General features: G+C 58.8%; 45 protein-coding genes (1 of these 45 only partly in view). 26 read left to right on the top strand and 19 right to left on the bottom strand.

Annotation, left to right across the window (positions count from 1 at the left end; all coding sequences use genetic code 11):
• The 10 genes in view from ABVF61_RS31815 to ABVF61_RS31860 are tightly spaced (at most 28 nt apart) and all read left to right on the top strand, a layout consistent with a single transcriptional unit that may run on beyond the window.
• A protein-coding gene (locus tag ABVF61_RS31815; protein WP_353997643.1) for a CIS tube protein crosses the window boundary here: on the top strand, positions 1–40 show its final stretch. It extends 668 nt beyond the left edge of the window; 40 of the gene's 708 nt are visible here — the last part of the coding sequence; its start codon lies off the left edge, out of view; the stop codon is at positions 38–40.
• A gap of 3 nt (positions 41–43) precedes the next feature.
• Positions 44–1,774, top strand: coding sequence for a type VI secretion system tip protein VgrG (vgrG, locus tag ABVF61_RS31820; RefSeq protein WP_353997644.1), 1,731 nt, complete (start codon positions 44–46; stop codon positions 1,772–1,774).
• A gap of 28 nt (positions 1,775–1,802) precedes the next feature.
• Positions 1,803–2,102 (top strand): PAAR domain-containing protein, encoded by a 300-nt coding sequence (locus ABVF61_RS31825; RefSeq protein WP_299484201.1) that lies wholly within the window; start codon positions 1,803–1,805, stop codon positions 2,100–2,102.
• Positions 2,103–2,105: 3 nt separating this feature from the next.
• A complete protein-coding gene (locus ABVF61_RS31830) occupies positions 2,106–2,501 on the top strand; it encodes a GPW/gp25 family protein (protein WP_353997645.1) in 396 nt (131 codons plus the stop codon).
• A complete protein-coding gene (locus ABVF61_RS31835) occupies positions 2,498–6,130 on the top strand; it encodes a baseplate J/gp47 family protein (protein ID WP_353997646.1) in 3,633 nt (1,210 codons plus the stop codon). Before ABVF61_RS31830 ends, ABVF61_RS31835 begins: the two co-directional genes overlap by 4 nt.
• Positions 6,130–9,195 carry a baseplate wedge protein gene (locus tag ABVF61_RS31840; RefSeq protein ID WP_353997647.1) on the top strand — a complete coding sequence of 1,022 codons (3,066 nt, stop codon included), beginning with the start codon at positions 6,130–6,132 and terminating at the stop codon, positions 9,193–9,195. Before ABVF61_RS31835 ends, ABVF61_RS31840 begins: the two co-directional genes overlap by 1 nt.
• Positions 9,196–9,207: 12 nt before the next feature.
• Positions 9,208–12,456 (top strand): hypothetical protein, encoded by a 3,249-nt coding sequence (locus ABVF61_RS31845; RefSeq protein ID WP_353997648.1) that lies wholly within the window; start codon positions 9,208–9,210, stop codon positions 12,454–12,456.
• A 3-nt stretch (positions 12,457–12,459) separates the two neighbouring features.
• Positions 12,460–13,764 carry a contractile injection system tape measure protein gene (locus tag ABVF61_RS31850; RefSeq protein WP_353997649.1) on the top strand — a complete coding sequence of 435 codons (1,305 nt, stop codon included), beginning with the start codon at positions 12,460–12,462 and terminating at the stop codon, positions 13,762–13,764.
• Complete coding sequence (locus ABVF61_RS31855; RefSeq protein WP_353997650.1) at positions 13,761–19,001, top strand: eCIS core domain-containing protein; 5,241 nt, start codon at positions 13,761–13,763, stop codon at positions 18,999–19,001. The genes ABVF61_RS31850 and ABVF61_RS31855 overlap by 4 nt, the downstream gene beginning before the upstream one ends.
• Positions 18,998–20,377 carry an ATP-binding protein gene (locus ABVF61_RS31860; protein WP_353997651.1) on the top strand — a complete coding sequence of 460 codons (1,380 nt, stop codon included), beginning with the start codon at positions 18,998–19,000 and terminating at the stop codon, positions 20,375–20,377. Before ABVF61_RS31855 ends, ABVF61_RS31860 begins: the two co-directional genes overlap by 4 nt.
• A 27-nt stretch (positions 20,378–20,404) precedes the next feature.
• On the opposite strand, the gene ABVF61_RS31865 is transcribed toward ABVF61_RS31860, so the two are convergent.
• From ABVF61_RS31865 to ABVF61_RS31880, 4 genes are all read right to left on the bottom strand, one after another.
• Positions 20,405–21,913: a SpoVR family protein gene (locus ABVF61_RS31865; RefSeq protein WP_353997652.1), complete on the bottom strand. Its 1,509-nt coding sequence runs from the start codon at positions 21,911–21,913 to the stop codon at positions 20,405–20,407.
• Positions 21,906–23,228: a YeaH/YhbH family protein gene (locus ABVF61_RS31870; RefSeq protein ID WP_353997653.1), complete on the bottom strand. Its 1,323-nt coding sequence runs from the start codon at positions 23,226–23,228 to the stop codon at positions 21,906–21,908. The genes ABVF61_RS31865 and ABVF61_RS31870 overlap by 8 nt, the downstream gene beginning before the upstream one ends.
• A 20-nt stretch (positions 23,229–23,248) precedes the next feature.
• Positions 23,249–25,183 (bottom strand): PrkA family serine protein kinase, encoded by a 1,935-nt coding sequence (locus ABVF61_RS31875; RefSeq protein ID WP_353997654.1) that lies wholly within the window; start codon positions 25,181–25,183, stop codon positions 23,249–23,251.
• Between the two features lie 319 nt (positions 25,184–25,502).
• The gene (locus tag ABVF61_RS31880) at positions 25,503–26,057 is read right to left on the bottom strand and encodes a LuxR C-terminal-related transcriptional regulator (RefSeq protein ID WP_353997655.1); all 555 of its coding nucleotides are present in this window, start codon (positions 26,055–26,057) and stop codon (positions 25,503–25,505) included.
• A gap of 407 nt (positions 26,058–26,464) precedes the next feature.
• Here ABVF61_RS31880 and ABVF61_RS31885 point away from each other — a divergent pair, with 407 nt between their 5' ends.
• The 8 genes from ABVF61_RS31885 (at position 26,465) to ABVF61_RS31920 (ending at position 35,249) form a co-directional block, all read left to right on the top strand.
• A complete protein-coding gene (locus tag ABVF61_RS31885) occupies positions 26,465–27,949 on the top strand; it encodes an ABC transporter substrate-binding protein (protein ID WP_353997656.1) in 1,485 nt (494 codons plus the stop codon).
• Positions 27,950–28,048: 99 nt separating this feature from the next.
• Positions 28,049–28,996 (top strand): ABC transporter permease, encoded by a 948-nt coding sequence (locus ABVF61_RS31890; RefSeq protein WP_353997657.1) that lies wholly within the window; start codon positions 28,049–28,051, stop codon positions 28,994–28,996.
• Positions 28,993–29,823 carry an ABC transporter permease gene (locus tag ABVF61_RS31895; protein WP_353997658.1) on the top strand — a complete coding sequence of 277 codons (831 nt, stop codon included), beginning with the start codon at positions 28,993–28,995 and terminating at the stop codon, positions 29,821–29,823. The genes ABVF61_RS31890 and ABVF61_RS31895 overlap by 4 nt, the downstream gene beginning before the upstream one ends.
• Positions 29,820–31,409 carry an ABC transporter ATP-binding protein gene (locus ABVF61_RS31900; protein WP_353997659.1) on the top strand — a complete coding sequence of 530 codons (1,590 nt, stop codon included), beginning with the start codon at positions 29,820–29,822 and terminating at the stop codon, positions 31,407–31,409. The genes ABVF61_RS31895 and ABVF61_RS31900 overlap by 4 nt, the downstream gene beginning before the upstream one ends.
• Positions 31,410–31,419: 10 nt before the next feature.
• Entirely contained in the window at positions 31,420–32,874 is a 1,455-nt protein-coding gene (locus ABVF61_RS31905) for an aldehyde dehydrogenase family protein (RefSeq protein WP_353997660.1), read from the top strand.
• 121 nt (positions 32,875–32,995) lie between these two features.
• On the top strand, positions 32,996–33,736 hold the full coding sequence (locus ABVF61_RS31910; protein WP_353997661.1) for an SDR family oxidoreductase: 741 nt from the start codon (positions 32,996–32,998) through the stop codon (positions 33,734–33,736).
• Between the two features lie 160 nt (positions 33,737–33,896).
• Entirely contained in the window at positions 33,897–34,529 is a 633-nt protein-coding gene (locus ABVF61_RS31915) for a glutathione S-transferase family protein (RefSeq protein WP_353997662.1), read from the top strand.
• Between the two features lie 81 nt (positions 34,530–34,610).
• Positions 34,611–35,249, top strand: a complete 639-nt coding sequence (locus ABVF61_RS31920; RefSeq protein ID WP_353997663.1) for a glutathione S-transferase family protein — start codon at positions 34,611–34,613, stop codon at positions 35,247–35,249.
• Positions 35,250–35,325: 76 nt separating this feature from the next.
• Here ABVF61_RS31920 and ABVF61_RS31925 read toward each other — a convergent pair whose 3' ends face one another.
• Positions 35,326–36,117, bottom strand: coding sequence for a beta-keto acid cleavage family enzyme (locus ABVF61_RS31925; RefSeq protein WP_353997664.1), 792 nt, complete (start codon positions 36,115–36,117; stop codon positions 35,326–35,328).
• A gap of 120 nt (positions 36,118–36,237) precedes the next feature.
• Positions 36,238–36,885, bottom strand: coding sequence for a maleylacetoacetate isomerase (gene maiA, locus ABVF61_RS31930; protein ID WP_353997665.1), 648 nt, complete (start codon positions 36,883–36,885; stop codon positions 36,238–36,240).
• 58 nt (positions 36,886–36,943) lie between these two features.
• Between maiA and ABVF61_RS31935 the strand changes: the two genes are divergently transcribed.
• Together ABVF61_RS31935 and ABVF61_RS31940 are read left to right on the top strand one after the other, a co-directional pair.
• The gene (locus tag ABVF61_RS31935) at positions 36,944–37,396 is read left to right on the top strand and encodes an ArsR/SmtB family transcription factor (protein WP_353997666.1); all 453 of its coding nucleotides are present in this window, start codon (positions 36,944–36,946) and stop codon (positions 37,394–37,396) included.
• 85 nt (positions 37,397–37,481) lie between these two features.
• Positions 37,482–38,711, top strand: coding sequence for an NADH:flavin oxidoreductase/NADH oxidase family protein (locus ABVF61_RS31940; protein ID WP_353997667.1), 1,230 nt, complete (start codon positions 37,482–37,484; stop codon positions 38,709–38,711).
• Here the strand turns inward: ABVF61_RS31940 and ABVF61_RS31945 are convergent.
• The 4 genes from ABVF61_RS31945 to ABVF61_RS31960 all read right to left on the bottom strand — a co-directional run bounded on the left by ABVF61_RS31945 (position 38,708) and on the right by ABVF61_RS31960 (position 40,803).
• Complete coding sequence (locus ABVF61_RS31945) at positions 38,708–39,286, bottom strand: dihydrofolate reductase family protein (RefSeq protein ID WP_353997668.1); 579 nt, start codon at positions 39,284–39,286, stop codon at positions 38,708–38,710. The genes ABVF61_RS31940 and ABVF61_RS31945 overlap by 4 nt on opposite strands.
• Positions 39,283–39,741, bottom strand: a complete 459-nt coding sequence (locus tag ABVF61_RS31950) for an SRPBCC family protein (protein WP_353997669.1) — start codon at positions 39,739–39,741, stop codon at positions 39,283–39,285. Before ABVF61_RS31950 ends, ABVF61_RS31945 begins: the two co-directional genes overlap by 4 nt.
• On the bottom strand, positions 39,738–40,064 hold the full coding sequence (locus ABVF61_RS31955; protein ID WP_353997670.1) for an ArsR/SmtB family transcription factor: 327 nt from the start codon (positions 40,062–40,064) through the stop codon (positions 39,738–39,740). Before ABVF61_RS31955 ends, ABVF61_RS31950 begins: the two co-directional genes overlap by 4 nt.
• Positions 40,065–40,143: 79 nt before the next feature.
• A complete protein-coding gene (locus ABVF61_RS31960; protein ID WP_353997671.1) occupies positions 40,144–40,803 on the bottom strand; it encodes a GntR family transcriptional regulator in 660 nt (219 codons plus the stop codon).
• 359 nt (positions 40,804–41,162) lie between these two features.
• On the opposite strand from ABVF61_RS31960, the gene ABVF61_RS31965 reads away from it, so the two are divergent.
• From ABVF61_RS31965 to ABVF61_RS31990, 6 genes are all read left to right on the top strand, one after another.
• Complete coding sequence (locus tag ABVF61_RS31965; protein ID WP_353997672.1) at positions 41,163–42,122, top strand: dihydrodipicolinate synthase family protein; 960 nt, start codon at positions 41,163–41,165, stop codon at positions 42,120–42,122.
• Complete coding sequence (locus ABVF61_RS31970) at positions 42,113–43,045, top strand: 4-hydroxyproline epimerase (RefSeq protein WP_353997673.1); 933 nt, start codon at positions 42,113–42,115, stop codon at positions 43,043–43,045. Before ABVF61_RS31965 ends, ABVF61_RS31970 begins: the two co-directional genes overlap by 10 nt.
• 40 nt (positions 43,046–43,085) lie before the next feature.
• Positions 43,086–44,333 (top strand): NAD(P)/FAD-dependent oxidoreductase, encoded by a 1,248-nt coding sequence (locus ABVF61_RS31975; protein WP_353997674.1) that lies wholly within the window; start codon positions 43,086–43,088, stop codon positions 44,331–44,333.
• A 10-nt stretch (positions 44,334–44,343) separates the two neighbouring features.
• Positions 44,344–45,447, top strand: coding sequence for a cis-3-hydroxy-L-proline dehydratase (locus tag ABVF61_RS31980; protein ID WP_353997675.1), 1,104 nt, complete (start codon positions 44,344–44,346; stop codon positions 45,445–45,447).
• A 9-nt stretch (positions 45,448–45,456) separates the two neighbouring features.
• The gene (locus tag ABVF61_RS31985; RefSeq protein ID WP_353997676.1) at positions 45,457–46,482 is read left to right on the top strand and encodes a trans-3-hydroxy-L-proline dehydratase; all 1,026 of its coding nucleotides are present in this window, start codon (positions 45,457–45,459) and stop codon (positions 46,480–46,482) included.
• Positions 46,483–46,676: 194 nt separating this feature from the next.
• Positions 46,677–47,327, top strand: a complete 651-nt coding sequence (locus ABVF61_RS31990; RefSeq protein ID WP_353997677.1) for a peroxiredoxin — start codon at positions 46,677–46,679, stop codon at positions 47,325–47,327.
• 690 nt (positions 47,328–48,017) lie between these two features.
• Here ABVF61_RS31990 and ABVF61_RS31995 read toward each other — a convergent pair.
• From ABVF61_RS31995 to ABVF61_RS32035, 9 genes are all read right to left on the bottom strand, one after another.
• On the bottom strand, positions 48,018–48,212 hold the full coding sequence (locus ABVF61_RS31995) for a hypothetical protein (RefSeq protein WP_353997678.1): 195 nt from the start codon (positions 48,210–48,212) through the stop codon (positions 48,018–48,020).
• A 60-nt stretch (positions 48,213–48,272) separates the two neighbouring features.
• A complete protein-coding gene (locus ABVF61_RS32000; RefSeq protein WP_353997679.1) occupies positions 48,273–48,836 on the bottom strand; it encodes an SRPBCC family protein in 564 nt (187 codons plus the stop codon).
• A gap of 22 nt (positions 48,837–48,858) precedes the next feature.
• Positions 48,859–49,734, bottom strand: a complete 876-nt coding sequence (locus ABVF61_RS32005) for an XdhC family protein (RefSeq protein WP_353997680.1) — start codon at positions 49,732–49,734, stop codon at positions 48,859–48,861.
• A gap of 19 nt (positions 49,735–49,753) precedes the next feature.
• Positions 49,754–50,953, bottom strand: coding sequence for a vWA domain-containing protein (locus ABVF61_RS32010; protein WP_353997681.1), 1,200 nt, complete (start codon positions 50,951–50,953; stop codon positions 49,754–49,756).
• 4 nt (positions 50,954–50,957) lie between these two features.
• Entirely contained in the window at positions 50,958–51,839 is an 882-nt protein-coding gene (locus ABVF61_RS32015) for an AAA family ATPase (RefSeq protein WP_353997682.1), read from the bottom strand.
• A gap of 205 nt (positions 51,840–52,044) precedes the next feature.
• Positions 52,045–54,465 carry an aerobic carbon-monoxide dehydrogenase large subunit gene (locus ABVF61_RS32020; protein ID WP_353997683.1) on the bottom strand — a complete coding sequence of 807 codons (2,421 nt, stop codon included), beginning with the start codon at positions 54,463–54,465 and terminating at the stop codon, positions 52,045–52,047.
• Positions 54,462–54,971 carry a (2Fe-2S)-binding protein gene (locus tag ABVF61_RS32025; protein ID WP_502950045.1) on the bottom strand — a complete coding sequence of 170 codons (510 nt, stop codon included), beginning with the start codon at positions 54,969–54,971 and terminating at the stop codon, positions 54,462–54,464. Before ABVF61_RS32025 ends, ABVF61_RS32020 begins: the two co-directional genes overlap by 4 nt.
• A gap of 22 nt (positions 54,972–54,993) precedes the next feature.
• Entirely contained in the window at positions 54,994–55,860 is an 867-nt protein-coding gene (locus ABVF61_RS32030) for an FAD binding domain-containing protein (RefSeq protein ID WP_353997684.1), read from the bottom strand.
• A gap of 443 nt (positions 55,861–56,303) precedes the next feature.
• On the bottom strand, positions 56,304–57,548 hold the full coding sequence (locus ABVF61_RS32035) for an MHYT domain-containing protein (protein ID WP_353997685.1): 1,245 nt from the start codon (positions 57,546–57,548) through the stop codon (positions 56,304–56,306).
• Positions 57,549–57,671: the final 123 nt, after the last annotated feature.

Consider the following 57,671-nt stretch of genomic DNA (forward strand, 5'->3'; position numbering starts at 1 on the left):
TGAGACGGGATCGGACCTGATCCTGCCTCCGGTGAGGTGACCGATGCCGCTTGAGCCGACACAGAGCGCAGCCCTGACCACGGTCACGATCCGGTCGAACGGAACCGAGATCCCGGGGACCTTCGCGCTTTTGTCGTTGGAAATCTCACAGGTCTGCGGAAGTATTCCCTATGCCCATCTCATTTTCCAGGATGGTGACCCGGCTAAACAAAGCTTCGATATCGCCGCGTCCGATACATTCGTACCGGGCGCGGAAGTCGAGATTGACCTCGGCTACAACCGCAACGAAGAGCTGATTTTCAAGGGCATTGCGACACGCCTGCGCGCCGAGGCTCCCTTGAAGGGATCGTCGCGGCTGCATGTCGAGGTAAAGCATGCCGCTTTCCGCATGCATCACGCACGACATTCGCGCGTCTGGGTCGATGTGAGCGATGCCGACGCCATCGAGCAGATTGCCGGTGGCTACGGGATCGGGTTCGAGGGAAGCTCGGAAATGCAACAGCCGCAGCTCGTGCAGCACCAGGCGACCGACTGGGACTTCTGCGTGCTAAGGGGCGAAAGGATCGGGCAGCTTTTGGTCGGCGAAACGGACGGATTGCGTCTGTTTACGCCCGATCCCGGCAAAGACCCGGCGGCGACCCTGGAATACGGCCGGACGCTTTTCAGCCTGGATGTCGAGCTCAATGCAGAAGCGCAGGCAGCCGAGATTTCGGTTGGCGCCTGGAGCGCGGCCGAAGCGGAAATCGAAACGGCCGAAAGCGCCGCGAGCGATGTGCCGGGGCCTGGAAATCTCGACGGCAATGCGCTCTCCGATGCTTCGGGGCACAAGCCGAAACCAAGGCAGGCAGGGGCTCGCAATCAGGCCGAGCTTGACGATTGGGCGCGTGCTGCCATGCAACGGCGCCGGCTGTCGGCGGTGACCGGAATGCTGGAGGTTCAAGGATCCACAAGCCTTTCGGTTGGCAACATGGTCGAACTGAAAGGATTGGGGCCGCGCTTCGACGGCAAGGCGTTTGTCTCCGGCCTACGTCACTCGATCGCCCGCGGAGACTGGCGATGCTTCGTCCAGATCGGACTGGATCCCGCGTTTCACGACGAGCGGCACGATGTCTGTGCGCCCCCGGCAGCCGGACTTATTCCTTCGATCTCGGGACTGCAGATCGGCGTCGTCGATGAAGTTCATAACGATCCTGCAGGGGAAGACCGGGTGTCCGTTCGCCTCGTGAGCGAGACTGAAACATCGGAACCGATCTGGGCACGCCCGATGAGTATCGGCGGCGGCGAAAAGCGTGGTCTGGTGATGTTGCCTGATCCCGGCAGCGAATGCCTGCTCGGGTTTCTGGACAGTGATCCGCGAGACCCTGTGCTGATCGGCGGTCTGCACAGCTCGGCCGCGGCCTCACCCCTGCCGGGCGCTGAGGACAACGACCTGAAGGGTCTGGTGTCGCGTGCGGGCACGCGGATTGTTTTTGACGACAGCGGGCCATCGCTCGTGATCGAAACCGAAGGCAACCGGCTGATATCGCTGTCCGATGACGAGGGAATAATCACCATTTCCGACAAGTCCGGAAACAAGATGGAATTCGACAATAACGGGATCACGCTCACCAGCAATGCCGACATAACGCTCGACGCCAAGGGCAACATCACGATCGACGGAACCAACGTCAACGCGGCTGCGAAAGCCGGCATGGAAATGAAGGGGACCACGTCGGCCAACTTCAAAAGCTCGGGATCGACCGTCGTGCGCGGCGCAACGGTCGACATCAACTAGGACCTATAGAATCGCAAGGAGGATCGACATGCCGCCGGCCGCCAGGATCAGTGACTTTCACACCTGTCCGTTGCAGACACCCGCTGTCGTGCCGATCCCGCATGTGGGCGGTCCGATTGCCGGACCCGGCGTGCCGCTTGTGCGGATCGGCGGATTGCCGGCAGCCGTGCAGGGCGACATTGCAACATGCGTCGGTCCGCCGGACACGATCCTCAAGGGGTCGACGACCGTTCGCATCGGCGGACGTCCCGCCGCGCGGCAGGGTGACCCGACGGCCCATGGCGGCACCATTTCCGCCGGGCTGCCAACCGTCCGGATCGGAGGTTGAATAATGGCCGTTGAGGACCGCTTCATCGGGACGGGCTGGGGCTTTCCGCCGACATTCGAAAACGACGGAGTTCAGTTGACCGGTGGCGCGAGCAACATTCGGGAAAGCCTTCGGATCATCCTGACCACGACCCTTGGCGAACGCGTCATGCGTCCGGATTTCGGTTGCCGCATCGAGGAAGAGGTTTTCGGTCCGATGAACGCCACGCGGCTGACGATGATCGAAACGGTGATCCGCCGCGCGATCCTGCTGCACGAACCACGGGTGGATGCCAAGCGCGTGGCCGTAGAGGCCCGGCAGCCGGAGGGTATCCTGGAGATTTCACTCGACTATGAGATCCGGGGCGCAAAGTCGCGCTTTAGCCTTGTGCTGCCATATGATCTGGAGGCAGGGGTATGAGCACTTGCGACCGCCGCGGCCCCCTGTCAAGGACCGGCACTGCCCAACCGGATCGCGATATCGCAGAACGCAGGGCGGATCACTTCCAGCTTGACGAAAGAGACGTGGCGGATCTGATCCAGTTCGGTCGCAGATTTGCCCGGCAAATCCGGTTTTACGCGAAAGACGGCGCTCCCGCCGGTGATTGGTCGGCGTTTTTCGACAGCGACATTTCCGCGGTACTTGCCTCGATTGCGAAATTGCCGGTCGATCCTTTCCGGCGTGCGCTCGGGGACGCAAAAGGCTTTCTGGAAGATGATCCGTCCCGGCCGGAAGCACAGCTCAGGGCGCATCTGGCGCTGGTCTTTCATTTGCCGATTGCATTGCTTCAGGAATTGACGCTGCGGCTGTCGCCACTTGAGGCCGAGAACCCTTTCCGCCGCAGAATGACCCGCCTGCTGGAGACGAGCGTTGCGCCGCGGCTGGCGGAGTTGGCGCGGTATCACCAGGGCGGGGTGGATGAAGGGGTTATTCTGGCAAGCGCACTGAGCAAGACCAATTTGAACACCTCTGACAATCCCGGTCCGGGACCGCAAATCGCGGACGAAGTGCGCGACATCATATTCAATGGCGAGGCATTCGAGGTGACGTCTCTGCCGGTTCACGTCGTCGGAGGGTTTGCCGCGACGGGATGGAGCGACTTCTATGACGCGCAGACGCCGGACCCGTCACCCTATCTCGACGGTTCGGACACCTATGCGCAGATCTATGACGCGCTCAATTACAATCTTCTTGTCTCCAGCATGGAACGCGTTTTCCAGGCGCTTGCCCGCGCCCGGAAGGAAGCCGAAGCACAGCTCCAGGAGAGCCTGACGGATTTTGCGCGCCACACGCCGCATTACGGGCTCTGGCTTGCATTTCTTTCCATGTACGACCGGGCCCGGTCGGAACTGAACGCGTTTACCGGCCGGCACATGGATTTCTATTTTGAAGATGTGTTGCGCCTGTCGCGCAAAGCGCCGACGCCGGATCACGTCCATCTACTCGTCAATCTGGCGCGGGGAACGGAGGCGCATCTATTGCCTGCGGGCACCTTGGTGCGCGCCGGAAAGGACGCAACCGGGGCGGACGTCGCCTACGCACTCGAAGAAGACTTTGTTGCCAATCGCGCGCTGGTCACCGAGCTGAGGTCCGTACGCGTCAACACGAAGAAATCCGGCGGCAAGGAGTCCGTCTCGGTGCAGGCTTCGCCGATCACCGCATCCTCGGACGGTATCGGTGACGAGCTGCCTGAGGAAACGCCGCACTTTGCTCCATTTGGCCCGGAGGCGGCGCCCTTTGCACGGCTTGGATTTGCAGTCGCGGACCGGCAGCTCTTCATGCGTGAGGGAAGCCGCGTTGCGAAGATCAGCTTCAAGACAGCGTTCGGCGGATCCATCGCGGTGCTGAAGGGCTTCAAGGTCCGACTGACCACAGAAGAGGGCTGGCTGGAGCTCTCTAAGTCGGCTGAGCTCAAGGCGGAAGTCACCAAGGGCACGGTCGTGTTCACGATGACACTTGCCGGCAATCATCCTCCGATTGTTCCGCACGATCCGGCCGTCCACGAAGGACCGTATCCTACCGGTGTTCCTGTTGCCGAAATCCTGCTTGACTGGGATGGCAATGAAGCGGCCGCCTCAAGCGCTATGGCGGTTTTCAGGAATGCCAGCCGCAACAAGGTCAAGATCCAGACCGAGGCAACAGGTTTGCGGCAGATGAGCGTGCGCACGGACGACGGCACTGCCGACCCGTCCGCTGTCTTCACACCGTTCGGTGCACAGCCCCGCAAAAACGCACGCTGGATCCTCGGCTCCAGCGAGGTGTTCAGCCGCCCGCTGGACACACTGACGGTCAATGTGACCTGGGCGGAGGCTTACGTAAAAGGCCAGTTCTTCGAGAACCAGGCCGCAAGCGCTTATCAGGTCGGCTTCGACTACCTCTCCAGCGGTTCGTGGCAGAGCGGCGACACGAAGACGATATCGCTTCAGCTGGATGGAACGGGAACGAATCCGCTGGCTGCGAAGGGAACCGGCAAAGCGCCGGCAGACGCGGAACTGTTGCTTGAAGACCCTTCCTTTGACGCAAAGCAGCGCACCGGCTTCATGCGCATGACCTTGAACCGCGACTTTGGCCATGATCGGTATCTCGACGCGAAAACGCTTGCGCTTATTGACCTTGCCAGCGGGAATGGGATCAAGCCTGTCACCAACCTTGCCGCCGGTGACACGATTGTCGCGGAATCTCAGATCCTGCCGGGTTTCGATCCGGGTCTCGATTCCCTTACGCTATCCTCCGGTTTGCCCAACCCTCCCTACACGCCCGAAATCGCGGAAATTTCGATTGACTACGCTGCGAAGCAGAGCACGGCCGAGGGCGTCTGGCGGGTGCACCCCTTCGGCGTCGAACCTGCGAACGGTTCGGGACGCGTTTTGCCGGACCTGCCCTTTGAAGGGGCGCTTTTCATCGGCGTCGACGCACTCGATCCTTCTGAAACCTTTTCGCTCCTTGTCCAGGTCGCTGACGGCACGGGAGATCCGCTCCTGGAGTTGCCTGATCTTGATTTTGCCTGGCTGAAAAACAGCGGCTGGACAAAGTTCAAGTCGCAGGAAGTCATTGACAGGACCGGAGGCCTCGCCGGTTCCGGGCTTTTGTCCTTCGCCGTGCCGACCGACGCGTCGAGCGACGCCCCTCATATGCCACCCGGGCTGCACTGGTTCAGGATTTCCGTGGCTGAAAATGCGGACGCCGTCAATCGACTGCATCTGGTCGCGGCGCAGGCTGTCCGGGCTAGCTTCGTCGATCGCGGCAATGATCCGGTTTTTCTGGAAAGTGCGTTGCCGGCCGGAACGATCAGCAAACTGTTGCAGCCGGATCCCGCCGTCAAAAGCCTTGAACAGCCTTTTGCAAGTTTCGGCGGACGCGGTTTGGAAACGCCGGACGACTTCCGCCGCCGTGTGTCTGAACGCCTGCGCCACAAGGACCGGGCGGTGACGATGTGGGACTACGAGCACCTGGCGCTGGAATCCAACCGGAGCGTCTACCGCGCAAAATGCCTGAACCACACCGAGCTGAAACGCCAGGCCGGCAAGGTGGTTGGAGACAATGAGATGGCACCTGGTGCGGTCACCTTCGTGGCTGTTCCCTATACATTCGGGACGGACCTGCGCGATCCTCTGCGACCCTATTCCGATCAGGCGACGCTGCACGGATTGCACGAACATCTTGCACGCCGCTGCTCTCCCTTTGTGAGGCTTGAAACCGCCAATCCGAAATTTGAAGAGATCCATGTCTCGATGAATGTGGCGTTCCGGGAGGGGATCGCCGACACGGATTTCTATCGCAAGGAAATCGAAACAGCGTTGATCGGTCATCTGACGCCCTGGACGCAAAGGGGCGCGCGCGGTGTCGAGTTCGGCGGCCGGATCTACAAATCGACCGTGATCGACTTTGTCGAGGAACTGCCCTTTGTCGATTACCTTGAAGACGTGAAGCTGTTTCACAGGCGGAACCCGGATGGCCCGGTGCCGCAAACCGATCTGGAAATCATCCAGGCGTCAACGGCCCGCTCCGTACTCGTCTCCGCACGATCTCATTCGATTGGACTTGTGTGATGGCTGACGATCTCTTCATTCTTCCGGGAAACCGGCCTCCAGGCGCGCGGGACTTTGAAGCCTTGCGGCGGCTTGGCATCGACCGCATCACAGCACTCAGCGGCGAAATCTGGGACAATCACAACACGTCCGACCCCGGCATCGCGATGCTTGAGACGATTGCCTATGCGATCACGGATCTGGGTTACCGGACCGCGTTTCCCATGGAAGATCTCGTCAGCAGACCGGACGGCATGATTGGTCCGGCCGCCGAGACCGGCCTCTTCCCGGCCCACGAGATTCTAACGACGTCACCGGTCACGATCAACGATCACCGCCGGCTTCTCATTCGTATTGAAGGCGTGCGGAATGTCTGGCTCGACCCGATGACCGATCCGGGCGAGCCGAACAATTTCCGTCTTTCCGAAACACCGATTTTTGCAGACTGCCTGGCCGATGCCCTGTCGCACGATCCGCTCAACGCGGAAGGTCATGACAATCACCCGGTCAAGGTGAGTGGACTCTACCGTGTACTGGTCGAGCTGCCGGTGGATGATGTTCTCGGTTCTCTGAACGAGGCGGCGCTGGAAGTCACTCTGCGCGCCGGTCCGCTGAAAGGCGTCGTGATCGCGATTAACCCCGTCAACGATACTATCCTGGCTTATGAACATGACGCGCTGCCCGATCCGTTCGAGCCGGATGCCGTCACGGTCAGCAACGTGACGGAGGCGGGCAACGGTATCGAATTTGGAGCGGACCTCAGCGTTGAGCAGAACGGCAGCGTTATCGCCGCGCTCAACGGCTTGGAGATCACGGTGCTGGAGGACCGGCCGCGCCCGACAGACGATCCTGTCGTCGTAACAGCCGGCGATCTGCAGGACGTGTTGGGCGAAACCGGACCCGATGGCCCAGCCGGATTGTTCCTCAGGAAACGGGAAGCCCGCCGGCGCGCTCTGACCGCTGTCCGCCGCGTGCTTCATGCCCATCGTCCGCTTTGCGAAGATTACCTGTCGATCGACAGCGTCGCACCCCACCGGGTGGGTCTTTGCGCGGATGTTGATGTGACACCGGACGCGGATCTGGAAGAGGTCGAGGCCAGGATCATTCACGCCATTGAGCTTTATCTGAACCCGCCACCGCTATTCCGGACACTTGATGCGCTTCTGGCAGATGATGTTCCGGCAGACGAGATATTCAACGGTCCCTACATAGACTTCGGCTTCGAAGTCGAAGGCCGTCCCATCTTTACCAAACCGGGTTTCATTTCCGACGAGGATCTTGCGGCCTGCGAACTCAGGCGGAAGGTCCATGTATCCGACCTGATCAATATCATCGTCGATCTTGAGGGCGTCGTTGCCGTCAGGAACCTCTCGCTCCGGGCTTACGACCTGCAAGGGGTGCCCATTGGCGATACGGAGCACTGGACACTGGAGGTGCCGCCCGGACATCAACCGGTGCTGTTTTTCCCCGGTACGAAGCTGACGCTTTACAAGAACGAACTGCCCTATCGCGCGCAGCCGACCGAACTTGAGCGCACTCTGGAACATCTTCGAGCCTTGTCACAGGCCGAGCTCTACGTGCCACCGGATCAGGTGCTGCCTCCCGTCATGGGGCGTTGGAGGAAACTGGACCAGGTCCCGACGCTGCAGAATGAACTGCCGCGGAATTTCGCGACAGACCGCTTCGGCCTGCCACCGGATGCGCCAAAGGAGCGCGTTGCGCAAGCGCGGCAGTTGAAAGGTTATCTGACATTTTTCGATCAGGTGCTCGCCGACTATCTGGGGCAGCTCGCCTCTGCCCGGCGGATCCTGTCACCGGACAAATCACTCGAGCAGACGTGGTTCCCACCGAGCCTTGAACACTTTCCGGGTCTTCGGGAGGATTTTCCAACCGAGTTTTTCGTCAATCCGTCCGAGATGACAATGAACGATCTGTTTCGCGTCAGACTGAACGAGACGCAGGAGATGTTTCTGGATCGCCGGGCACGCGCGCTGAACCATCTGATTGCGCGCTTTGCCGAACGCTTTGCCGACTATGCCCTGATCTCGTTCCAGCTGTCCGGTGACAGGCTCATGACCGCGCGCGAGTTGCTCGATGAGCGCTGCGATTTTCTGGCGGACTACCCGCTGGTGAGCCGGGAACGGGGCAAGGGTTTCAACCAGATGCCTGAGAACCCGGCGCTGATATGGGACAGTGCGAATGTCTCGGGTCTGGAGCGACGGGCGGCGCGGTTGCTCGGCATTGCCGATTTCAGCCGGCGGGACCTTCACTGCGATCAGGTGTTTGACATCCTGTTCGCGGCGCAAGACGACGGCGGCGTTTTCAGGGTCGTTGTGATCACTGAGGACGACGAAACGCTGTTCTCCTCCGAAGAGACTTTCCCCTCTGCCGGAACCGCCCTTGATGCTGCACGGGCTTTCGAATTCCGGATGGCCGACGAGAGCACCTATGTCATCGACGACACAGCTGGCGAGGGGGCTGTTGTTCTGCGCCTCGAAGCCGGCGGGACCGTGCTTACCCAGCAAGGCACTTTTGCCGAGGCGCATGAAGCCTCTGACGCAGCCCGCCGGCTGCTTTACCGCTACAACGCGCTCCTTCAGCAGGATCTTTGTGACAGCGAAGGCATGCATCTGATCGAGCACATCCTGCTGCGCCCGCGTGCGGAGGGGGATGCCTTGATGAAGGTCTGCCTCGGCGACGAATGCCAGTTCTGCGGCGAGGAGGATCCTTATTCCTTCCGGGTTTCCGTCGTCTTGCCCTATTGGCCTGAGCGGTTCCGTGATCTCAATTTCCGCAGGTTTGCTGAACGGGTCATTCGTGAGGAATGTCCGGCGCACATCCATCCGCGCATCTGCTGGGTCGATAATGCGGATATGGCAGCGCTGGATGCCGCGCATCGTTCATGGCGCGAGGCACTGGCTGCCTGGCCACGCGGTGATGCCGCCCTTGCCGGCGCTGCGGCGGAACTGATCGACGTTCTCGACAATCTGCGCACCATCTATCCGCCGGCCACGCTGCATGACTGCGACGACGGCGGCGACGACAATATCGTCCGGCTCGACGAAACCAATCTCGGATATTTCTGAGGGAGAGACATCATGAATGACCACGCAATTGCCCATTTCGTTTCCGGCCAGGTTCTGGGCGCGCGGGCTCTCAATGATCTCGTCTCCTATCTTGAGGGACAGGACAGGCTGAGCAGGCGGACACTCTCAGGAATTGGGGTGGTGTGCGGTTTCGAGGTCGATGCCGAAGGCCCGCTCGTTCACATTTCCAAAGGGGTCGCGGTCACGTCGGAGGGCTACCTGATCGCAGACGATGCCGAGAGCTATGACCGGGTCCGCCCCTACGAACTGCCGGTATCGGATGTTGAAGACGTTCCCCAGGAACAGATTGAAGAAGAGCGATATCCGTTTTTCTTCGACGAAAACGATGAACAGATTCCGCTTTTTGAGCTTGTCGACACCGATTTTGAACCCGCGCCCGGAGAAGACGATCCTGCTCCACTGACCGCCGCTTTCCTGGAAGACAAGACGGTGATGCTCTTTCTGGAAACGCGTCTTGAATCGCTCAAGAGCTGCGATGTCAACGACTGCTCTGACAAGGGTGCTGAATGGCGCTTCACCGTGCGGCGGCTGCTGCTGACCCGCGATCAGGCTGATGCGATCCTTGTGCAGGAAGAGGAAATTGCCGGACGGCCCGTCGACCGGGCGACGCATCCGATGAACGAACTCGTTCATCTGCGGCTGGAAAAGCTGAAGATTGCGGCGACGGGAACCGACAATTTCGCGGCTCTGATCCTGCGGATCGTCGGAATTGCCCTGAAGCTGAGCCAGCATCTGCCGGACGCTCTGCGCGATGCCTATGCCGCCTATGGCTACCTGGTTTCAGACCTCTACGAGGAAAATGCGGACGTCTTCCCGAACACCTATTTTGCAAATGTCTGGGGTCAGCTTGCCCAGAACATCTTCATGGCGCAGTACATGTATGACTACATGCGCGACGTTGTCATGGCCTACAACGAGTTTGTGGAAGCGGCGGCAAAGTTCGAACAGGAATGTCTGCCGAACCCGGACCGGTTCCCGCGTCATGTATTCTTGGGCGATGCGACCGACAATCCGGATGCATTCACGACGGATTTCCCGACGCCGCAGGATGTTCTGGCCTGGAACCCCTTCAACGCAAGCACAGGTGCGGGCCTTCGGCCACGTGTCGCCGCGCGACGGACCCATTTTGTTTCGTCGCCCGCCCATACCCATGGTCCCCGGCTGGAGGAAGTGCGCGCTCTGTTCCAGCGCATGCATCTTCTCGCGCTGACCTATCGGACAACCTCACGCGTCCAGGCACCCATTCGGCTGACGCCCAGCAAGACCTGGGACGCGCCTTTGAGCGACAGGGCGATCCCGTTCTACTATGCATTCCAGCCAGGGTCGGATCTGCACACAAACTGGAGTTACGCCAAGACGCGGACGCGGCTTTTGAATACGGTCTATTCCTACCAGTTCAGTGCGCCGACCGATGAGCACCCGCTTCACTTCCGCCTCGATGGACAGGATTTCATCCGGATCGAAGGCATCGTCGGCAAGCCGCTCGGTTCCGCTATGGCACAGCTTGCCGGATGGAAGCAGCAGCTTGGGCTTTCCTTCTCTGTCGAACCTGTCTTCATGCCGCTCACGCTGGGAGCCGACGATCTTGCCGGCAACAAGCTGGATGAGGTTGCCCGCGCACAGATGCTGCAGGCTGCCCGGCAACTTTTCCTGTGCCGGTTGAGCGACATCGACCTCATTTTCCTGGTGGTCATAAGGGCAATTTTCGCGTTCATCGTCTTGCTGCTGCAGCGCCTGTCGCGTCAGCCGGTAACACCCGGTTCCGTGATAAGGCGTGGTGATGATTTTTCCGGTCCGGATTTGGCCGACGGCATAGTTGCAGGCGGCCTTTTCGAAGCGGCCACCGCGTCGCGGTTTGCCATCGATCTCGATCCAAGGGAGACGGAAATCCTGCGTGTGCGGTCCGACTCGCTTCGATCCGACATTATCTCACGTCCGTTTGGTGTCGATGAAGTTCTGGGCCGCGTCACCGGAAAAGAGATCGGGGGAACAGCGGGTTCGCTTTTCCGGCAGGTCGGGAACCCAAGCGGTGGGGCCAACCTCTTCGAACGCACCCGACGCGCCATCGTGGCCGATGGCGGCGATGAGGTTGACGTAAGGGCTGCCTACGCGCCTGTCAGTCTCATGTCTCAGGGCGTCGGCCTGATGAACATGCTGTCCGTCGACAGTCTCGCAGAATTCCAGGTGGAGGAATTCGGCCGGCTCTACCGCGGTTTTTCGCAAGCTTATCTGAACTACGCGCAAACGTTCCGCTCAGCGCCTCTTGAAGATCCGGAAGCGCGTCAGAACCAGGCAAGTGTTGTTGCATCGGCCGAACTCGTCGCCGCGCAAAGCAGTGCCTTTGCAGCGGTCAACATCAATTCCGAAATCACGGCGGCACTGCAGCGGATGCTGTCGGAGCTGACGCTGGGCGGATATGCGCGCCGGCATCCCGGACTTGAACACCATGCCGGTGTGAATGTCGGCGGCACTTTCGTGCTTGCCTATTGCTCGATCGACGCCCTTCGACAGCAGGCCCGTCCGATTGATGGTGTCACGACCGGTCCGATCCGGCGGCTGGATGAGGAGCGGGACAACCGCGCTGACGGAACCATCGACGGTGCCTTGTCGGCGGTCAGTTCCGCTCATGCGTTCGCAACAAAAGATCCGCTTGACCGGTTTGTGGTGCTTGCCGATTTCTGTCTGCCTTATCAGTGCTGCGACACCGACTGTTCCGATCTTTACCTGCGCCGGCGGTTTTCCGCCAATCCCTTCGACCCCGAAGGCAACCCTGGACCCATGGGCGTGCCACCCTTTGATGATGACGAGCCAGTGAGGGGCGGGCCCGACGATTTCGTTTCCCTGATCGATCAGCCGATCGTCAACGATCTCAGACAGGCAGGTGGCATTCTCTGGAACCCGGGAGACTTTGTGGTGCCCGACAGCGACCGCGACGAAGACGACATTATCCGGGACGAGCCGCCACCCGATCGTGCCCGGGCAATTCTGCGCGGTGCCGTTTTCCTGGAAGGCGACCGCGATCGCGAGCCGGTGCCGGAGACCGAAGTCATCCTGTCAGAAACCGGTGCACCGACGCGCCGTGTGCCAACCGAAGGCGGCAAGTTCGAGATACCCGTGCGCGCCGGCATGATAGCGGTTGGTGCGGCATCGCCGGACTTGCAGGGCACCATGACGACGCTGCATCTCGATCCGGGCGAAGAGCACGAACTCACGCTTCTGGTTTCGAAACGGAGGGAATAGGAAATGTCCGGTGAGACACACCGGGTAGGTTGCGCCCGTTTCCAAATCTCGGGCCCGGACCAGGCAGCCCTTTTGCAATGGCGCACAAGGCTCGAAGCGGCCGGGTCGGCCGACCTTGAAAAGGCGTTCGATGCCGCAATGACGGGTCTTCTGCCGCAGGACGAACTGCTTGTCATTGACCGGCTGGAGGTCGATCTCGGTGAATTCGCTGCCGACGATTTCGATCTCTCCAGGCTGACCGCAGCGATGCGCGAAGCACTGCACCGTGCGTTGGTGCAGTCGGTCCGCCGGCCGGACGTGCCACCAGCTGTTCGCTCCGCAATCCAAGTTCGGCAAGGAAGCGAACGGCAAGCCTTTCGGGTGACGCTGGCGCTGTCTGCCGACAGAGTTCTGTTGACATATCTTTTGACCGGGCGGCTTGGCGCGTTGGCGCCATTTGCCAATCTGCGCGAGCTCTACGGAGCTATGGAAGTCACCTCTGCAACCATTGAATCTTTCAAACAGTTTTTGTCATCGCGGGCCTTGCTGACGCGCCGCGCTGCGCTGATGCGTCTTTTTGCTACAGCGCCTGTGCCGCTGATCCGCACCTTGTTCAGTCAGGCGTACCCCGATCTTTTCGACGCAGTCTTACAAGAAACACTGGAGGCTCTGCCCGACCAAAAAACAGGGTTTGAAACCGGGCAGAGAGTGCACTCCGAAGTCGTGGCGATGGTTCAGGATGTGTCCAAAGCGCTCGAAAGTGCGCATCCGGTGCCCGATGTGTCCGAAGAAGTCCGTCCAGACGATGCAGACCCGGATACGGCACCCGGCGGGCTTTTGTGTGTGAATGCCGGCCTCGTTCTACTGCATCCGTTTCTGCAGCCTTACTTCGAAGGCGTTGGCCTGATGCAGGCAGGTGCGTTTATCGAACCTGAAGCACAAATCACCGGGGCAAGACTGCTGCATGCCATCGCGACCGGCGAGGTCGAGCATTTCGAACCGGACCTGGTGATCCCGCGTCTCTTGTGCGCCGTCCCCGATGATCAGCCGGTGCTGCCGCTGACCGAACTTGAACCGGATCATCTTGCCGAAGGCGAGCGCATGCTTTTGGCTGCTATCGATGCCTGGAAGGGCATCGGCCATGCCACGATCGAGGGCATTCGGGAGACGTTCCTACGCCGGCAGGGCGTCCTGACCGGGCCGCCGGACAGACTGCTGCTGACGGTCGAACGCAGTGGTGTCGATATCCTCCTCGACCGGCTGCCCTGGGCGCTCAGCGTAGTAACCCTTCCTTGGCTGACCGCCCCCCTGAAGGTGGACTGGACATGAAAACAGCCGCCCGAATGCCAGCGAAGACGGAAACGGGCCGTGCGAGCGGACCGCAGGGCCCGTTCTTCAGTGGTGCGGCGGTCCAGACCAAACTGAATGTATCGCGTCCCGGCGACCGCCACGAACAGGAAGCAGATCACGCTGCCGATGCGGTCGTTCATGGCCGAGGGCCGATGAGCGGCGGGAAACTGATTGCGGCCCGGATGACGCCGCTCAGCCACCGGACGTCGGATGAAACTGCAGCGCGGTCTCAGCACGAGCGCGCAAGCGATCCGCAATATGACGAACATGAACCTGTTCTGCGGCCCGACTGTCCGACCGTTGAGGACGAACCTGTTCAGATGGCTGAAGAGGAAGAAGCCCAGACCGCTGCCGAAGAAGACGTTCAAAGGTCTGAGGAGGAAGAAGCTCAGACCGCTGTTGAGGATGCGCAAATGTCCTCAGCGGTCGACGTGCAGATGGCGCAGGAGGACGAGGTTCAGGCGGCACCTGAAGAAGACATCCAGAAGGAGCCTGAGGAGGATCTTCAAAAGGCCGAGGAAGACGAGGTCCAGCGCGCAGAAGAAAACGCGCAGCTGAGCGAAGATGAAGAAGAGGTGCAGATGCGCGGCGAAGCGCACCGGCCGTCGGCGCGGGCCATCCGGATGGGCGTTGTCGAGCGCCAGCTTCGCGCCTCACGCGGGCGGGGCAATCCGCTATCCGAACCCGTCCGCCGAAAAATGGAGGCCGCGCTAGGAGCAGAACTCTCCGGCATTCGCATACATACCGACACACCGGCTGTCCTGATGACAAAGATGTTGAACGCGAAAGCCTTTGCGTCGGGACGGGACATCTATTTTTCGCCGCATCGATATGCGCCAGGAACCAAGCGGGGCGATCATCTGATTGCCCATGAATTGGCGCACACCCTCCAGCAAGGTGCCGTCGAGCTGAGCGACAAGGCGCCTGTTGCGCGGATGCCGGAGGGCGACAAAGTCGCCTCACGGCCGGAAAGCCTGAGGGCTATCGGTTATGCCAGGCAGCACATTGGCAAGATCAACTCCAAGGCGCGCGATGCGGAAGGCAACCGGTTCGGCTGGCAGCGCCTTCTGGAGATCTTCAGGGGTGCCTTCGATGGCGATGTGGTTGACCCGACGGTGATCAAGAAACCGATCATGAAGGATCCCTATGGGTTGCCGCACTGGTGTGGGATCTTCGCCTGGTCGAACCTGCGTAAGGCGGGGCTGCCGCTCCCGCCCTGGAAGCTGGGCGTGAGTATTCTGCCGCATGTGGGTGTCAGGCCTGCGAACAAGCTTCCTCAAAAAGGTGACATCGCATATCGGAAAACCTGGCCTGGTGTTCATCCGCCCACACACCATCAGGCGCTGGTGACCGGCGTGGAGAGCATCGAGACCGCAGCTGGCAAACCGTTCGATTCCATCATGATAAGAACCGTCGACGGGAATACGGCCGGTAATGACAACCTGGGCGGTCAGGTTGAGGAAAAGTGGCTTCCGGCGCGCCTTTGGGACAGTTTCTTCGATCCGACTGCGAAGCTCTCGCTTCCCGAAGTGCCGTTGATCGTTACAGACCGTTCTTCGGAAGACCTGGGCGGCCTTGGAGACGACGGAGAATCCGGCGAAACAAAGGTGCAGGAGACCGGATCGCAAGTTGAGCCGGCACCGGTCGTGGATGACGAACCATCACCGCCTGTTCCCGCCGACGTATTGCAGCCACCGAACGAAGATGTCGGTGTCGACCTGCCACCACAACCTGATGCGTCTGTAGAGCCTGCCGCGAAAGTCGAGAAACTGTCGCTCGAAGGGTCATCAGACAAGGCAATGACGTCCTTTCTGGATGCTTCGCCGAGCCAAATGGCAGTCACAGCGCCGACAGTTGGCGGTACGCTGGACGCCAAGGCAAATGCTGAAAAAACCAAGGCGGCTGATGACGCGCCTGTGCTGGAGGCCAAGACAGGCGGTGAGCTTAACCCGGAAATCACCGCGCCCGGTGACATCCCAACACCTCAGGACACGACGCTCGGAGCGGACGGAAAGGGTCCGGAAACCGGGAACCTGACCGCCGATCCCTATCAGGAAAAAGGAACTGCACCGACCACGCGCACCATGCGGGACAAGGTCAAGAAGCAGCCGGAAGGTGGCTTCCTGGATTGGCTGAAGAACCAGTTCACCAACCTGATGGCAAGTATCCGCACAAGCGATGACAGTGTGAACACCAGCGCGGGCGCGCGAAAACGGGTCGCGCTGACCGGTAAGGCTGATCTCGGCCAGATGGGCCGTCAGCGGTCCGAAGGCACCGAGAAACTGCGCGGCGAGCGCGACAAGCAGACGGCTGAATTCCGCAATCATCCAGGCCAGTCGAACATTCAGCCGCGCAAGGTGGAAGAAAAGAAAACCGCTCCGGTTTCGAAAGAGCCGTCGGAACCTATTGCCGAGCTGCCTCCCGACGAAGGGGCAGCGGACTACGCGTCGGCAGAATTGCCGCAGCAGATCAGGGATGCGGCTGACGCGAAGATCGCTCCCGACCTGCACGCCAATGTCGCCGAGGCGCGTTCGCAAACGGTTGCAGCGGCGGCCAAGCGGGACGCTGACAGGGACGCGAGCGTCACAGAAGCTGAGAGCCGCGCGGAAAAAGCCAATATCGAGGCGGACGACAAGCAGCGTCAGGCGGTGGTTGCCGGACGCGGCGATGTTGCCAGGACGCAGGGCGACGCCATTGGCAAGGCCTATGAAGGCGTTGCGAAATTCGCCGGGGATGCCGGCAAGCGCGAGACGGATGACGCCAAGAAAATCCGAGACAACGTGAAGATCGAGGAAGGCAAAGCGGACAAAGAGCTTGAAAAGGGCGAGGAGAAAGCCCGCAATCACAAGAAGGATGAAGAGGCGAAGGCAGCCGCTAAAAAGAAGGAGTTGAAGGAAAAGAAAGAAAAGCAGGGCCTTTTCGACCGCGCCGTCAGTTTTGTGAAAGAAGCCATCAACAAGATCACTGAAGCGATTGACGCCATCTTCGAAGGCCTGCGAAAGCTCGTCAAAGCCGCCATCGATGCGGCAAAAACCCTGGCGATCGGTCTCATAAATGCCGCGCGCGCAGCGGCCATCGCGGCGCTTGAAGGCTATCGGACATTTGCCAAGGGGCTTATCGATATCACGGTCGGGACCTTCTATCCAGACGTTGCCAAGAAGATGAATGAGGGGATCGATGCTGTTGTCGACACAGCTGTTGACGGTGTGAACGCGGCGGCCGATGGTGCCATCGCGGGAGTGGAGGCTGCCGCCAACTGGCTCGGCAAGAAGCTCAACGAGATCCTCGACAAGTTCAAGGCCGGCCTCAAGGGCGCGATCCGAATGGCAGGGGCTCTCATGACGGGAGACCTTGCGGGCGCTGCCAGGATCGCCGTGGAGACAGCTTGCGAGATCGCGGGCATAGATCCGAAGCCGGTATTCGATTTCTTCGACAGGGCGAAGTCTCAGCTCGTCGCGATCCTCAAGTCCCCCGGCAAGTTCATCAACAATGTCATGACCGCTGTCGGCATGGGTGTGCGTGGATTTGCCGAACGCTTTGGCCAGCATTTCAAGACCGGTGCGATCCAGTGGCTGACAGGGGCTTTGTCGGCGGTTCCGATCACGTTGCCCGCGAAATGGGACATCAAGGGCATTTTCAGTCTTGTGGCGCAGATCCTGGGGCTGACCTATGAAAACATCAAGTCGCGGATCATCAAGAAGTTCCCGAAAGCGGCCAAGATCTTCGATCTTGTCGAAAAGGGTTTCACGTTGATCAAGAAGCTGGTCAACAAGGATTTCAGCGGTCTTTGGGAAGAGGTCAAGGCGAAGCTGGCGAGCCTCAAGCAAACGGTGATCGACGGCATCAAGAACTGGGCAATCGTCAACGTCATCAAGGAAGGCATCATCTGGCTGTTAAGTCTTCTCAATCCTGCTTCCGCGCTGGTGAAAGCACTAAAGCTGCTTGCAGACCTTGTTTTCTGGCTGATCGACAATTTCAAGCGGATCAAGGACTTCGTAATGAGCGTCTATACGGCTGTTGCGAATATCGCGGCAGGTGTTCTTGGGCCCGCGGCCAAAGCAGTAGAGAATGCCATGGCGCGCTCATTGCCGGTGGTGATCTCCTTCGTTGCGTCGGCGATCGGGCTGGGCAATATCGGTGAAGCCGTGCAGGGCGTTATTCAGAAGATTACCGCACCGATCAACAAGATGATCGACGCGCTGATCGACAAGGTGGTCGCCTTTGCGAAGAAGCTCTGGGGCAAGGCCAAGAAAGGTGCCAAGAAGGTCAAGGACGCAGTGAAGAAATTCCTGTGGCCGAAGAAAGGCTTCACCGGCAAGGACGGCAAGGCGCACAGCATCCAGGTTTCCGGCGGGAAAGGCGCGAAGCGGCTTGTTATTCGTTCGTCTCCGGTTCCGGCAGCCTCCTTCATCGACGCCTATATGGCGACGCTTTCGTCACCCGATGATGCCAAGAAGAAACTCGCCAAAGACGCCAAGGATCTCATTGCCAACAAGATCGAACCTCTCATCAAGAAAATTGACGAGCGGGTTGAGAGCGGCAAGGAGGCCACCAAAACCCAAGGGGCTGATCTCCTCAAGCACGAAACCGAACTTTCAAAAATGCTGCGCCAACTGGTGACCAACACCAAGCTTGCCAAGGCAAAGGAGCGTTACAAACTGGAAGGTTTGACGGGCCGATACAAACAGATGGTGACGATGAAGGGGGACTGGTTGACGCCAGACCATCAGCCTCAGGCAAAGACTTTCAAGATCCTCTCGAAGAAATGGTACTTCGCAAAGAAATGGGGGGGCGCCAAACTGCGTGATCACGCCAAGGGACACGCGGATGCGGCCATCGTCATCAACCTGCATCACCGCCGGCACGTCGCGGGCAGGACCTACGGTAGATCACCGGCCGATTTCATTCAGTCTGTGGAGACGATTGAAAACGCAAACCCCGCGCCGTCAAATGCCGAGCCTGAAAAGCGAGGTGCCGTGGCGAAGACCCTTCGAACAAAAACAGTCGGGTTGCTGTCAGGTGAGCTTTCACAGGACGTCGCGGCCATAAAGGGGGTAGTCGCCAGTACTGATCCAAGCGCGAAGCAATGGTCGGACATTGCGGAGTTTGCTGATACGAAGAAAGAAAAGACGGAGCTCATGGACAGCATTCGCAAGCAGGTCTTGCGCGGCCAGGGTGCGGTTGCGAACCAGTCGTTTGCGGGGTTTGACACATGAGCGCTCAAGGATCCGAACCTGTTGAAAAGATCGCGTCCGGTCCTTCCTCGAATGCGCCGAACCTCACCAGGGCTCTGGATTTCCTGGAGACTCTGATTGATGCGCGTGTGCGGGATGTCCAGGACGAGAATCCGGGTACGCTGCCGGAACCGGGGTTTTTCGACGACGGATCGTCGTTTGGTGACTTTATTAGGGATCGTAGGCCGAGTTTTTCGGACTGGGTGGTGGTCCTGCTGGCGCTTGCGCCACATACACGGCCACAGATGCTTGAGGCGGCCTTCCAGAAGGCTCTGAAAACGCAAGGGGAATTCCCACAATTCGGCACGCGCAGGGATTCAAACAGCCGCTCCCTGATCGCAACGGGCGAAACCGCCGCCTTTCTGCTTGCCGGAGAAGATCTGGAAGCCCGCTTCGAGGTGCAGGCGCTGTTCACCTCCGATCACTGGCTTGCGCGCGAGGGCATCGTCGAGCTTGAATCGCCCGAACCGGGCGCGCCGCTTCTATCCGGACGCATCCTGATGGGACGGGACTGGGTTGAGCTTCTGACTGTCGGGCATAGCTCGACGCCGCCTTTTTCGTCAGCCTTTCCGGCAAGACGTATAGAGACGCAGCGGTCATGGGATGATCTGGTGCTGCCCGCTCAAACGCGCGAACAGCTCGATGAACTGCTCCGTTGGGCGAAACACGAAAAGTCGCTCGAAGGCGATTGGGGCTTCGGTGCCAGACTCAGGCCCGGATACCGTGCGCTCTTTCACGGCTCTTCCGGCACGGGAAAGACATTTGCGGCCACGCTTCTCGGCCGTTCAACCGGCCGCGAGGTCTATCGCGTGGATCTTTCCGCCATCGTCTCGAAATATGTCGGTGAGACCGAGAAAAACCTGTCGTCCCTGTTCCAGGCAGCTCACCGGCGTGGCTGGATCCTTTTCTTTGATGAGGCCGATGCACTTTTCGGAAAACGCACGGCCGTCAAGGACAGTCACGACAGATATGCCAACCAGGAAGTTTCCTATCTCCTGCAGCGGGTTGAGGATTTCGACGGGATCTGCATCCTGGCGTCCAACCTAAGGGCAAATATCGACGAAGCCTTCCTGCGCCGTTTCAATGCGATCATCCGGTTTCCGGAACCCGGGCCTGCCGAACGCAGCGCAATCTGGGACCGATCTTTGCCTTATTGCGGTGCGACGGCTGAACGCGCCGCGCTTATCGAGACGATCAACGGCTATGAACTCACCGGTGGCGGTATCGTCAACGTGGCGCAATTCGCCGCCATCGAAGCCGCTGCGCGCGGCGACAAGGCCCTGGCTCTGCAAGACCTGCAGCTGGGTATCCGCCGTGAAATTGAAAAAGAGGGCCGGGTCTTCAAGGTCAAATCCTGACGCAGGTTGAGCATTCAGACGCGCCGTTCAGTGCACTGTATCCACTTCAACCAGTTCGACCTTGTATCCCCAAAGCCGCTCGACATATTTCAGCGTTGCGGCCTTGGCGTCAGCATCGAGCGGAACGGAGTTGCGCTTTACTGCTTTCAGATGAAGACAGCGATCTCCCAGGAGATCCGCGTCAGCGACCTGGATGTCCGGTTCGAGAGCGGACAAGTCGTGATCGCGGGCCAGCGCGTCACGCAGGTGTCTGTAGCCGTGGGAATTGTGAATGCCCGTTACGGTGCAATAGCGAGAAGACGACTCATCGGAGATCGCAAACATACGGAACCTGCGCATGACAGTGGGCGACAGGAATTGCTGAATGAAGCTTTCGTCCCGGTAGTTGGCCCAAGCGTGTTTAAGGACATTGCGCCAATCACCGGTGCCGGCGATGTCCGGAAACCATTCCTGGTCCTCTTCGGTCGGCTCGATGCAAACGCGTTTGATATCCTCCATCATGGCGAAGCCGAGCGCGTAAGGATTGATGCCGGAAAATCGCGGATCATCGAAGTCCGGCTGGGTCAGAACGTTGGTGTGACTGTGCAGGATCTCCAGCATCGCGCCATCGCTCAAGCGTCCGTCTTTGTGAAGCTTGTTGAGGATGTAGTAATGCACAAAGCAGGCACAACCTTCGTTCATCACCTTGGTCTGTTTCTGGGGATAGAAATACTGCCCGATATTGCGCACAATCCGAAGGATTTCACGCTGCCAGGATTTCAGAATCGGGCTGTAGTGTTCGAGGAAATAGAGCAGGTTTTCTTCCGGCAACTGCATGTCGCGTTTGCGGTCCAGAAGGCCTGAATCCTGTGCCTGCTGGCCTTCCGCCGGGTTCGGAATGGTGTTCCAGAGATAGTAGACGTTCTGTTCGGCGGCAGCGATCCGCTGTTGCCGCTGTTCCTCGGCTTCGCGTAAGGAAAGCTGCCTTGGCCGGCGGTGCCGAAACACGCCGTGCGTCATGAGCGAATGCGCAGCGTCCAGAGTTGCTTCGACATCTTCCTGCCCGTGTTTTTCTTCGCAGCCGGCGATGAAGCGGCGCGCATATTCCAGGTAGTCCAGAATGCCGTCGGCATCGGTCCATTGCTCGAACAGGTGGTTCGACTTGAAGAAGTGGTTGTGACCGAAAGCGGCGTGCGCCATCACCAATGCCTGCAGCGGCATGGTGTTTTCTTCAAGGCAGTAGCTGATACAGGGATTGGAATTGATCACGATCTCATAAGCCAGCCCGCGTGCTCCCTTACGGTAAAGGCGTTCGTGGCCGAGAAAGTGCTTTCCGAATGACCAGTGGTGATACATCAGCGGCATGCCGATGGACGAATAGGCATCTAGCATCTGTTCGGACGAAATGATTTCGATCTGGTTCGGGTAGAAATCCAGTTCGAGATCTTTGCGTGCGACCTGCTCAATCGCGTCGAAGGTTCGCCTTAGGGTGTCGAAATCCCAGTCGGCGTGATCGAAGAGAAGGCTGGACTTGGGTTTCGCTGCGCGCTTAGCCATTGGATTTGCCCGCCGGCTCACGCGCGAATAGTTCACGAAAAACGGGGTAAATGTCGGCGATTGCTGACACGCGTTTGCGCGCAAAATTGGGCCAGGCTTCCGCGACGCGTCCGTAGGATTCCCAAAGTTCCATTCCGGTTGCCTCGCTGTTGATCAGCTGGGCCTCGTCTTCGCCGACGATTTCAACATACGCAAAATACTGGCAGATCTGCATCAGGTCCTCGGTGAGCAGCGAAACGCATCTTTGAGAATCGCCGCTGAAGTTTTCGCCATCGGATGCCTGTGCGGCATAAATGTTCCATTCCGACGGGGGATACCGGTCTTCAATGACCTCTTTCATGACGACGAGGGCTGTGCTGACCACAGTGCCGCCGGTTTGCGGGGAGTAGAAGAACGTGTCTTCGTCCACCTCCGAAGCGTCATGCGTATGGCGGATGAAGACGATGTCCGTCTTTTCATAGCGGCTGTTCAGGAACAGGTGCAGCAGCATGAAAAAGCGCTTCGCCAAGTCCTTTTCCCGTTCGCCCATGGAGGCGGACACATCCATAAGGCAGAACATGACCGCGTTGGCATTCGGCTCCGGCTGCTGTTCGAAATAGTTGTACCGGACATCCAGAGGATCGATATAGGCAACCACCTTGCGCCGTTTGATCATCTTCTCGTATTTTTCGCGCAATGCAGTCAGCTCGTCGCGCTGCTCTGGCGTTGGCGACGCGATTTTTTCCAGTTTGAGGATCCGGCTCAGAAGCTCTTCAGCATCCTTGTCCTTGGGTCGTTTCAGACCGATCCTGCGCCCAAGGGCGTTACGCATCGTGCGCGCGATATTGATGTTTGCAGGCGAACCAGAGGTCGAATAGCCCGCCCGGTGCGGGTGGGTCCTGGTGATTTCCTTCAGGCTCTGCTTGACCAGGTCAGGCAGCTCAAGGTCATCGAAGAAGAAGTCGAGAAACTCTTCGCGGGAGAGGGCGAACAGGAAATCGTCCTCACCGTCACCATCGTCAGATCCCTGCCGACCGCCACTGCCGCCGCCGCCCCGCGGCGGTTTTTCGATCCGGTCACCGGTCTGGAACGTCTTGTTTCCTGTGAACACACGTTCCCTACGCCCGCCATCTGCCGACTTGCGAAAGGATGGTTCGGCAACGCCCTTGGTCGGGACGGAAACGTTCTTGGCCCGGTCGACATCGGCGATACCGCGCTCACGAACGGCGTCCTCGACCGCTTTCTTGATTTGTGACCGGACCCGTTTGAGAAACCTCCGCCTGTTGCTGAGGCTCTTGTCCTTCGGATTCAGCCGACGGTCGATGAAATGCGCCATGGATTACTCGGCCTCCAGGTCTACCCGGCCTTGTTGACGCGCATATACCATTCGACCAACCGTCGTACCTGCCGCTTCGTATAGCCATGCCCGGTCATGCGCTCCACGAATTCGTGGTGCTTTTCGTCGGTCTTCTTGTCCCGCTTCGCTCCGAAACTGATGACGGGAAGAAGCTCCTCGACCTTGCCGAACATGCGTTTTTCAATGACCTGACGAAGCTTCTCGTATCTGCGCCAGTCAGGGTTCTGGCCCTGGTTCTCCGCACGGGCCCTGAGGACAAATTTCACGACCTCGTTGCGGAAGTCCTTCGGATTGGCCACGCCGGCGGGCTGCTCGATTTTTTCCAGTTCCTTTTCCAGAACGCCGCGATCGAAGATCTGGCCCGTATCCGGGTCCTTGTAATCCTGTTCCTCAATCCACGCGTCCGCATAAGCGATGTAGCGGTCGAAGAGGTTCTGACCGTAATCGGTATAAGATTCCAGATAGGCTTTCTGGATCTCGTTTCCGATGAACTCGGCATAGTGAGGCGCAAGTTCCGTCTTGAGGAAGTCCAGATACTTGCTCTCGGTTTCCGTATCGAACTGTTCGCGCCGGAGGGCCTGTTCAAGGACATACATCAAGTGAACCGGATCGGCGGATATCTCCTCCGTGTCATGGTTAAAGGTCTCCGACAGGACCTTGAAGGCAAAACGGGTGGAGATGCCGTTCATGCCTTCGTCGACGCCAGCTGCGTCACGATACTCCTGGAGAGATTTTGCCTTGGGATCGGAATCCTTCAGCATTTCCCCGTCATAGACGCGCAGTTTGGAATAGAGCGTTGAATTCTCGTGCTCATGCAGCCGGGTCAGTACGCTGAAACGCGCCAGCAAGGGCAGGGTCTCGGGCGCACAGGGCGCATCTGCAAGTGCGCTCTGGCTCAGGAGCTTGCCGTAAATGTCCGCTTCACCTGTCGCACGCAAACAGTAAGGCACCTTGACCACGCTGATGCGGTCGAGGAAGGCCTCGTTGTTCTTGTTGTTCTTGAACTGGCTCCATTCGGATTCGTTCGAGTGCGCCAGGATCAGACCTTGGAAGGGCAGTGCACCGATGTTTTCCGTGCCGACATAAGAGCCTTCCTGGGTTGCCGTCAGCAACGGGTGCAGCACCTTGATCGGCGCCTTGAACATCTCGACGAATTCCATCAGGCCTTGCGTCGTCCGGTTCAATGCACCGGAATAGCTGTAGGCATCCGGGTCGTCCTGGCTGAACTCTTCCAGCTTGCGTATGTCGAGCTTGCCGACAAGCGCGGACACATCCTGGTTGTTTTCATCACCCGGCTCGGTTTTCGTGACCCCAATCTGGCGGAGCCGCGAGGGGTAAAGCTTGACGATTGAGAACTTCGAGATGTCGCCGTCGTATTCGTCCAGTCTTTTCGTTGCCCATGGAGAAATCAGTCCCGTGAGCAGCCTGCGCGGAATGTTGTATTTGTCTTCAAGCAGGTCGCCGACACGATTGGCGCTGAACAGCCCAAGAGGAGACTCATAAACCGGGCTTATCTCGTCGCCCGCCTTGAGCACATAAATCGGCTCCTGTTCCATCAGTTTCTTGAGAATTTCGGCGATGCTCGATTTGCCGCCACCGACCGGTCCGAGCAGATAGAGGATCTGCTTGCGTTCCTCCAGACCCTGACTTGCATGCCGGAAAAACCCGACGATGCGTTCAATCGTCGATTCCATGCCAAACAGGTTTTTAAAGGGTGCGTAACGCTTGATCGTCCGGTTCATGAAAATCCGGCCGAGCCGTTGGTCTTGGCTTGTGTCGATGACCTCGGGTTCCCCGATCGCTGCCATCATGCGCTCCGCTGACGTCGCACGCATCAGCGGGTCGTCCCTGCATCCGAGCAGGTAATCCTGGATTGAAATCTCTTCCAGGTGTCTGTTTCTATAATCCTCGGCGAACCGTGTGTATATCTCCATGTTCCACTTCCAGCTAGGCGCTCCCAGAGTACCTGCCCCTGTTAAAGTAGATGGGACTTTCGCCCTTGCTGGCAACTTAAACTTTCGGGTTTCGCAAAAATTTCGATCTCAAAATAAATTGCAGTGAATTTCGTCCGCCTTCGCCTTTTTTAGGGCGTAATGCTGCGGTGCGCCTTGGAGGTGAGCGCACGCCCAAAACCGGTTTTAGGCGGATATCCCCGCAGATTGGCACTTTGCCAAGGTGTCGGCAGTATCAACAATGCCTGGCGCGGAGCTCTGAAAATTCCACAAAATCAGATATTTGACCCCGCAATCTGAGTCACGGTTTCGATGTGCGGTGACCGGACAGTCTTCCCAGCAACACAGCCACGTTTTTCACCTTGAATTTTTTTAGAAGTCTCGCGCGGACGTCCTCCACTGTGCGCGGCGAAACGCCAAGGACCCGCGCCATTTCCTTGCTTGTCTGTCCCTTGGATAAAAGCAACAGAACGTCGCGTTCCCGCGGGGTGAGTGTCGGTCCGCTTTGTGCGTTATCAATCAAGGCAAAGCTGAGGACTGTCCTTGCAAGCGGCACGTCCGGTGTCAGCGTTCTGGCGCGGAACCGGCACCATATCCGGGAACCGTCGGCCCGCTGCATCAGGCGTTCGTCTGTATAGGGCAGGGACTGACTCAGCGGTTTCAGTCCGATGTCGCGGATTTGGTGAAATTCCTCATCGGACCCGTAAAGCAGCCTGAAGCTCTTCCCGATCAGCTGGTCCTTGCGATATCCGAACATGTCCGCAAAGGTCTGGTTGCACGTTCGGATGATGCGGTGCTCGGTCAATGCCAGTCCCATCGGAGCGTAATCGAAAGCAAGTGCTTCAAATTCGTGCATAGGTCACCGTGCTTCTACGGTATTGGCACCGTAGTGCTACGGTAGCATAGTTATCGGTAGATTTGCCAAAATGCTCCGAAACGGCATCACCTTGACCGACCCGCTGATTCGGGAAGTTGACCAGCGGAGCAACGGTGGAAACACGCTGACTCCAATTTGCCGGACTTCCCGTTTCTTGCGGCCCGGACAATTGCCGAGCGACCATAGACAGGTGGTTTTTGTTTGAAGACCAAATCGACGAGGTGCAGGCTGCCCGACAGCGGACCGGGTATTCTGGATTTGACACACAAAACGGGCGAAGATGCCTCGACAGAGAATATGCTAGGTTCAGAAAAGGTCTTGGGTCGGTCGCCGATCGAACTGTTGGCAAAGCCGGAATGCGGCGGCACAGAAGGATGGGGAGAGCTATGGGATTGAATAAGTTTGGGAGTGGGCTGATCAGCGCCCTGGCACTGGCCGCAAGCATTGGCATCGCCGAAGCCAAGAGCGACATCATCGTTGCGATGCAGCTTGAACCACCGCATCTGGACCCGACCAGTGCGGCAGCCGGCGCGATCGATTCCGTGCTGTATTCAAACGTGTTTGAAGGCCTGACCCGGTTCGGGCCAGACGGTTCCGTCAATCCCGGACTTGCAGAGAGCTGGGAAATCTCCGAAGACGGTAAAACCTACACATTCAAACTTCATGAGGGTGTGAAGTTCCACGACGGGACGGAGATGACGTCTGAAGACGTCAAGTTCAGCCTGGATCGTGCGCGCGCAGACGACAGTGCCAATGCACAGAAGGCCCTCTTTGCAGGCATTGAAAGTGTCGAGGTCGTCGACCCTCAGACGGTGACCGTGACCCTGAAAGAGGCCAACAGCAATTTCCTGTTCAATATGGCCTGGGGTGACGCTGTGATTGTTGCGCCCGAGACCATCGCAGACATCAAGACCAATCCGGTCGGAACAGGCGCGTTCAAGTTCTCAGACTGGGTCCAGGGTGACCGGATCGACCTGGAAAAGAACCCGGATTACTGGGGGACGCCGGCAAATCTCGACACTGTAACTTTCAAGTTCATTTCTGATCCGACTGCGGCCTTTGCCTCGGTGATGGCGGAAGATGTGAATGCGTTTGTCGGTTTTCCGGCACCTGAAAACCTGCCGCAATTCGAAGCGGATCCACGGTTCCAGGTGCTTGTCGGTTCGACCGAGGGCGAGACGATCCTTGCCATGAACAACAAGCTGCCTCCGTTTGATAATGCCAAAGTCCGCCAAGCGGTGGCCCATGCGATCGATCGTCAGGCGATTATCGATGGCGCGATGTTCGGGTATGGCACGCCGATCGGAACCCATTTCGCCCCGCATAATCCGGACTATGTCGATCTCACCGAACTCAGCGCGCATGACCCGGAGCTGTCAAAGAAACTTCTGGCTGAGGCCGGGTTCCCGGACGGTTTCGAAACAACGCTGAAACTGCCGCCGCCTTCTTATGCGCGCCGTGGTGGCGAGATCATTGCCTCGCAGCTCCGGGCCGTCGGCATCGAGACGGAAATCACCAATCTGGAATGGGCGCAATGGCTTGAGCAGGTGTTCCGGGGCAAGGATTACGGACTGACCATCGTCAGCCACACAGAACCGATGGATATCGGCATCTACGCGCGCCCGGACTACTACTTCCAGTACGACAATCCGGAGTTTCAGAAGCTGTTCGAGGCGATCACCAGTGAGAATGATCCTGAGAAACGGTCAGACTTGCTCAAGCAAGCTGAAGAAATGATCGCCAAGGACTATGTCAACGGATACCTCTTCCAGCTCGCGTTTCCAACGGTCGCCGACGCGCGGATCAAGGGTCTTTGGAAAAATCAGCCAACCCAGGCGACCGACCTGACGGCTGTATCCTGGGAAGAATAGCGACAATGATCATGAGCGCTTGCTGTCCGGCGGGCGTTCGTCTTTTCCTGATAGCAATGCTCCCTGGAGACTTCCGGCCGACAGGCACGTGACCGCCACATGCTGCAATACTTCCTGAAACGCCTTTTGTCTCTCGGATTGAGCCTCGTGGCCGCATCCATCGTGATCTTCCTGGCACTTGAAGTCGTGCCAGGCGATCCGGCCGCCTACATGCTGGGGATCAACGCCCAGGAAGACACGCTCAACGCCTTGCGTGAGCAACTCGGCCTGAACGGGACCATCCTTCAGCGCTATCTTTCATGGGCAGGGGGGCTTCTGGTTGGCGATTTCGGGACTTCCTACACCTACAGAACACCGGTTTCCGAACTGATCGGCGAGCGCTTATGGGTGTCACTTCCGCTGGCGCTCTATGCCTTGACGCTCAGCACGCTGATTGCTTTTCCTGCCGGGATCTGGGCCGCGTCCAGACGTGGCTCGCTTGTCGATACCGGGGTCATGGGCGTGACGCAGCTCGGCGTTGCCATCCCGAACTTCTGGTTCGCCATGCTGATGGTGCTGGTGTTCGCGATCAATCTGCGCTGGTTTTCCGCGGGCGGATTTCCCGGTTGGGATGAAGGTTTTCTCGCGGGCATGAAGGCCCTGACCCTGCCGGCGATTGCACTTGCCCTGCCGCAGGCGAGCATCCTGACGCGCGTCATGCGCTCCAGTCTGCTCGATACGCTCGGTGAGGATTTCATCCGCTCGGCGCGGGCGAAGGGTCTCACCAAAGGTCAGGCCATGTGGCGTCACGCCTTGCGGAATGCGCTTATTCCCGTTCTCACGATCATGGGGCTTCAGTTTTCCTTCCTGCTGGCCGGTGCCATCATCATCGAGAATGTCTTCTACCTGCCCGGTCTCGGGCGCCTTGTCTTTCAGGCGATCAGCTCGCGCGACCTGATTGTCGTTGAAAGCGTGGTCATGCTGCTGGTGTTTGCCGTCATCGTGGTCAACTTCGCCGTAGACCTTGCCTATGCGCTGGTCGATCCACGGTTGCGGAGGCGGCGATGAAAGCGTTGTTGCACAACCGCTCTATGCTGCCAGGGGCAATTCTGACGCTGCTGTTCACAGGCGCTGCCATTTTCAGCCTGATCTGGGTGCCTTACGACATCACCATCTTGAACATCGCCGATCGAATGAAGACCCCCAGTCTGGTGCATCCTCTGGGGACGGATCAGTTCGGGCGGGACATCTTGAGCATGATCATGGTGGGCGCGCGCACCTCCATTGCTGTTGCGCTGGTGGCCGTCGGTATCGGCATGCTGGCTGGAGTGCCGCTTGGCCTTGCTGCCGCTGCGCGCAAGGGCAGTCTGCCCGACGAAGTGATCATGCGCTCGAACGACCTCGTGTTCGCGTTTCCGAGCCTGCTGATCGCCGTAATGATCACGGCCGTTTTCGGCGCATCGGCGCTTAACGCAATCATCGCAATCGGGATTTTCAATATTCCCGTCTTTGCACGCCTGACACGCGGCGCTGCGCTGACGCTTTGGAGCCGGGAATATGTGATGGCGGCGCGGGTTGCCGGCAAGGGTCGGGCGCGGATCTCAGTCGAACACATACTGCCGAATGTGATGAACCTGCTCATTGTTCAGGGAACCATTCAATTCTCGCTTGGAATTCTTGCCGAAGCGGGGCTCAGTTATGTTGGTCTCGGCGCGCAACCCCCGACGGCAAGCTGGGGGCGCATGCTTGCCGACAGTCAGACAATGATCTCGCTTGCGCCGCATCTCGCCCTCTTTCCCGGTCTCGCCATCCTGCTGACGGTGCTTGGCTTGAACCTTTTGGGAGACGGCTTGCGAGACCTGCTCGATCCGAAGCTCAGGAGGTCCAGAGCGTGAGCCTACTGACGATTGAAAACCTGTCTCTGACGATCCACGGAACGTCAATCCTCAAGGATGTCTCCATGAGGGTTGAGGCGGGCCACATTCTGGGTGTCATCGGTGAAAGCGGGTCCGGAAAGTCGATGACGGCGTTCAGCGTTCTGCAGCTGCTGCCGCACGGTGCTGCGTGTCGAGGGCGGATTGAGCTTTCGAGCCAGGATCTTCTGGCTGCTAGTGAACAGGAACTGTGCAGCCTGCGCGGCAAGGAGGTCGGCATGGTGTTCCAGGAGCCCATGACGGCGCTCAATCCGCTTCAGACCATCGGCGCCCAGGTTGCCGAAACCATTCTCGTTCACGAAAGGGTATCCCGCACAGAGGCAATGACACGGGCGGCCGAGGCCTTGCGCCGGGCTGAATTGCCGGAGGAAAAGTTTCCGCTGTCGCGGTATCCGCATGAACTTTCCGGCGGTCAAAGGCAGCGGGTTGTGATTGCCATGGCGATAGCTCTCCGGCCGAAACTGCTGATCGCCGATGAGCCGACAACAGCGCTCGACGTGACTACGCAAGCACAGATTCTTGCGCTTCTGAAGCGGCTGGTTTCAGAGGACGATATGGGGCTGATGCTGATCAGTCATGATCTCGCGGTCGTTGCCGATCTTGCCGACGATCTCGTGATCATGCGCACCGGTGAAGTCGTGGAAAGCGGTTCGGCGCATCATCTGTTTCGCAACATCCAGCACCCCTACTCCCGCGCGCTGCTGCAAGCCTCCAGTCACGTGCCCGAGCGCAGCGGCGCGGCGCAGGAGGTTCCGCTTCTGGAAGTGCGCGATGTCGTTCGGGAATACCAGACGCACCTGCATGGCTGGTGGGGGCAGGCCACGCAGTTTCGTGCCGTGGATGGCGTCAGTTTTGAAATCCGTAAGGGGGAGAGCCTTGGGCTCGTCGGAGAATCTGGTTGCGGAAAATCAACGCTGACGCGGGCTATTCTCGGCCTTGAGGAGATCCAAAAAGGTGACATTGTCCTTGATGGCATGCCCGTGATGCAGGATCACCACGCCAACCGGGAGGTGCGCCGTCGTATGCAGGTGGTATTCCAGGATCCTTATGGCAGCTTCAATCCTCGCTGGCGCGTCGACCGGCTGATCACCGAACCTTATCACCTTCTGGATACGCCCCCAGGCGGGTCAGCGCGGGATGATGCGATTGCCGAGGCTCTGGAGAGCGTCGGTCTGTCAGTCGACGACCGCAAAAAGTACATTCATGAATTCAGCGGCGGGCAGCGCCAGCGTATCGCGATTGCGCGCGCGCTGATTATCAGGCCGGATCTGATCATCCTGGACGAAGCGGTGTCGGCCCTGGATGTTTCCGTGCGCGCGCAGGTCCTCGATCTGCTTGCCGATCTCAGCGGCAAGTTCGGCCTGACCTATCTTTTCATATCGCACGACCTCAGTGTGGTGCGGTCGATCACCGAACGGGTGCTCGTCATGAAATCAGGCAGAATTGTCGAAGAGGGTCCGACGGACAGGGTCTTCGATGCCCCCAAAGATGACTATACCAAGCAGCTTGTTGCCGCAGCGCCGGTCCTGCCGGCAGATGTGGCCTGAAGGAGATGCCATGACTGATGATCCGGAGCTATGGTTCGACCCGGCCAAGTGTCTGATAGAGGGCAAGTGGGTTGCACCTGCAAGCGGTGAAGAACTGCCATTGAACAACCCGTCGACAGGCGAACGGATAGGTTCAATTGCCCGGGGTAGGGCTGCGGATATCGATGCAGCTGTTGCGGCGGCGCATAGCGCCGGGCAAGGTGCATGGGGGCGAACGACAGCTGTCGAGCGTGGCCGCTTTCTGTTCCGTCTTCGGGAGCTGGTTCTGGAGAAGGTGGAGCACCTTGCGCGCATCGAGGCCCTGGATGTTGGTAAGCCGCTGAAACAGGCGCGTGCGGATGCAATCGCACTCGCGCGTTACCTGGAGTTCTACGGCGGTGCCGCCGACAAGCTGCATGGAGAAACGATCCCCTATCTGGATGGGTATACGGTCTACACGCTGCGTGAACCCTATGGCGTCACGGCGCACATCGTGCCCTGGAACTATCCGATGCAGATCATCGGACGTTCGGTTGGTGCGGCGCTCGCGACCGGAAATGCCTGTGTCCTGAAGCCTGCAGAAGATGCCTGTCTGACGGCGCTTGCCTTTGCCGATCTGGCAATAAAGGCCGGTCTGCCGGATGGTGTTCTCAACGTGGTTCCAGGGCTTGGTGCGGAAGCGGGTGCGGCTCTTGCAGCGCACCCGGGCGTACAACATGTGAGCTTCACCGGCTCGGTCGCCGCCGGAGTTCAGGTTCAGACAGCGGCAGCGCGAAACGTCGTCCCCGTGACCCTGGAGCTGGGCGGCAAGTCGCCTCAACTCGTGTTCAAAGACGCCGATATCGACGCGGCGCTTCCGTTTCTTGTCAATGCGGGCATTCAGAACGCGGGGCAGACCTGTTCGGCGTCATCGCGGATACTGGTTCAGCGGTCCCTGCATGATCAGGTCGTGGAACGCATGGCCGAGCGATACGCGGCGCTGCGTGTCGGGCCGGCCCTTGCCGATCTTGACGTAGGCCCCCTGATCTCTGCACGGCAGCAGGGCATTGTGTCGAGCTTTCTGGATCGGGGCGACGATCTTGAAAAGGCAGCTGAAGGCGATTTTCATAATGCGCCGGAAGGCGGGAATTATGTCCGGCCGACGCTGTTCGCCGATGTGCCGCCTGCCCATACGCTGGCGCGAGACGAAATCTTCGGGCCGGTCCAGGTTGTCATTCCGTTCGACGACGAAGACGAAGCGGCTGCGATTGCCAACGGAACCGACTACGGGCTCGTCGCCAGCATCTGGACACGTGACGGCGCGCGCCAAATGCGTCTTGCCAGAAAGATCCGCAGCGGCCAGGTCTTCATCAACAATTACGGCGCGGGCGGAGGGGTCGAACTGCCCTTCGGAGGCATTGGTAAATCCGGGCACGGCCGGGAGAAGGGGTTCGAAGCGCTTTACGGCTTCACGACACTGAAAACAGTCGCGGCGTTTCACGGGTGAAAGGACATCTGTTGATCCAGTTGCAGCGATGTTCCGACCTTGAAGCGGGGCTTGGCAAAGACTTTGTATTTGATCCCGGATCAGGTCCGGGACGGCACCATGATCAAAACGGGAGGACCAAATGAGGCTGCAGGGGAAAACTGCTATCGTAACAGGCGGCGCATCGGGATTTGGTGCGGGGATCGTACGCAAGTTTGCAGCCGAAGGTGCAAAGGTCCTGATTGCGGATCTCAATATGGACCTCGCAGAGGAGATTGCGAAGGAAGTCAGCGGGCTTGCGGTGCAGGTTGATGTGTCCAGCAACGCGAGTGTCCAGTCACTTGCCGAAACTGCCGAGGCCCGTCTCGGCGTACCGGACATTCTCGTGAACAATGCGGGTGTCACTCATCTGCCGATGCCGATGCAGGATGTCGACGAGGACGAGTTCGACAAGGTCTTTGCCGTCAATTGCAAGTCCGTCTATCTCACCGCGCGCCATTTCGTGCCTTTGATGACGGCCGCGGGACAGGGGGCGATCCTGAACGTGGCGTCGACCGCAGGGCTCAGTCCGCGCCCGAAGCTCAACTGGTACAATGCCTCCAAGGGCTGGATGATCACGGCGACAAAGACCATGGCCGTTGAACTCGCGCCGTCAGGGGTGCGCGTCAATGCAATCTGTCCTGTCGCCGGTGAGACGCCCTTGCTGAAGAGTTTCATGGGAGAAGATACGCCTGCAATCAGGGCGAAGTTCCTGTCCACGATCCCGATTGGGCGCTTCTCCACACCGGAGGATATGGGGAACGCCGCCTGTTTCCTGTGTTCCGATGAAGCAAGCATGATCACGGGTGCTGCGCTGGAAGTCGATGGCGGCCGGTGTATCTGAACCAACGGTGAAGCGCTTCCTCATTTGTATTGTCGGCAATCAGTTTGGGCCTCCTGATCACGTCTTTGTTTGGATCGGGGGTTTGTCTTGCGCGCAGAAAAGGTGATTATCCAATCACACCGCCGTTCTGGCGGTGGCGTGTTTTTCAGGGATAGAGACAATGATCAAAATTCATGGCCGCATTTCTTCCGCGAACGTTCAGCCCGTGGTCTGGTGTCTTGCAGAACTCGGCGTTGACTACGAACGCCTCGATGTCGGCGGGCCGTTCGGCGGCAATGATACGCCGGAATTTCTGGCCATGAACCCCCTCGGTCTGGTGCCGGTTCTGGAAGAGGACGGTCAGGCGCTGCCGGAGTCCTCTGCCATCCTGCGCTATCTGATGCGCAAATACGGCGGCCATCCTAATGATCCGATGGCTGCGGCCCAGATCGAGCGCTGGGTCGACATGTCAAAGCAGCATATCTATCAGCCGCTTATCCCGACGATCTTCTGGCAGACCATTCGGACCCCGGCAGATGAGCGCGACAACAAGGGTGTCGCCAATGCGGTCGCCACGTTGAAGCAATCCATGAAGGTTTTCGAGGGTCTGATAGAGGGGCCCTATGTTGGCGGGGAAACGCTGAACCTTGTCGACTATCAGATCGGTGGGCTCCTTTACCGGTATTATGAGCTCGATTTCGAACGGGCGGATCTTCCTGGTCTGCGGGCGTATTATGACCGGCTCTGCGAGCGGCCCGCCTATCGCGACAACGTCATGATCGACTTCATGGGCATGAAAGTTCCCGGCGCCTGACCAGGCAAACAGTTTCCGATCAGGATGCTCCGCAAACCGACCGTACGTGAGGTTGGATTTCGAAACTGAGAGGCATTGAACGTGATTGATTTCTATACCTGGACGACTCCCAATGGCCGCAAGGTTTCGATCCTCCTGGAAGAGCTTGGCATCGCCTACACCGCGCACTCGGTGGACATCACCAATGGCGAGCAGCATGAGCCCGACTTTCTAAAAATTGCGCCGAACAACCGGATACCCGCGATTGTCGATCATGAGACCGGGGTCACAATGATGGAAACGGGCGCCATCATGCTTTATCTCGCTGAAAAATACGGGAAGTTCCTTCCCGAGGGACAGGCAAGGTGGCCCGCTATCGAATGGCTTATGTGGCAGATGGGCGGACTCGGCCCGATGCTCGGGCAGGTTCATCACTTCGTCAAATACAACAAGGGCAAATCCGAATATAGCGAGGAACGCTATTCCACGGAGGCGCGACGGCTCTATCGGGTTCTCGACACACGTCTTGCTGAGCGCGACTTCATCGCTGGTGACGGCAGGGGCGAATACTCGATCACAGACATGGCCTGCTGGCCCTGGATTTCACGCTTTGAGTGGCAGGAAATCGATCTTGGAGAGTTTCCGAATATCAAGGACTGGTACATGAGGATTGCGGACAGACCAGCCGTTCAGCGTGGCTACCAGGTCCCTAAATATGTGACAGACATCCCCATGCCCTAGGATGAAAGCGCGCGCGATGTGACGGTCAGGTGATCTTGGTCAGACCACTTTCACTGACGCGAACGCCGTGTTGCGCTCAAACTCCGATCCCTTCGGCCGCGGCAAGCGACACAAGTTCTTCCACGCGTTCAGCGTTGTTTTTGGCAAGGGACCCATCCCGATTCCAAAGTGAGTTTTCGAACCCTATCCTGGCCTTGCCGCCAAGCTTGAGTGCCGTCAAAAGACATTCGGTTTCCTGGTGTCCGAAAGCGCAAAGCATCCAGTCGAATGCGTGCGATCCTTTCAACGCAAGCATCGGGTCGATGAACTCCTCGATGTCTTCGGCCCGACTTTTCCTGCTGCCGTCATATGAGCCCAGGACAAGTTGCACCTGATGGGTGTTTCCCGGGATTGTCCCGTTCTCAATGAGCTGGGTGAGCCAATTTAGATCTGTCTGCGAGTAGCAGATATGCTGGATCCTGACGTCGTTTTCGCGCGCCCGGTGATAGCTTTGCCGGGCCTTTGTCAGATCGTCAGGATCCGGAATAAACTCGCGGATCGCAACCGAAACTGATTTCGGGCGCAAAACCTCAATCAGGTTCCTTTGATCCGCAGCAGAGTACCTGCCTGCACTCTCGCTCGTAACCTGAACAAACCAGCCCGGCAATGCCTGGTCCAAGCGCGCAAGCAAATCCTTGTAAAGATCAGGGTCGAGGCTGTGCCGGCCCTGCGCGTCGCGGATATGTGCATGAACGCCACCGGCTCCGGCCTCTGCGCACCGGATGCAATCCGCAATCAGCGCGTCATTGTCGAGCGGAATGGCAGGATGGTCGGATTTCTGTCTTCGTGCACCGTTCGGCGCAACGAGAATTTTGGGAAGTTCAGTCATTTTCTCGAGAGCGGGATTTCCTGACCAAGTCCGGCAGGAAGTGGGCTGTTGGGATTATCGAATAGTTAGCAGCATTCAACGAGCCATGTAAGCCGGACCAGGCCATAGACCTGCGCCGGGCTACGCCTGCGGTGCTCCGACCGCGTCAGGATGGGCGTTTTGAAAAGCGGTCAGGGCACCGGCGCTACGTGCTGCTTCGCTTATTCGCTGGAAACCGGAAACGTCGACCCCCCATCGTTCCGCGTTGTAGAGCTGCGGGATCAGGCAGCAATCGGCCATGGTCGGGTTTTCTCCGAAACAAAATGGTCCCTCCGTGGCCTCCAGCAACTTTTCGAATGCACTCAACCCTTTGGAAATGAAGTGTCGCATCCAGTCGACCTTGACATCGTCACCACCGCCCGTGAGATCCACGACGCGCTGCGCAACGCTTAGATTGCAGACAGGATGGATCTCCATGGCAATCGCGTCGGAAAGCCGGCGCACGTGATACTGGCCGTCAGCCGAATCCGGCAGAAGCTTTGAACCGGGTGTCGTCACGTGCAGGTATTCGATGATGGCGAGAGATTGTGTTAACTGCTTGCCGTCGATCTCAAGCGTTGGCAACAGACCCTGAGGGTTCTGATCGAGATAGCTTGCCGATCTGTGATCCCCGGTCAACAGATTAACGGCACGAAGATCGGCAGGAATTGAGAGAAGGTTCAAGGCAATGCGCACGCGGTAACTGGCCGAGGAACGCCAGTAGTCATAAAGGGTTGCCGTGCGTGCCATGGTGGGTCTCCCGTTAGTCCGTGCTTCAAGTGATAGACTCAGAAGACTGCCTGTTGCAATGGAAGGCATTGTACTCATTTATGCTTCCGGGCACTTGCTGATTGACTCGCGGGTAAAGGCAGCAGAATTGACTGCACGCGGACTCTGCCGGCACTCTAGAACAACTATTGACAAAATAATAAATATCGAGATATTTCGATTTATGGACATTGAGCAATCGATTGCCGCCCTTAACAATCCAACGCGGCGAAAAATATTGGAATGGCTGAAGGATCGTACAAATTTTCCGCCAGCCCTGCCCGAACACACGGGTCTGGACGGTGTTTGCGTCGGCTACATTCAGGAGAAAGCAGGGCTCTCGCAGTCCACTATCTCCAACTACATGGGGCTCTTGAAACAGGCCGGATTTGTCGTGGCGGAACGTCACGGTCAGTGGACATTTTACAGGCGTGACGAAAAGAAAATTCAGGCGTTTTTGCAAGCTGTTCAAAACGAGCTACTAAAGGACTGACGCTGATCTGAACACACGTTCGGGTCGATCGGGATAAGAGCGGAAGAATTGATATGTATATCGAGATATTTCGATGGAGAGATGAGTGAAGAGTGCTACTGGAGAGGCGCCCACTGAGCTTGGGCAACAGCTGCGGCTGCCGTGCGGTGTCATCCTTAAAAACAGGCTGGTAAAGGCGGCGATGTCCGACTCGCTAGGCGATGGCGCGGGCAATCCGACAGAACATCAGATCAAGCTTTATCAACGTTGGGCCGAGGGCGGCGCAGCGCTGGCTCTAGTTGGTGAAATGCAAATTGGTCCGCATTATCCCGAAAAGCCCGGCAATCTTGTTCTTGGACCAGATGCGGATTTGTCGGCGCTCAAGCGACTTACGGAACAGGGATCCGTTTCCGGCGCGCAAATCTGGCCGCAGCTTGGCCATGCGGGCGCGCTTGCCTATTCACCTGTCAGCGCGCCGAAAGGCCCGTCTCCTCTCCATGTTGAAGGGCTTCAGTGTGACGGTTTGACCCTTGAGGAGATCGAGGAACTGCCGCATGCCTACGCATCAGCTGCGTTGCTTGCCAAGAAAATCGGATTTGGCGGTGTTCAAATCCATGCAGGCCATGGATTTCTGCTCAGCCAGTTTTTGTCACCGCTCTTTAACAAAAGATCAGACCCCTATGGCGGTTCGATCGACAACCGGTTTCGCATCGTCGGTAAAATCCTGGAAGCTGTCCGCAATAAAGTCGGTCCGGACTTTCCGGTCGGCATAAAGATCAATTCGACTGACAAACTGGTCGGAGGTTTGGGCGAGGAAGAAGCGCTGGATGTCGTCCGCCTGCTTGATGAAACGACAGTAGATCTGATCGATATCAGTGGAGGCACCTATTTCCCGGGTGCCGCTTCAAGCAGCGATGGTGTGCGCGTGAAGGGACCTTACTTCGCGGACTTCGCACGCCGCGCCAAAAGGGTAACCAGCGTCCCGATTATGCTGACGGGAGGGTTCAAAACACGGGCGGGGGCGGTGGCGGCTGTCAAGGGAGGCTTAGCAGATGCTGTCGGACTCGCGCGGTCCATGGTTCTGGAGCCGGAGCTGCCCAATATCTGGCTGAAGGAAGCCAGTTCTGATCCGGTGTTTCCTGTCTTCAATGCGCCACAAGAAGGCGCCGTTACGGCGTGGTACACAATGAGGCTGGCAGCGCTTGGGGAAGAGAACGAACACAACTTCGAACTGAGCGCAGAAGAGGCTTTGGAAATCTACGAGCGGCGGGACGCCGAACGAGTGGCGCTCTGGTTAAAGCGCTTCGGCAGGGTGTCGAAATCTTCGACTGGCTAACCGCGCTGGTAAATGCTCATCACCGCGCCGTTCGCACACGCTGTCGACTTGACGAGTTTCAGCTTGCATTCAGGGGCACCTTTATCAAACAAGCGCTTGCCGGAGCCGACTACGGCCGGAAAGGTCCAGAGGCGGAATTCGTCGATCAGCTTGCGGGCAAGCAGAAACTGGATGAGTTGCCAACTGCCGTGGATCTGAAGGAGCGGGCCCGACTGAGCCTTAAGGTTTGCGATTGCCTGGGCAACGTCGCCCGTAATCGCATGCGAATTGCTCCAGGTCAGCGGTTTGGTCGACGAGGTCACCACATATTTCCTGGCCCTGTTCATCCTGTCGGCAACCGGGCTGTCATCAACCTCTGGCCAATGACCTGCGAAAAGCTGATAGGTCTTGCGTCCAAACAGCATGTCATAGGGTTCGGCCATCGCTTCGGCCTGAACCTGTTCCATGACGCCTTCCCAATAAGGTGCCGCCCAGCCTCCGTGGTCAAAGTCTCCACTCCGATCTTCCTCAGGCATGCTGGGCGCCTGCATCACGCCGTCCAGCGTTACAAACGTCAAAGCCGCAATCTTTCTCATTGCTCGGTCTCCTGGCGAATGAAGTTTCCAAGAATTGTCAGTGTGCCTTCCCAGCCTTCGGCGTGGATGGTGCACGCCTGATCAGACGGGATGCCTTCGTGGATAACGACAACTTCGGTGGCGTCGCCGGCTTCCAGGAAGCGAAAGGTGACCATCATGGGAACGTTTTCAAGCGGATCGGGCGCTTGCCACTCCCAGGTCATCACGATCAGCCGGGCTGGTTCGATTTCCTTGAAAACGCCTGCGACACAAGGTTTTCGTCCATCCGGCATTTCATAGCGCAGGTGAAACCGGCCGCCCGGTTCGAATTCATACTTCAAGGCTTCAACACTGATATTCGGGCTTGGTGTGAACCAGCACGTCAGAGTTTGTGAATTTGTGAACGCGCTGAAGAGGCGTTCCCTGGAGGCCTCAATGGTGCGCCGGACAACCAACGGAATCGAAGCCTCTGTCATGTTTCTCCGTCTACTTTTGCTGTCATGTGTACGAATTGCTCCAGACGGCGAAGCGTGCCTTCCCAGAAGGTGCGGTGGCTGGAGATCCAGTCCTCAGCCTGCTGCAACGGTGCGGTTTCAAGATGGAAGAGGTGCACCCGTCCAGTGATTTCGCGGCGAACGAGGCCAGCCGTCTCAAGCACTTTCAGGTGCTTGGAGATCGTGGGTTGGGCGACATTGAAGGGCGTATGCAACTGGTTTGCGGATTGTGCCCCGTCTCTGGCTAGCATGGAAATGATCTGGCGCCGTGTGCTGTCTCCAAGCGCGTGAAAGGCACGATCCATGTCGTTTTGATAATGTATAGCCATATGGCTATATAAATGAGTGAGCTCGCTTCCGTCAAGTCTTCGCTGCGGCTGAGGTTCAGGCTTCTTTCAAATGTTTCAGGAGTGACACCTTGGCGCCGTCAATGTGGCGGCGTGTCAGATCGGCGGCACGGTCCGCGTCTCCGGCTGCGCAGGCATCGATGATCTCGTCATGCTCGCGGCCGGCGCGCTTCATTCCGTTCGATAGAACCAGCTGCGCGCGGATTTGTCGTTCGACCCGGTCGATGGCATTGTGTACGATCTCCTTGAAGAAAGTCAGATCGCTCGCGTTGTAAAGCGTCTCATGAAAGTCGCGGTTGAGATCGCCCCACGCCATCGGATCCTGCGATGATGAGAAGGCCGTACATTTCTCACGCGCCTCTTCAAGCAGCGCGGGTGTCATCCGCGGAATTGCGTTGCGGATGATCTCCGGTTCCAGAAGAGCTCGCAGATTGAAGATTTCTTCCGTTTCTTTGGGTGAAAGGGCCGCTACGACGGCACCCTTGTAGCGCCTTGTCTTTACAAGGCCTTGCTCTTCCAGCCGGGAAATTGCCTCGCGAACCGGAATGCGGCTCGTGTTGAAAAGCCGGGCGATTTCGTCCTGGCGCAGCGGCTCACCCTCTTCGAGCTGCCCCTGAATGATGGCCTTGCGCAGCGCATCAAAGACAATTGATGAGGCGGAGGCGGTCGCAGAAATGTCCATTGATGCCAGTTTCAAGATCCGTCTCCCTCAGCGGTCACGCAGGTTGCCTTTCGTGTTTGATCTCTTTTTTGGATATTTCATATTGAATATTGGATCCAATCTGATTTATCAATCCCTGAGGGCAGTCTTTTCGGGTGGAGTTGCGGGTCGATTGGCCTCGCAGGCGGTGTGAGGCAGTTGATTTTGAAACCGCTTGGGGACGGAGTGTGCTTGAACACAGTGCATGCAAACCTCGCTGCAGTATCGCGTCGACATTGAGCTGTTTAAGAAACACTTGTGCCGGCTGATGGTTTGAAGATCGGGAAATCTTGATGAAGCGCGGCATCGCACGTGACGCGCTTGGAATGCGGCAGACCCGAAGCAAGGAATGATCGATGACCAAGAACGTTTTTTCCGGCCTGATGCCGGCTCTCATGACCCCTTGCCTGCCGGATCGTAGACCAGACTACGACGCGCTTGTTGCCAAGGGGCAGGAATTGATCGCTACCGGTATGTCGGCGGTCGTCTATTGCGGCTCGATGGGGGACTGGCCGCTTCTTACGGATACTCAACGCATGGAAGGCGTCGAGAGGCTTGTGAAGGCGGGTGTTCCCGTTGTCGTCGGTACGGGTGCGGTGAACACCAAATCGGCAGTTGCCCATGCCGCTCATGCTGCCAAAGTCGGTGCGCTTGGTCTGATGGTTATTCCACGGGTGCTGTCGCGCGGGAGTTCAGCCGCGGCGCAGCGCAGCCATTTCAGCGCAATCCTTTCTGCCGCAGCTACGCTGCCAGCGGTGATCTACAACAGCCCCTATTACGGCTTTGCGACACGCGCGGACCTTTTCTTCGAGCTTCGCAAGGCGTTTCCGAACCTCGTTGGATTCAAGGAATTCGGCGGCAAGGCAGACTTGCGCTATGCCGCCGAGAACATCACCTCCCAGGACGATGATGTGACCCTGATGGTTGGCGTCGATACGGCTGTTCTGCATGGTTATGTCAATTGCGGCGCAACCGGTGCTATTACCGGTATCGGCAACGCAATTCCGAAAGAAGTGCTCCATCTGGTAAGGTTGTGCGAGAAGGCGGCCGAAGGGCATGTTGAGGCGCGTCAGCGCGCCCAAGAACTAGAAGAGGCCATGGCGGTACTGTCCAGTTTTGACGAGGGCCCGGATCTCGTTCTTTACTACAAGCACCTGATGGTACTGAACGGCGAAGACGCCTACCGCCTTCATTTCAACGAGACCGATGAACTGACCGACGCGCAGCGTAACTACGTTGAGGCGCAATATACGCTCTTCAAGGGGTGGTATGCCGATTGGTCCCGCCAAGGAGGAGTGATTGCCGAATGCGCGTGATCGACAGTCATACAGCAGGTGAACCGACCCGGGTGGTGATCGAAGGCGGACCGGATCTCGGACCGGGATCCCTGGTGGAACGCGCCGCGCGCCTTGAGGCGGATCACCTGGATTTCTGTGCCTCTGTCGTTCTCGAACCGCGCGGTCACGATGCCATCATCGGCGCACTCCTGCTGCCACCATCCCGGGACGACTGCGCCGCGTCGGTCATCTTTTTCAACAACCTTCAGAACCTGGGCATGTGCGGGCATGCTTCCATCGGCCTTGGTGCGACCCTTGCCTATCTGGACCAGATCGGCCCTGGAGTGCACAAGCTCGAGACACCTGTCGGCGTTGTCGAGATCCTGCTCCAGGATGCCAACACTGTTTCCGTCACAAATGTTGAAAGCTATCGCCACCTGAAGGATGTCACCGTCGAAGTTGACGGCATTGGCGCAGTCACCGGTGATGTCGCCTGGGGCGGCAACTGGTTTTTTCTTGTCAAGGAAAGCCCGATAGACCTTGTCCCGCAGAATATCCGGCCGCTCACCGATCTGACCCTGAAGATCCGCAAATCCCTGGAGGAAAATGGGATCACGGGTGCGGAAGGGGCCTGGATCGATCACATTGAGGTTTTCGGCCCTCCGGTCAGCGCGAGCGCCGACAGCCGCAATTTTGTTCTCTGTCCCGGCGGGGCCTATGACCGGTCACCCTGCGGCACGGGATGTTCGTCGAAGCTGGCCTGCCTTGCGGAAGACGGGTTGCTGGCACCCGGACAGGAGTGGGTTCAGGAAAGCGTCATCGGCAGCACATACAGAGCCAGTTATCAAAAGGGCGCCGGTTCAAACATCATCCCGACGATTACGGGACAGGCGTTTGTCACTTCGGATGCTACCCTCAATTTTGATCCTGCGGATCCCTATCGCACAGGCATACGTTTTTAGATTTTGACCCGGGTGCAGGTGGGATGTCTTGGAAGCGCGAATGAAAAACGAGACGCAGGACATTGTTGTTGTCGGAGCCGGGATCATCGGGCTGACAACCGCACTCCGGCTGCAGTCGCGCGGACGGTCGGTCCTTGTGCTTGACCGCCAAGACGGCAATCCGAGAGCGTCTGAGATGAATGCCGGCGCCTTTGCCTTCTCCGATATCGAGCCGCTGGCCACTCCCGGTATCATGAGGAAGGCGCCGAAATGGTTGCTGGATCCGCTCGGTCCCCTGTCCGTCCCGCCTCGCTACGCTTTGACGATTGCGCCCTGGCTGCTTCGTTTCTGGCGGGCAAGCAGTCCGGACCGGTACCGGGCATCGGTGGAGGCCCAGGCGGATCTGATGCGAACGGCGCAAAGCGCGCTGGAAGATCTGATCCGTGAAACGTCTACGGAACACCTCTTCCGCAGGGAAGGACAGCTGCAACTTTATGAAGGCGAGAGAGAATACCGGGCCAGTCTTGCCTCATGGGATCTCCGCAGGGCGCACGGCATAGACTTTGAATTGCTGGAAACGCCGGATGCGATTGCCGCATTTCAGCCGGGTCTCCATTCAAGGTTCACCCATGCCGGTTTCACTCCGGGCTGGATCAATTCCTGTGATCCGGCGCTTTGGCTCAAGACCCTCTCGGAAACCTTCCTGTCGCACGGTGGCAGAATTGAAAAAGCCGAGGTCGGTTCGGTCGGGCTGACGGAGACATTTGTCCGTTTGTCCCATCAGGGCGGCGAAACACATGCCGATCAGGTCATCATTTGCGCCGGTGCCTGGTCGCATAAGATTGCCGCAACGCTGGGGGACCGCTTTCCGCTGGAGACTGAGCGAGGCTACAACACGACACTTGGTGCGGGCGCCTTCGATCTGAAGACCCATCTGACTTTCCCCGGGCACGGCTTCGTGATTACCCGTATCGGCGACGGCATCAGGGTTGGTGGTGCTGTCGAGCTTGGCGGCTTGTCGCTGCCGCCGAATTACCGGCGCGCTGTGACACTGCTCGACAAGGCAAAGCAGTTTCTGCCCGAGCTGAAGTGTAAGGGCGGGCGGCAATGGATGGGCTATCGTCCGTCCCTGCCGGACAGCCTCCCGGTTATTGACCGGTCGCCGCAGGATCGCCGGGTGATCTATGCGTTCGGTCATGGCCATCTGGGTTTGACACAGTCTGCCGGGACGGCTGAACTCGTGGCGCACCTTGTCAATGACACGGTACTACCCATCGATCTGGACCCGTTTTCCGCGCGCCGTTTTTGAAGGAAACCCGATGAAAATCTCCTCGATCCATGTTTATCAGGTCGATTTGCCGCTGAAAGAGGGGCGCTACAGCTGGTCAAACGGCAACTTTGTCGAAGTGTTCGACAGTACGGTCGTCGAGATCGTGACCGACGAAGGCCTGAAGGGCTATGCCGAGTGCTGTCCTCTTGGATCAGCTTATCTGCCGAGTTTCGCGCGCGGCGTGAGAGCAGGTCTTGAAGAGCTCGCACCACGCCTTATCGGCCAGGATCCGCTCAACATCGGCGAGATCAACCGCACCATGGACGCGGCCTTGCGCGGTCATCCCTATGCCAAGGCTCCGATTGACATCGCCTGTTGGGACCTTCTCGGCAAGGCAACGGGTCAGCCGGTCTACACGCTTCTGGGCGGATCTGCACAGGACGATGTTGTGCTCTACCGCGCGATCAGCCAGGAAGCGCCTGACGTTATGGCACGGAAAATCGAAAGCTATGCTGTTGAGGGCTACACCAAGTTTCAGCTGAAAGTCGGCGGAGATGCCAATGAGGACATTCAACGCATTCATGCAACGCGCGACGTGCTCAAGCCGTCCGACCTGCTGGTCGCAGACGCCAATACCGGCTGGACCCGTCATGAGGCCGCCCGCGTGGTTGGTGCGGTCGCCTCGCTCGACGTTTATATCGAACAGCCCTGTATGACATATGAGGAATGTCTTTCGATCCGCAGGCGGACCGGTCTCCCGTTCGTGCTCGATGAGGTCATCGACGGCCCGAATGTCCTCGTGCGCAGTCTTGCGGAAGACGCCATGGACTGCATCAATCTGAAGATCTCCAAGGTCGGCGGGCTGACCCGGGCCAAGCTCATGCGGGATCTGTGCGTTGCGCACGGCATTCCAATGACCATCGAAGACACCTGGGGCGGGGATATCACCACGGCGGCCATCGCGCATCTCGCCAGGTCGACGCCGGCGGAATTCACGTTCTCGGCGACCGACTTTAACAGCTACGGGACCGTGGATATCGCAGAAGGTGCACCGAAACGCGTCAACGGGCGGATGACGGCGGCCGATCGTCCGGGTCTCGGTATCACACCGATTTTCGATGCGCTCGGCACGCCCGTTGCCAGCTATTCCTGAGGCAAGATCATGCGCAGCAGCAAAACCATTCACGTGATCTCATGCCATGCGGAAGGGGAGGTCGGTGACGTTATCGTGGGCGGCGTCGCACCGCCCCCTGGCGACACGCTCTGGGATCAGCGCCGCTTCATTGCCGAAGACAAAACACTGCGTAATTTCATGCTGAATGAACCGCGGGGCGGGGTATTCCGGCATGTCAATCTGCTCGTGCCGCCGAAACATCCGGACGCAGATGCCGCTTTCATCATCATGGAGCCGGAAGACACCCCGCCCATGTCCGGATCGAATTCGATCTGCGTGTCGACGGTTCTGCTCGATGGCGGGATTATTCCGATGCAGGAACCTGTCACGGAACTCGTGCTGGAAGCTCCCGCAGGGCTTGTCCGCATCAGAGCTGATTGCAAAAACGGCAAGGCGGAGCGGATATCGGTTCAAAACGTTGCCAGTTTCGCCGACAAGCTGGATGCAATTCTTGAAGTGGATGGTCTTGGCACATTGACGGTCGATACGGCCTATGGGGGCGACAGTTTTGTTGTTGTCGACGCTGAAGCGCTCGGCTTTACCATTGAGGAAAGCGAGGCAGCCGATATTGCACGGCTTGGCGTGCGGATAACCAATGCAGCCAATGAACAGTTGGGGTTCACCCATCCGGAAAACCCCGACTGGGACCATGTTTCCTTCTGCGCCTTTTGTGGTCCCCTGACTGCATCGCCCAAGGGGCTAAAAGGACGTTCAGCCGTTGCGATCCAGCCCGGCAAAGTCGACAGATCTCCGACAGGAACTGCGGTGTCAGCGCGCATGGCACTGATGGCAGCTCGTGGTCTAATGCAGGTTGGTCAGGAGTTCGAGGCGAGCTCAATCATCGGGTCTATTTTCACGGGGAAAATACTCTCGGAAACCCGGATTGGTGACAGGAGCGCTATCCTTCCGTTGATTAGTGGTCGTGGCTGGATCACGGGTGTTCATCAGCACATGCTGGACCCGGACGACCCCTGGCCGGACGGATACAAGCTCAGCGACACCTGGGGTGCATAGCGCCGTCTCGCCTGCACCAGGGCGACATTTCCATTTTCCGCGGGAGTGGTAAGCTCTGGCATGGGTCTGACGCGTCAAGAAGAAGCAATTATGAGGCAGGCCATTGCCCATCGGACGTGTAAGGCTTAGGTAAAGCGTCGCATTCAGCGGGAGGCTGTCTGTCGCTTTCGCAAATACCCGAAAGGATTTTTTCCATGTCGCTTCGCATCAATGACACCGTGCCGGATTTTACCGCCGAGACCGATCAGGGCCCGATCAGCTTTCACGAGTGGATCGGTGACAGCTGGGCCATCCTGTTCAGCCACCCGAAAGACTTCACACCGGTCTGCACGACAGAGTTCGGCGTTGTCGGCCAATTGAAGGATGAGTGGGAGAAGCGTGGGACAAAGGTGATTGGTGTCTCTGTCGACAACGCAGAAGACCACCGGAAATGGAAAGTCGACATTGAGAAAGTTTCCGGTGCGACCCCCGGTTTTCCGATCATCGCCGATGAAGGCCTGAAGGTCTCCAAACTCTTTGATATGCTGCCGGCAGAAGCTTACATGCCCGATGGCCGCACACCGGCACACAGCGCTACAGTCCGTTCGGTTTTCATTATCGGTCCGGACAAGCAACTGAAGCTCTCCATGACCTATCCGATGACCGTCGGCCGTAACTTCGCCGAGGTGGTCCGCGCGCTCGATGCGTTGCAGACCTCGGCCAAGGGTGTTGCCACACCGGCCAACTGGAATGTCGGTGAAGACGTCATCATTCCGCCGAGCGTGAATGACGAAGATGCCCGCGCCAAGTTCGGGGACTTCGACGCGGTCCTGCCGTACCTCCGCAAGATCAAGGCTCCTGCCTGATTTGAGCGAATGACGCATTGTGATGGGTGGGTGCCAGTAGCGCTTATAAAGGGTGTTTGCCGTAGTTCGGTCGACGTGACCTTAAGCTGGAAACCTGCCCATCACATGTCGTTGCCAGACTAGATCTGGCATTCCGTTACGCGGGTATCGGCGCTATCTCACTTCACCAGACTTGTCATTCCGGCTGAAGCGCAACGGAAGGCCGGAATCCAGTAAACACTTGTTCTGCCGTTTTGTTTCAACCCAGACCACACGGCGTACTGGGTCCCGGTCTTGCCGCTTGCGCGTCAAACCGGGACGACAATTTCGGAGAGTTCCGGGTCTCGACATGGCGACATGCGGACGTGTCAGGTGCCTCAACCCAGCGGCGAGCAGATCTGCAGCAGAGCGGCCAGGTGATCCGGCGCAGCAATGCCGATGCAGCACGCGTGAACGATCAACAGGAAATTGGTAATTACCGGTTCCCAAGCCAATCCAAAGCCGGGATGCCGATTTTCCGATTTGACTTGTCATTCCGGCTGAAGTGCTGCGGAAGGCCGGAAGCCAGTAAACACTTGTTCTACCGTTTTGTTTCAATCCAGACCGCACGGCGTACTGGGTCCGGGTCTTGCCGCTTTCGCGTCAAACCGGGACGACAAATTCGGAGAGTTCCGTGTCTCGACATGGCGACGTGCGGACGTGTCAGGTGCCTCAACCCAGCGGCGAGCAAATCTGCAGCAGGGCGGCCAGATGATCCGGGGTGGCAAGGCCGATGCAGCATGCATGGACAGTCAGCAGAAATGCGGTCAGCACCGATCCCGTCGCGAGTGCCAGCAGGAGTGAGGGGTCCTGGCGGATCTCCCGGGCAGCTGCCGTGATCGTTCCGGATGTGCACGTTGTTGTCATTGTGTTCCTCCCCTTGGATGTGAGGCGTCCGGATTAGTTTCCACCCGGACGCGCGAAGTTTCAAGCCGCCGGTTCTTCGGCTGCCGGATCGGCCTTTTTGCCGCCGAACAGGCCGCCCAGCCAGCCTTTCTTTTGCTCCGGCGCTTCAGCTCCATCTTCAGCGGCAGGCTCCGAAGGTGTGGTCGGAGCGACCTGTTCGGCGAAGGCCGTGAAGAATTCGCCCGCAAGCCGTTTGGCGGTGGAATCGATCAGCCGTGCACCCAGCTGCGCAAGCTTGCCGCCGACCTTCGCATCCACGTCATAGTGCAGGATCGTCGCGTCCGGTCCGTCTTCTTCAAGTCGGACCTTGGCACCACCGCGCGCGAAACCTGCAACGCCGCCGGACCCTTCGCCTTCGATGGTGTAGCCGTTGGGCGGGTCGAGATCGTTCAGCGTCACCTTGCCGCCGAATGTCGCCTTCACAGGGCCGACCTTCAGCTTGACCTTTGCCTCCATCTCCGTGTCGGAGTGCTTGGTCAGCTCCTCGCAGCCAGGGATTGACGCTTTCAGCACGTCGGGATCGTTCAGGGCCTCCCAGACCTTCTGTCTCGGGGCTTCGATCCGCTGGCTGTCGTTCATTTGCATGTGGGGTACTCCGATTGAAATGTCAGATGTATTGGATGTTGGTCTGGCGCTGGCCCCTGCGCCGGATGACGAGCAGCTCGGCCAGAATGGAAAGGGCGATTTCCTCGGGCGTGATGGCACCGAGATCTAGCCCGGCAGGACCTTCGATGCGTTCGAGTTCCGGTTCGCTGATACCTTTTTCACGCAGCTTTCCCTTAAGAGCTTCGATCTTGCGGCGGCTGCCGACAAAGCCGACATGGCGGACAGGTGCCGAGAGGGCACCTTCGAGTGCTGCCAGGTCACCGCGCCCCTGCGTGGAGACGATGACATACGTATCCGCGTTCCCGACTGCTTCCGCTCCAAGATGCTCGATCCGGCGGCTGGCTCCCGGAAACGAGGCATGGTCCTCCGCCGGCGCGCAGATCGTTACGTCGAAGCCGATGGTCGGGGCCTGTTTGGAAAGCGCGAAGGCAACCGGGCTCGCGCCGCAGATGACGAGGCTTGGGCGCGGCAGGACCGGTTCCACGAAAATGTCCATCGTGCCCTGACTTGGGCACATGTTTCTTGCGAATTGAACGCCTTCACGCTCCTCGCCGGCTTCCACGCCCAGGTCGGACAACAGGTCTTCCGGTTGGATTGAGATCAGCCGCGTTTCGCCATCTTCCAGCGACGCCTTGGCCGCCTTAATGACGGCAGAGCGGGCACAACCGCCACCGATCCAACCACCCGCGATACTACCGTCTCTGGCGATGACCGCTTTCGCTCCGGCTTTCGCTGCCGTGACCGATATTGTCCTGACGACCGTCGCCAGTGCAAAAGGTTCGCTGGCATCCTGCAGGCGGCTCATCAGCGGCTGCAGGTCGCTGGTCAGCTCGGGGGCTGCGCCTTCATGTGCACCGGGGATGGATGTGTGTTTCATGTCTTCATCTCCCATGGGATCACAACTTCGCCAGATAGGGCTCAAGCGCGGCAAGACTGTCGAGATTGTGCGCGGGCGCGAACAGGTCGACATGGGGCAGGGCGGCCTGCATCCCGCCGGCTGTCGGTTCATACCCCTGCCAGCCGATCAGCGGATTGAGCCAGACGATGCGCTTGCAGCGCCGTCTCAGCTTCGCCATTTCCTCATCGAGAGCATCGGGTGCACCGGTGTCGTAGCCGTCAGAGAGGATCAGGACGCAGGTGCGTGAATGGATTACCCGTGCCGCGTGCCAGCGATTGAACTCGGCGAGGGCTTCGCCGATCTTGGTGCCGCCACCGACGCCCTGGGCCATCAGTCCCATGCGGTCAAGCGCCCGTGCCGCGTCGCGCTCCGACAGCGCGGATGAGACATGCACCAGGCGGGTATGAAACAGGAAGGCTTCGGCTTCGCGGAAATTGTCCAGCATGCCATGCACGAAGCGAGTGAACACGGCCGTGTAGTTGTTCATCGAACCGGACGCATCGAGCAGGATGACCAGCCGCAACTGCCTCTGGCGCGGACCTTTGCGGATCAGTTCGATCGGCGTGCCGCCATGGGCGATCGAGTGCCGTATTGTCTTTCGAAGATCGAGGCGGGGTCCCTTGCGCTTCTGCTTGTCCCGGCGCGTCAGGCGGACACGCATGGACCGTGCGAGACGTTCTGCCAGTTCATGCGCCTTCGCTGTTGCTTCCGGATCCTGCATCTTGCGAAAGTCGACCTCGCCGAGATTGTCCGCAATGCTCGCCCCTTCCCGCCGTCCGGACGGGCTGTCGTCGGTGTCCTCGTCTTCTTCGCCCGGTTGCCGCTCGACGTCTCCGGCAATCGTATCCTGGCGCGCGCCTTGAGCGTCCATAAGTTCCCGGATCGTCTTCATGCTCTTTTTTGAGCTGGTGCCCGAGACCTTAACCCCGGACTTGAGCCCTTTCCCGGCCCAGTAGGCATCGAAAAGCTCGTCGAAAACCTTCCAGTCCGACAACCGTCCGCAAAAGAGGGACCGGAAAGCGCGCTTTAGGGTGTGGGACTTGCGCACCGCCGGTGTCTGAAGGAGCCGAAGGGCGTCCTGTGTTTCGGCAAGGCCAACCTTGAAGCCGCTGTCCCTGAGCGAGCGGACGAAGCCTGCAAGACGCAGCCGGAGGGCTGCACCGATGTCTTCGATTGTCATTGTCGGGGCGGCGGACATTGCGTCACGCCACCTTGCCCAGCAGGCGGTCCGTGACTTCCTGCGTGACACGAGATTGGTCTTCGCGGGTCTTCAGGACACAGGCAAGTGTGTCGAAAACGAGTTCGCGACTTTCGTGGAGGTTCTTCGTCCCAAATCCGAGCAGGGCGGCAGCCCAGTCAATCGTCTCGGCAACGCCTGGGACTTTTGTCAGGTCTTCCTTGCGCAACTTGCCCATGAGTTCGGCGATCTGGAGCGCGAGCGCCGCATCGAGACCGTCGATGCGCGCAAGCAGGATGCGCGCTTCGCGGTCCGGGGTCGGGTAGTCGACATAATGATATAGACAGCGCCGGCGGAGAGCATCGGAGAGCTCGCGCGTGCCGTTCGACGTCAGCACGACGCGCGGGATGCTGGTTGCCTTCACGGTGCCGAGCTCCGGTATGGAAACCTGGTAGTCGGACAGGATCTCCAGCAGAAACGCTTCGAATTCCTCGTCGGCCCGGTCGACCTCGTCGATCAGCAGAACCGGCGGCTTTTCCTGGCGGATGGCGGCAAGGAGTGGGCGTTCCAGCAGGTATCTTTCCGAAAAGACGGCCTCTTCCACCTGCTCCGCCGCCGCGCCAGTGCCTTCACGCGCCTTGATGGCGAGAAGCTGCCGCTGGTAGTTCCACTCGTAGATCGCGTCGGAACGATCAAGCCCTTCGTAGCATTGCAGACGGATGAGATCAGTGTCTTCCAGTTTGGCGAGTGCCTTGGCAACCTCTGTCTTGCCGACGCCTGCTTCCCCTTCCAGAAGGAGCGGACGATCCAGCATCTCCGTCAGCAACAGCGCCGTTGCCAGCCCGTCATCAGCGACATAGCCGGTTTCCGAAAGCGCCTTCGCCAATTGTTCCCTGGTCTTGGTCATCCGTTTTGTCTTGGTCACCTGGTTGATTTGTCTCAGTGATTGTCAGACTTGATCCGGCAATCCAGGCCGCTTATCGCGGTTTGTCTTGCGCTCGCGCGTCGGACACCACGGGCCCCGAGTCCATGGCGAGGCCGTGGACTGACGCAAGCAGGGCATCGCAGGACAGGCGTGGTGAGGGGGTGCCGTCCCGCGATAACCTGTTTGCTCAGCCGTGTGCGCCGAGGTCCTTGGCAGCCTGCCAGACACGCCATGAATCATGGGGCATCTGGATGTGCGTGCTGCCGAGGAACTGAAATGCATCATTGACCGCGTTCGAGAATGCCGGCACGCCGCCGACATTCGGGCTTTCGCCAACGCCTTTCGCACCGATCGGATGATGCGGGCTCGGTGTCACCGTGTGGTCGGTCTCCCAGTGCGGGGTCTCGACGGCGGTCGGGATGAAGAAATCCATGAACGACGCGCCGAGCACGTTACCGGTCTCGTCGTAACGGATCTCCTGACCCATCGCGATGGCGAAGGCTTCCGTCAGGCCGCCATGGACCTGACCCTCGATTATCATCGGATTGATGCGCGTGCCACAGTCGTCCAGCGCGTAGAAGCGCCGTGTCGTGGCAACGCCTGTATCAACGTCGATATCCATGACACAGAAGTAAGCGCCGAACGGGTAGGTCATGTTGGGCGGGTCGTAATAGCTGACCGCTTCCAGGCCCGGCTCCATATTCGGAGGCGGCGCATGATAGGCTGCCCAGGCGATTTCCTTCATCGACTTGCGTGCTTCCGGATTACCTTTCACCTGGAACCCGTCGATGTCCCATTCAAGGTCATATTCGGAGACTTCCAGCATATGGGCGGCAATCATCTGGGCCTTGTTGCGGATCTTGCGGGCGGCAAGCGCAATGGCCGCACCGGCAACCGGCGTGGACCGCGAGCCGTAGGTACCAAGGCCATATGGCGCCGTATCGGTGTTGCCTTCCTCGACCATGATGTCCGCGGCCGGGATGCCGATTTCCGTTGCGATGATCTGGGCCCAGGTGGTTTCGTGGCCCTGACCTTGGGACTTCGTGCCCATGCGCGAGATCACTGACCCTGTCGGGTGGACGCGGATCTCCGCACTGTCGAACATCGCGACACCGAGGATGTCGCAGTTCTTCGACGGGCCCGCACCGACGATTTCGGTGAAGAACGACACGCCGATGCCCATGATCTCGCGGGTCTCGCCACGCTTGAAGGCTTCCTGCTTGGCCTTCTGTTCGGCGCGCAGCTCTCGATAGCCGATGGTGTCCATCGCCTTCTGCATGGCGGTGTGATAGTCGCCGCTGTCATATTCCCAGCCAAGCGCCGATTGATACGGGAACTGGTCCGCCTTGACGAAGTTCTTCATGCGCAGGTCTGCCGGATCCATGTCCAGTTTCTGCGCCAGAATATCCATCGCCCGCTCGATGCAATAGGCGGCTTCCGTCACCCGGAACGAGCAGCGGTAGGCGACGCCACCCGGAGCCTTGTTGGTATAGACACCGTCCACCGACAGATGCGCCGCCGGGAAATCGTACGACCCGGTGACGATGTTGAAGAAGCCTGCCGGCCATTTGGACGGGTCGGCACAGGCATCGAAGCCGCCGTGATCGGCGAGGACGTGCACTTTCAGGCCGGTCACGGTGCCATCGCTCTTGGCGGCGATTTCCGTGGTCATGTGGTAGTCGCGGGCAAAGGACGTGGTGGAGAGGTTCTCCATGCGGTCTTCGACCCACTTTACCGGGACGCCCGTGACGATCGAGGCCACGATCGAGCAGATATAGCCCGGATAGGCGCCCACCTTGTTGCCGAATCCGCCGCCGATATCGGGCGCGATCACGTGGATCTTGTGCTCCGGGATCGTTGACAGAAGCGAGGCGACCGTGCGGATGACGTGCGGGGCCTGGAACGTGCCCCAGACGGTCAGTTCGCCCTTCACTTTGTCCATCGACGCGACGCACTGGCACGTTTCCAGCGGCGACGGGTGCGTGCGGTGATAGGAAATCATCTCGTTGATGGTCACGTCCGCCTCGGCAAATGCCTTCGCGGTTTCGTCCTTGTCGCCGACTTCCCAGTTGAAGATATGGTTGTGGTGCTTGCGCGGACCGTGTGCGCCTTCCGTCTTGCCTTCAAGGTCCGGACGCAGAACCGGGGCATCCGGTTCCATGGACTTGAACGGGTCGACGAGAACCGGCAGCTCTTCGTATTCAACTTCCACCAGCTGAATGGCGTCATCCGCGATGTATCGGTCTTCGGCAACGACGAAGGCGACTTCCTGGTTCTGGTAGAGAACCTTGCCGTCGGCCAGAACCATCTGGACGTCGCCGGCCAGGGTTGGCATCCAGGCGAGATTGACGCCTTTGAGGTCCTCGGCGGTCAGAACCGCGATCACCCCCGGAATTTTCAGGGCTTCGGTGGCATCGATCTTGGTGATCTTGGCATGCGGATAGGGTGAGCGGACGAAATCACCGAACACCATGCCCGGCAGTTTCAAGTCGTCCACATACTGTCCCTTGCCCTGCGTGAAGCGCACATCTTCCACGCGCTTGCGCTTGCAGCCCATGCCTTCCAGGGCGGCTTCGCGCTGTTCCCGTGTCGGGGTCATGTCATTCATTCTGCAGCCTCCTGGGTTTCAGGCTGGTTGAGCTGGTCGGCGGCATACTGGATGGCCTTGACAATGTTCTGGTAGCCCGTGCAACGGCAGAGGTTCCCGGCAATTCCCATGCGGATTTCTTCTTCCGTGGGGTTCGGGTTTTCCTTCAAAAGCGTATGTGCGCGGGTGATCATTCCAGGTGTGCAATAACCGCACTGGAGACCGTGCATCTGGCGAAAGCCTTCCTGCAGGGCTGACAGTGTGCCGTCGGGGTTGGCCATCCCTTCGATTGTTGTCAGCTCCGCTCCGTTTGCCTGGGCGGCGAAAAGCGTACAGGACTTCACCGACATTCCGTTCATCTCGACGGTGCAGGCACCGCAATGCGAAGTCTCGCAGCCGATATGCGGGCCGGTCAGGTCCAGCTCCTCGCGCAGGAAGTGGATCAGCAGAGTGCGCGGTTCCACGAACCGCTGCACCTTCTTGCCGTTGACGGTCACGGTGACCGGGATCTGTTCGATATCACTCATGGTATTTTCCTCGGTCTGGGTCTCAGGCGCTGGCACGCTCGGAGGCACGGGCGAGCGCGCGCTGCATCATGATGCCGGCCATCTTTGTGCGGTACTCAGCCGGGCCGCGTCCGTCGGACGCCGGATCGGTGATCGCTTCCGCTGCCGCTACCGCGTTTTTCACGGTGGCCTCGTCAAGCGTCGAGCCGGTCAGGATCGTACTTGCATCTGCTGCGTAAAGCGGCGTGTCCGCGACGTTGGTCAGCGCAACCGAACAACTCGCAACGGTGCCGCCGTTCATCGTCAGGATGATGGCCGCTGCAGCCGTGGCATAGTCACCGACCTTGCGTTTCAGCTTTTCATAGGCGTAGCCGTGCCCCGCCGGGGGAACCGGGATCTTGACGGCGGTGAGGATTTCTTCAGGCGCCAGCGCGGTGAAATAGGCAGCCTCGTAGAAATCACGCGCCGCGACGTCTCTTTCGCCATCGGGTCCGGTCAGGACGTAGGTGGCATTGAGGCACTGCATCAGGCCCGGCATGTCGTTGCCCGGATCGCCGTTGGCAACATTGCCGCCGAGCGTTCCCATATAGCGGATTTGCGGATCGGCGATCAGCAGTGACGTTTCCCTGATGATCGGCAACTTATCGGCCAGCAAGTCCGATCCGATCAGCTCGTGCTGGGTCGTCATGCATCCGATGGTTATCGTTCCGCCGTCTTCGCTAATGCCTTTCAGATCGGCGATGCCGGCAAGATCAACCAGATGCTCCGGGGCTGCCATACGCAGCTTCATCATGGGGATCAGGCTGTGGCCGCCGGACAAGGGCCGGGCTTCGTCGCCATGGCTCGCCAGAATGGCAACGGCTTCGGCCACCGATGATGGCCTGTGATAGGTGAATTCACCGGGGATCACGTTTTCTCTCCTCCCGTTCGCGGTTCCGGATGTCTCGGGAACCGGGCGCCGTTCGCTGCCTGTCGCGTCCAGTATCAGTCAAACGGCAAAACCACAGACCGCCACGCGCAGGTGGCAGAATGTCACATGGCTCAAGGGTGATAAGGGGTGCACCGCACACTCAAGACACCTTTCACCGAAGACCGTGCGCAATACATCGAAAGCGGATGACCCGGGCACCAATTGCGTCAGAAAGGCTGACGTATTTCATGAACTGCAGCTGAACTAAAACCAGGCGATTGGCGGAAAGTCTTTGCAAAATTGACGCTAAACAAAAGCATACGCTGCAAGATCTCTATCGGCATCAAAAGAAACGTATTTCGTGCAAATTGCACGAATGGCGACAGAAAATCGATATTTTTGCAGCGCACACATCAGGAGCAGCAGGTTTGACCCTGCGTAGATTACTGGGCGGGGGCCGCCTGATCCTGCTGATCGGAATTGTCAGAAAGGGTCGTCAGTTTCTCCCGGATGCGGCTCCATCTGGAGCGGCTGACCGGAACCGTTTGGGCATCGTTGCCTTCCAGTATCAACACGCCACCGTCACCGGAGCGCTTGAAACTGGTGACACGGGAAAGGTTCACGATGTGGCTGCGATGCACGCGCTTGAAGACCTTGGAATCGAGTTGCTGTTCGGCTTCGCTGATGGACAGCGGACAGAAATGTTCCCGCTCGCCATCATAAAGCTTTGTGTAGTGCGCATCCGCATGAATGGCGGAAATCTCCGAGACACTGATTTGCGTTTTTTGCCCGTCGCGCTCGATCGGCAGTGTGCGCCGGGATGCGGGGGCCGACACTCTGGGTTTGGATGCGGCCGCCTGCAAACCGGCAGCAGGCCGGGGGGAGGGCTCTTCTAACGCGTTGTCGGTGTCCTCAGTCTCGGCAACCGGCACTGGATCCGCGATCGGTTGGTCCTCGACCGGGTTTGCCGATACGGGTGGGGCCGCTTCACTTGGCACGAGTGCAAGCAGGAAAAGGCCCGACACCAGAAAAGCGACGCAGGAAACGAAGATGGCCAGGGTGCCCGGGCCGAGTGAGGGCGCGGACAAGGTGTCGGCGCTTTGGGTCAGCTCGTAAGTCATGCCGGTCATGGCCGTGTAGTGCATGGCGGCGATGGCAAGCGCCATTACTGACGCCGACACCAGGAGCGGTGGCCGCTTGCCCAGTCCGAACAAGAGCCAGAGCGATAGTCCGGCCGCGTTGAAGGCGATCAGGAAACTTGCCAGAACATAGGTCGGGTTGTGAGCCATCTGCAGAGATGTGTGCAGGGAATACATGCCGAGGTAATGCATGGTGCAAATTCCCGCACCCATGACAAAAGCTGACAGACCGAGCCGGATTGAGGTCAGACGGCGATTGCTGGCGGTGAAGACGGCGACGCCGACAAACAGAACGCAGACGAGGAAAGATAACAGTGTCGGCAAGACAAGAAAGTCCACTCCGAGTGGAAACTTTACTGCAAGCATCCCCACGAAGTGCATCGACCAGATCGCAAGAGCGAGCGTCGAAGCTGCTCCCACCAAAAGCAGACGGCGTCTCGGGTCAACCGCGTTTCTGACCTGAACCGCCAAGCTTAAGCCAACAAAGCTTCCCTGAAAGGCCATTACCAGGGAAAGCGCAACGAGCCAGGGCTCGTGCGTCACTGTCATGCCGAGGCTCTCCTCCCTCGTTGTCCGTTTCCGCCTCTAGATCCGGTACTTCCGCGCATATGATAGGGTAAAGGGAGAGGGGCAGCAATCATGACCTTCGTAACATGCGTGCCCCGCGCGTGA

The sequence above is a fragment of the Roseibium sp. HPY-6 genome (assembly GCF_040530035.1).
Taxonomy (GTDB): Bacteria; Pseudomonadota; Alphaproteobacteria; order Rhizobiales; family Stappiaceae; genus Roseibium.

What these genes read in the sequence shown, in the direction of transcription:
- ABVF61_RS31985 (WP_353997676.1), top strand. Translation starts at nt 45,457, where the DNA reads ATGCGCAGCAGCAAAACCATTCACGTGATCTCATGCCATGCGGAAGGG.
- ABVF61_RS31975 (WP_353997674.1), top strand. Translation starts at nt 43,086, where the DNA reads ATGAAAAACGAGACGCAGGACATTGTTGTTGTCGGAGCCGGGATCATC.
- ABVF61_RS31905 (WP_353997660.1), top strand. Translation starts at nt 31,420, where the DNA reads ATGACTGATGATCCGGAGCTATGGTTCGACCCGGCCAAGTGTCTGATA.
- ABVF61_RS31825 (WP_299484201.1), top strand. Translation starts at nt 1,803, where the DNA reads ATGCCGCCGGCCGCCAGGATCAGTGACTTTCACACCTGTCCGTTGCAG.
- ABVF61_RS31830 (WP_353997645.1), top strand. Translation starts at nt 2,106, where the DNA reads ATGGCCGTTGAGGACCGCTTCATCGGGACGGGCTGGGGCTTTCCGCCG.
- ABVF61_RS31955 (WP_353997670.1), bottom strand. Translation starts at nt 40,064, where the DNA reads ATGGATCGTGCCTTTCACGCGCTTGGAGACAGCACACGGCGCCAGATC.
- ABVF61_RS31950 (WP_353997669.1), bottom strand. Translation starts at nt 39,741, where the DNA reads ATGACAGAGGCTTCGATTCCGTTGGTTGTCCGGCGCACCATTGAGGCC.
- ABVF61_RS31925 (WP_353997664.1), bottom strand. Translation starts at nt 36,117, where the DNA reads ATGACTGAACTTCCCAAAATTCTCGTTGCGCCGAACGGTGCACGAAGA.
- ABVF61_RS31980 (WP_353997675.1), top strand. Translation starts at nt 44,344, where the DNA reads ATGAAAATCTCCTCGATCCATGTTTATCAGGTCGATTTGCCGCTGAAA.
- ABVF61_RS31835 (WP_353997646.1), top strand. Translation starts at nt 2,498, where the DNA reads ATGAGCACTTGCGACCGCCGCGGCCCCCTGTCAAGGACCGGCACTGCC.
- vgrG (WP_353997644.1), top strand. Translation starts at nt 44, where the DNA reads ATGCCGCTTGAGCCGACACAGAGCGCAGCCCTGACCACGGTCACGATC.
- ABVF61_RS31855 (WP_353997650.1), top strand. Translation starts at nt 13,761, where the DNA reads ATGAAAACAGCCGCCCGAATGCCAGCGAAGACGGAAACGGGCCGTGCG.
- ABVF61_RS32000 (WP_353997679.1), bottom strand. Translation starts at nt 48,836, where the DNA reads ATGCAAATGAACGACAGCCAGCGGATCGAAGCCCCGAGACAGAAGGTC.
- ABVF61_RS32020 (WP_353997683.1), bottom strand. Translation starts at nt 54,465, where the DNA reads ATGAATGACATGACCCCGACACGGGAACAGCGCGAAGCCGCCCTGGAA.
- ABVF61_RS31890 (WP_353997657.1), top strand. Translation starts at nt 28,049, where the DNA reads ATGCTGCAATACTTCCTGAAACGCCTTTTGTCTCTCGGATTGAGCCTC.
- ABVF61_RS31935 (WP_353997666.1), top strand. Translation starts at nt 36,944, where the DNA reads ATGGAAGGCATTGTACTCATTTATGCTTCCGGGCACTTGCTGATTGAC.
- ABVF61_RS31965 (WP_353997672.1), top strand. Translation starts at nt 41,163, where the DNA reads ATGACCAAGAACGTTTTTTCCGGCCTGATGCCGGCTCTCATGACCCCT.
- ABVF61_RS32010 (WP_353997681.1), bottom strand. Translation starts at nt 50,953, where the DNA reads ATGTCCGCCGCCCCGACAATGACAATCGAAGACATCGGTGCAGCCCTC.
- ABVF61_RS32035 (WP_353997685.1), bottom strand. Translation starts at nt 57,548, where the DNA reads ATGACAGTGACGCACGAGCCCTGGCTCGTTGCGCTTTCCCTGGTAATG.
- ABVF61_RS31865 (WP_353997652.1), bottom strand. Translation starts at nt 21,913, where the DNA reads ATGGCTAAGCGCGCAGCGAAACCCAAGTCCAGCCTTCTCTTCGATCAC.
- ABVF61_RS32005 (WP_353997680.1), bottom strand. Translation starts at nt 49,734, where the DNA reads ATGAAACACACATCCATCCCCGGTGCACATGAAGGCGCAGCCCCCGAG.
- ABVF61_RS31840 (WP_353997647.1), top strand. Translation starts at nt 6,130, where the DNA reads ATGGCTGACGATCTCTTCATTCTTCCGGGAAACCGGCCTCCAGGCGCG.
- ABVF61_RS31850 (WP_353997649.1), top strand. Translation starts at nt 12,460, where the DNA reads ATGTCCGGTGAGACACACCGGGTAGGTTGCGCCCGTTTCCAAATCTCG.
- ABVF61_RS31910 (WP_353997661.1), top strand. Translation starts at nt 32,996, where the DNA reads ATGAGGCTGCAGGGGAAAACTGCTATCGTAACAGGCGGCGCATCGGGA.
- ABVF61_RS31995 (WP_353997678.1), bottom strand. Translation starts at nt 48,212, where the DNA reads ATGACAACAACGTGCACATCCGGAACGATCACGGCAGCTGCCCGGGAG.
- ABVF61_RS31845 (WP_353997648.1), top strand. Translation starts at nt 9,208, where the DNA reads ATGAATGACCACGCAATTGCCCATTTCGTTTCCGGCCAGGTTCTGGGC.
- maiA (WP_353997665.1), bottom strand. Translation starts at nt 36,885, where the DNA reads ATGGCACGCACGGCAACCCTTTATGACTACTGGCGTTCCTCGGCCAGT.
- ABVF61_RS31875 (WP_353997654.1), bottom strand. Translation starts at nt 25,183, where the DNA reads ATGGAGATATACACACGGTTCGCCGAGGATTATAGAAACAGACACCTG.
- ABVF61_RS31860 (WP_353997651.1), top strand. Translation starts at nt 18,998, where the DNA reads ATGAGCGCTCAAGGATCCGAACCTGTTGAAAAGATCGCGTCCGGTCCT.
- ABVF61_RS31885 (WP_353997656.1), top strand. Translation starts at nt 26,465, where the DNA reads ATGGGATTGAATAAGTTTGGGAGTGGGCTGATCAGCGCCCTGGCACTG.
- ABVF61_RS31970 (WP_353997673.1), top strand. Translation starts at nt 42,113, where the DNA reads ATGCGCGTGATCGACAGTCATACAGCAGGTGAACCGACCCGGGTGGTG.
- ABVF61_RS31895 (WP_353997658.1), top strand. Translation starts at nt 28,993, where the DNA reads ATGAAAGCGTTGTTGCACAACCGCTCTATGCTGCCAGGGGCAATTCTG.
- ABVF61_RS32025 (WP_502950045.1), bottom strand. Translation starts at nt 54,971, where the DNA reads ATGAGTGATATCGAACAGATCCCGGTCACCGTGACCGTCAACGGCAAG.
- ABVF61_RS31870 (WP_353997653.1), bottom strand. Translation starts at nt 23,228, where the DNA reads ATGGCGCATTTCATCGACCGTCGGCTGAATCCGAAGGACAAGAGCCTC.
- ABVF61_RS32015 (WP_353997682.1), bottom strand. Translation starts at nt 51,839, where the DNA reads ATGACCAAGACCAGGGAACAATTGGCGAAGGCGCTTTCGGAAACCGGC.
- ABVF61_RS31990 (WP_353997677.1), top strand. Translation starts at nt 46,677, where the DNA reads ATGTCGCTTCGCATCAATGACACCGTGCCGGATTTTACCGCCGAGACC.
- ABVF61_RS31915 (WP_353997662.1), top strand. Translation starts at nt 33,897, where the DNA reads ATGATCAAAATTCATGGCCGCATTTCTTCCGCGAACGTTCAGCCCGTG.
- ABVF61_RS31945 (WP_353997668.1), bottom strand. Translation starts at nt 39,286, where the DNA reads ATGAGAAAGATTGCGGCTTTGACGTTTGTAACGCTGGACGGCGTGATG.
- ABVF61_RS31880 (WP_353997655.1), bottom strand. Translation starts at nt 26,057, where the DNA reads ATGCACGAATTTGAAGCACTTGCTTTCGATTACGCTCCGATGGGACTG.